Genomic DNA, 57671 nt, shown 5'->3' on the forward strand with positions numbered 1-57671 from the left:
ACTTGCAGTTAAGAGGATGCTTCCAAAAACGGTACTTGGGAAACACCAATTTAAGAGACTTAAAGTTTACGCTGGCGAAAATCATCCACATGCTGCTCAAAAGCCAGAAAAAGTTGAGCTTCTCTAATTGTGAGGGGAGGGAAATAAATGGCAGAAATTTACATGGGAACAGGAAGAAGGAAGACTTCAACTGCAAGAGTTTATCTCAAGCCAGGTTCTGGAAAAATAGTAATTAACGATAGAGAATACAACGATTTCAATGAGTACTTTGAGAATAAAGTTTGGACAATGCACGCTATTGAACCACTTAAAATTGCTGGACTTGAAGGTACACTTGATGTAATGATTAGAGTTCAGGGTGGAGGAAAGAATGGTCAAGCCGGAGCAGTTAGGCTTGGTCTTGCAAGGGCTCTTGTAAGTTACAACTCGGATCTTAGAAAAACATTTAGAGATAAAGGTTTCCTTACAAGAGATCCAAGAATGGTCGAAAGGAAAAAATACGGTCTTAAGAAAGCAAGAAGAGCTCCACAATTCTCCAAACGTTAATATTTTTCCTACTTCAATTCCTCATTTGTGCTCTCAAAACCAATCTGGGTGGCAGATGGAAAAGAGTTCTCCTCTGCTACCCTTATTTAATCTTATATGATTAAATATAATTGAATCTACATGGTAAGTTTCTGTCTCTGAAACACTCCTTGATATGTTCAGCTTAAGGATCCTTTCAAAGTAAAAACTATAAATCTCATGATTTTTCATAATAAGGTTGGCTTATTTGATTATGATTCCAAAGGACATTATTGAGAAAATTAAAGAGAAGAATGATATTGTGGAAGTCATATCTGAATACGTAAATCTTCAAAAAGTAGGCTCTAACTACAGAGGCCTATGTCCTTTTCATTTGGAAACTTCTCCATCTTTTTACGTAAGTCCCACCAAAAATATATATCATTGCTTTGGTTGTGGTGCTTCTGGAGATGTTATAAAGTTTGTTCAGCAAATTGAAAATATATCTTATACTGAAGCAATTAAGAAACTAGGAGAACGTGTTGGAATTACAGTAAACTTCACAGAAGAAGATGAGACAAGGAGTCTTTACTACTCTTTTTATAAACAATTACATCAAGAATATATTGCCGTACTTGGAAAGTCGCCAAATATCGTTGATTATCTAAAAAAAAGGGGATTTAACGAGAGGGAAATTTCACTTTACGAATTTGGTTTTTCACCTTCAAACTCGCAGCTACCACAGAAAGTTGCCCAAAGATTGCAAATTTCAAAGGAAATGCTTGAAAAGTTTGGTTTCGGATACGGTGATCCTTTCTCAGGTCGTGTGATTATACCTATAAAAGATGATTATGGAAGAGTTATAGCTTTTGGTGGAAGAGTAGTTGGCGATGGAGTGCCTAAATACTTAAATTCGCAGGATACTTTGATGTTTAAGAAAACATCAACTTTATTTATGCTTGATAGTGCAAAAGAATACATAAAAGAAATAGATTACGTTATAATTTGCGAAGGTTACTTCGATGCCCTAGCATTTCATAGGGCTGGAATTAAAAATGCAGTTGCCACACTTGGAACTGCGCTTACAAAGTCACATATTTACAAATTGAAGAAATGCACAAATAACGTTATTCTTGCATTCGATAGTGACAGCGCTGGTATAAAAGCGACGCTGAGGAACATAGAAACTTTGCTTTCAGAAAAGTTCAATGTTGTTGTTGCCAATTTTTCAAAAGGAAAAGATGCAGATGAGGTATATTTTAAATTCGGCAGCAATGGATTACTTGAAGCGTTAGATAACTCTGAAAGCTCTGAAATTTTTGTTGTTAACGTGTTATCACGTGAATACGATTTATCAAATCCAAATGGTGTCAACACATTTTTAAGGAACCTTGCAAAATGGAAAAATGTTTTTGAATTCAATCCAACGGCACTTGATAACTTTTACAAACGGATAGCCTCTTTGCTTAACTCTGAAAAAGAAGTTATTAAATCAAGATTTTCAACTATAACAGCTGATAGTGGCAAAAGTACAATCTATAATGCACAAATAGAGGAAAGAAAAGTAAAAATTCCAAAGACTGAAGATTACCTTGTATATATTTATTTCAACTATCCTGATTTGTTTAAAACATTGGATTTTTCACCAGATATTCTTGAAGGAAAAGCCAGAGAATTTTTCTTAATTGCAAAAGATTTGAACGTTTCTCTTGAACAGTTGTCTAAAGATATGGGAAGTTTTGTTAAAGAATGCTTAGAAAAGATAGATATCGAGGTGGATGAAAAAGTTCTTGAAAATATAAAGAAAGACCTTCAAATTAGAAAGATTGAAAAAAGAATTGCAGAAATAGATGAGCTAATAAAAAAATCGGTAAGCACCGACGAAAGAAATATACTACTAAATGCTCGGATGGAATTAGTAAAACAAAAAAACATGATTAATAAGTCCTCAAAATAAAGAGGAGGTGTTTTTGTGTCTAAAACTGTTATTAAGGAGAACGAAGAGTTACAAAAGAAACTTGAAAAATTAGTAGAACTTGGCAAAAGGAAGGGGTATATTACATACGATGATATCGATAGGACATTTCCACCAGGTGATGCTGACTCACTTGATAGCAACTTTTTGGATATGGTATACGAGACCCTCGAAAAGAACAAAATAGAAATTAGAGATACAACGGATCTTATGAACATAGAGGAAGAAGTTAAAGCTTATCTTTCAGAGAGCCCAGAAATATTCAACAGCACAGAACCAAAAGATTTAATAAAAATGTATCTCAGGGATATAGGTAAAATAAGGCTTTTAACACCATCTGAAGAAAAAAGGCTTGCTCAACGTGCACAGATGGGAGATCAAAGAGCCAAAGAAGAACTAATAATATCAAACCTTAGGCTTGTTGTAAGCATGGCGAAAAGATATCTTGGAAAGGGTTTGTCTTTCTTGGACCTTATCCAAGAAGGTAGCCTTGGGCTGATAAAAGCGGTTGAAAAATTCGATTGGTCCAAAGGGTACAAGTTTTCAACTTATGCAACATGGTGGATAAGGCAAGCTATTACTAGGGCTATAGCAGACCAGGCAAGAACGATAAGGGTACCTGTACATATGGTTGAAACCATAAACAAGATACAGAAAATAAAGCGCGAATATGTTCAAGAACATGGTGAGGAACCATCGATTGAATATATTGCTGAAAAAGTTGGAAAGCCCGTAGACAAAATCGAGGAAATATTGCAAGCAGCTCCCGAGACACTCTCCTTAGAAACACCTGTTAATGAAGAAGATGACTCTTCAATGGGAGATTTCATTGCGGACGAAAGCATAGGTTCCCCCAAAAAAGAAGCAATTAGAACACTTATGAGAGAAGAAATAGATAAATTACTTGAAACACTTAATGATCGTGAGAAAAAAGTATTAAAAATGAGATACGGACTATACAATGGCAAACCTATGACTCTAGAAGAAGTTGGTCAATTTTTTGGTGTTACAAGGGAAAGAATCAGACAAATAGAAGTCAAAGCACTCAGAAAATTGAGACATCCATCGAGAAGTAGATATTTAAGATTGCTGCAAAAATTAACAGAGGAAGATTGATAAAATTACGTTATAGTTTTGAACTAAAAAAGGAAAGAGATGATAATTATGATATTAAAAATAGCTTTTAGAAATTTCGCAAAACATTGGAAAATAGGACTACTTGCAATATTAGGAACGTTTGTGGCCACCATGCTCCTCATTGGTGGCCTTTCTTTAAATGATTCAGTTAATATTTATTTAAAACAAAAAATTACAAAAAACTTTGGGAAGATAGATTTAGTCATTAAAGATAAATCTGATACTATATTTCTTCCAAAAGCTATAAACTCTGATAAAGTTGAAATAGCGTTAAAACAATTTGGTGAAGTCACAGATTTTGTACCTGTGAAATTAGCTCAAATCACTGCAAAAATTGGTTCGAAGTACGTTGATATGTACGCTGTAGCTGTATCTGAAAAATTTCAAAAGTACGTTGGGAAAAGCATAGAAAAAATTACAATAAGTTCAGATACCGCTCAAGCGTTTAGCTTGAAGATTGGTGATGAGATAGAGATAATATCTTCAAAAGGTTCATTCAAAGTTAAAATAGAAATGTTTGGAAAAGATGAACTGAACTTCCGAGGTGAAACCGGTTCGTCAAACGGAACTATATTCTTGCCTGAATCACTCTTTGAAGAATACGGTATATATCCTTTAAAAGAACCAAATACGTACTTTGTTACTCTCGACCTACCCGTTGAGGAGCACGAAAAGTTTGCTGAAAAGTTGAAAGAAGTAGAGGGTTCAATTAGAACAAATGCTGTAAAGTACAGACTAGCGACATCACCGTTGAATAAGATAATAGGATATTTATTCATAGGATTTTCCGGTTTTTCTATTCTATCGAGCTTTTTGTTTATAGCTTCCTTTTTTGGAATTCTCGCCGAAGAACGTAAAATATCGCTTGGAGTATTAAGGGCAATTGGATACTCAAGGGCTCAGATGTTTTGGATATTGTTCCTTGAGGGGCTTGCATATTTGATTTTATCAGAAATAGTTGGTGCAATTGCTGGTGTTGGATTTGGGAGATATCTTCTTTACAAAGTAAATTCCTTCCAAAGAACGGATGAACTCTTTGCATTTGTTCAGGATAAAATACCATTCAATATTAAGTTCTCAAGCATAATATTTGGTATTTTTATAGCCGCCATTGTACCTATGATAATACTCACATACAAAAGCATAGAATTCTCTAATATATCTCCTTCTATCCTCTACGGTGGTAGAAACATTGAGGGGAAAAAGAGAAGCAAAGCTTTCAATGCTTTAGCTATATTGGTTGTAATCCTATTTTTGTTTGTACTATACAGAACTTCTTTGAATTACTTTTTGTTAGGAATACTTTCGTTGATACCAATTATCATTAACTTTATTGGTGAGATCAACAGAAAAAATATAGTAACATTTGTTTATGGATTAGCTATATTGATTTCTATAGTTCCACTCCTTTCATCTGGAACAGCCAAAGATTTTTTGATTCGTTCGGGTTTTGTTCTTATTGGTAGCATCTACTCAATATTTGGATTACTACCTTACCTTAAACTCCTATTTGAGAAATTTAAGAGTATCCACATTGTACTTGCTATATCTTATATTGAAAAATACAAAAAGAGAAATTTTATAATCTTTGTTGTTTACTCAATAACGCTTATTTTAATATTAGTGAGTGCGATTGTACCAACAAGTATTTCAAAGTATATAGAATCAAAAAAAGAAGAAGGGGCATTTGGTTACAACTTTATAATAATCGAAAATCCTATTAAAAGTTTCTTTGGGTCTTATAAATATCTAAACGATGAAGAATTTAAAAAGAAGTTTGAGAAACTAGTACCCATTCAACTTGTTGAAGTAAGCAAGTTAGGAGAAAAAAGAAAATATTCTTTCATAATATCAAGTCAAGAAATATTTGAAAAACTCGTCTTACCTTCTGAAAAACTAATGAAAGATTTGTCTAAAATCAATCCAAAAGAAATTCCAGATAAGTCTATATATATATCTAAAAATTTCGCTGATGTTGATAAAGGTACATCTTTAACACTCACAATTAAAGGTATTCTTCCCGGAATTTCTCGAAAATTAACTGAAAGTTTCGTTGTTCAAGGAGTTTACGATCCAACCGAAGCGTTGTTACCAATGGATGGTATTATAATCTGGAAGGACAAAAAAATATTTGGATCGATTAGTGGTTATGTTGGAGTTATTAAAGACAAAAATAAGGCTTTGGAAGCTCAGGAATTTGTAACAAGAAAATTTGATGCAGCAGTTTATTTAACTGCAGAGATAGAAAAGATGTATACAGCTATAGATAATCTCGTAACATTGTCACTTCAGCTTTTTTACCTTGGATTTTTCGCGGGCTTTGCAGGCCTTGCGATAATAACTTTCAGAAATGTTTACGCAAGAAAGAAAGACATAGGAATGCTCAGAGCCATTGGAACAGATGGAAATACAATATTCAAAATGTTCATTTTTGAAGGATTAATCGTTGTTTTTGTAGCCACTATAGTTGCTGTGATTTCAAGCATCTTTGTAATAAACGACCTTATTAAGTTTGTAAGTCCTTTATTACCATCTTTCAAAATTGTAATTCCTTACGGTAAGGTACTTCTTACACTTTTAAGTGTGTTTGGGCTAACGACTGTATTTGTTTCTATACCAGCAGATTTATCAAGGAAAATACCACCTTCAGAAGCAATAAGAGTTTTTGATTGATATTAGCTCTCATAATATTTTTCAAAACCTTCGGCTTTAAGCCGAAGGTTTTATTTTTTTGTTTTTAACTATTGACTTTTAATTACTGTAATAGTACAATATTACAGTGAAAAGAATTAAAAAATATTATGAGAACTCTGAGGAGGAAATGGAATGTGGTTTAGTGTAGATTTTCATTCACATGTGCCGGTGTACATACAGATAAAAGAAAATATAAAAGGCATGATTTTAAAAGGTAAATTAAAAGTAGGTGATTATATACCATCGATAAGAGCTTTAGCAAAAGATTTGGGTGTGAACGTAAATACAGTCGCAAGAGCTTACAGGGAACTTGAGCAGGAAGGGATAATTCATGCAGAACGTGGAGAAGGGTATGTGGTAAAAAAATCAGTTGAAGATGAAATAAAGATAGAAACTTTAGAAGAACTCAGAAGGATAGTAAAAAAATTAAAGTCAATGGGTATCCAAAAAGAACATATTCAATCAATACTAGACAATGAATTTTCAAATGGAAGTAATTAAATTAAATAATGTTTATCTTGGAGGTGAGGATTTTGGTTTTAGAAGTTAGAGGTTTGAAAAAGTACTACAAAGAGATTAGAGCCGTTGATAGCATATCTTTTAGTATCGAAAAAAGCGAGATTTTTGCTTTACTTGGTCCGAATGGCGCAGGTAAGACAACAACTATTAAATGTATATTAGGACTTAGGTTTAAAGATTCAGGTGAGATAATCAAAAATGGTAAAATAGCTTATCTGCCAGAAGGAAAAGAACTTTATCAAAGCTATACTGTGAAGAAAATGGTGGAATTTACCGCAGATTTAACAGAGGATTTTGATAAAAGTAAGTGTTATGGTTTAATAGAAAAATTTGATTTGCCACTTTCAGAAAAGGTGTCAGAATTATCTAACGGTCAGACTACTCAGCTATATCTTGCTTTAGTGTTATCACAGAAGGCAGATTTATATATATTAGACGAACCAACTTGGGGATTAGATCCCATCGTGAGAAATCAAATACTTGATGCTATAAGAAACATTCCGATGGATGGTGGGTCTGTACTTTACACAAGTCATATACTCAGCGAAGTTGAAAAAGTTGCAGATAAAGTTGCCATAATGAATAAAGGAAAGATTATCGAGATCGGATATCTCGATGATATTAAAGAAAAATACTGCGCAATAAAGGTTGAAAAGGGAAAGAAAGTGGAAGGTTATAAATATAAGTCTACTAAATCGGAAGATATATACATAGTCACAAAAGATTATGCTAAGGAAAATAAATTTGAATATGAACTTGTGACCTTCGATGTCTTATTTGAAGCTTTTATAGTTGGAAGCAATACTAATGGTAATAACAGAGGTGATATAAGATGAGAAAGGAATTTAACGATTTGAGAGTCCGTTTTTTTGGAGTTTTAGTTGTTGTGTTCATACTCTTCTTTTTAGTTGCTCCTTTACAAAAATTCACACTCTCAATGTTGGAAGGTTACACAGGAAATCCTCAACTAGAAAAGTTTCTTCCTGGTAGTATGTTAAATAAACTTAAAGAATGGAATTTTTACGTTAATTCACAATGGTATGGTAAAAATTTTGGTCAAATGATTCCAATAATTGGTATTATCATGGCATTCCCACTCTTTGCAAGGGAATTTGAAAATAGAACAATAGAATTTTTACTTGTTAGAAAATCGAGAAAAGAAATCTTTTTGAATAAAGTGCTTACTGGTTTTATTGCGCTGAGTGTTATCCTAATAATCGCTGGCCTACTGCCATTGGTTTATTCATTTTTGCTTAGAAAGGATTATATTTACGAAACAGGGTTAAAATTTGCATTTCAATCATATTTTGCAGGTTTACTTTGGTATGGCATCGGTATATTTTTCTCAGTTCTATTCAATGATCAAGTAAAACCACTCCTTGCGGGTTTGGGGACACTTGCCATCACTACTGTGGCAGGTCTACTGAAACCATTGAAGTTTTTAAATACATTTTCATATGCACTTGGTACAAACATTTTCCAAAAAAATTTCATAGATTTTAAATACACAATTTGTGCTATAATATTCACAATAGTATCTTTCATCTTTGCCTATATTATTTTCAATAAAAAAGAGGCATAATTCACAAAGGAGGTGCCATGTATGATAGTTGTAACGACTGATTTTGTTCCAGGCTATGAAATCGTTGAAACGTTAGGAATTGTTACAGGTAGTATAGTTAATTCAAAGCACCTGGGTAAAGATATAGCAGCTGCATTTAAGACTTTGGCAGGTGGTGAGATAAAAAGTTATACGGAATTGTTAGTTGAGAGTAGAAACATCGCATTGAAACGCATGATAGATGAAGCTGAAAAACTCGGTGCTGATGCAATTATCGGCCTCAGGTTTGGTTCATCGTCTGTAATGCAAAGCGCTGCAGAAATTCTTGCATACGGGACGGCGGTAAAATTGAGAAAATTATCTGAGTGAGTAGCAAATAATTAAAGGAGCGATTGAATGTGCCAAGTACTTTATTGGAAAAAGAATTAATTGAGGCTATAGCAAAGACTTATGGTACACCAGTTTATGTTTATTCGCGTGAAGAGATTTTGAAGAGAATAAGTACCGTTAAGTATGTTTTCAGCAGCGTAAATCTTTTCCCGACATTTGCATGCAAAGCAAATAATAATCCAAGGATTATAGAAATATTTAAAGACAACGGTTTTGGTGCTGATATAGTATCCATTGGTGAGTATCATGCTTGTAAGTTAGCAGATGTAGATGACAAAAAAATTGTTTGGAATGGAAATGGTAAAACTAGAAAAGAAATAGAAATACTTTCAAAAAAAGTAGGGTATGTAAATATAGATTCTGAAGAAGAATACGAAATTTGGTCAGAAATAGATAGCAGTGCGGAGTTTTTTCTGCGTGTAAATCCTGACGTCGATGCAAAGACACATCCGCATATATCGACAGGTTTGAAAAAAAGCAAATTTGGTATACAAACTGATGAAATTGATAGAATACTATCAAAGAAGAGACTGAACATTTCTGGATTCCATGTTCATATAGGTTCTCAGATAACTGATGTTGAACCTTTTGAAGAAGCTATTTCCAAAGTTGTTGATTTGTCTAAAAAATACGGATTTTCAAAAATTAACATAGGTGGTGGCTGGGGAATAAAATACAAAGATAAGGAATTGGACATTTTAGAATATAAAGAGAGAATTGTGCCTTATTTAAAAGATTTCAAAATGGTGATTCTCGAGCTTGGGAGATATCTGATTGCTCCAGCCGGGTTACTTGTTTTAAAAGTGGAATATGTGAAAAAAACTCGGCACAAAACCTTTGTAGTTTTAGACGGAGGAATGAATGTACTTATGAGACCAGCAATGTACAATGCTTATCATGAAATAAATGTATTAGATCCAGAAAGCAGTGAAAAATATATCATTGATGTAGTCGGTCCACTTTGTGAATCAGGAGATATTATCGCTTTCGAAAGGAATTTGGAAATACCGAAAGTTGGAAGTTACGTAATTGTTCGAGACGTAGGTGCTTATGGTTATTCCATGTCAAACAATTACAACTCTATGCCAAGACCTGCAGAAGTGATTGTGTACGAGGAAAACGGAAAATACGACTTCAGATTAATAAGAAGAAGAGAAGAAATTGAAGAAATGTTTAAAACAATAGTTTGAAAATTGTTGGAAAAAATTTAAAGAAAATTTATGTGAAAATTGAAAAATACCCATTGACAAACCAATAACCTTATGGCAAAATATATCACGGTCAGCGATGAGTTGACAAGTAAGAAAGACGGGGACGTGGTGCAGCCTGGTTAGCACGCCGGTCTGTCACACCGGTGGCCGCGAGTTCAAATCTCGTCGTCCCCGCCAAATAAATGGTAAACAGGCGAGACATGATGTCTCGCCTGTTTTTGTATTTATCTTACAAATATATGAAAATATCTTACAAATATATGAAAAATCAGGAGGGAAGGGCATGAGAAGTGAACTTTACAATTGGAAATATAACTCACTTGCTCAAAAAATCAAACCTGTTCTTGAAAGAAAAGGCTTTGAAGTATATGTGGCAAATTCCACAGACGAGCTTTTATCAACTGTGAGCTCAATCATACCAGAAAAGTCTACGGTTACAAGTGGTGGTTCATTGAGCGTTAGTGAAAGCAGTGTTTTAGAACTACTCAAAAGTGGAAAATATAACTTTTTAGATAGGACAAACGCAAAAACACCTGAAGAAAAAAGAGAAATAGAATTAGCAGCTTTTCGTTCAGATTATTACGTTTGCAGTACAAACGCTATAACTGAGGATGGGAAGCTAATATTTCTTGATGGTAACGGTAATCGTGTAGCAGCAGTCATTTATGGTCCCAAAAATGTTTTATTGATTTCCAGTTTAAACAAAGTTGTAAAAGATATTGAAGAAGCACGTGAAAGATTAAGGTATATCTCTCCTATGAATTCGAAAAGATTAAATTTAAAAACCCCCTGTACCATCAACGGCCTTTGTCAAGATTGTTTGTCAAGCGACAGAATTTGTAATTATTTTGTTGTTGTGGAATCATCCTTGAGGCAACCAAAAAGAATAAAGATTATATTGACAACTTTTGAACTAGGTTTGTAACAACTTATTTTTTATGATAGTTGATTTAAAAATCATGTTATGGTAAAATTGTGAATTAGATAACAAACAAAACAGGGGGAATATTGGATGAAAATACCAAAACCAACTATAAAAAGATTAGGGCTTTACTATAGGTGCCTTAACAGATTTAAAGATGATGGTGTTAACTTTGTGTCTTCGCAAGATATTGCTGAAAGATTGAATATTAAACCTAGCCAAGTTAGAAAAGATCTGTCGTATTTCGGTGAGTTTGGCAAAAGAGGATTGGGATACAATGTCAAAAAGCTTCTTGGAGAGATAGCTGATATCATTGGTATAAATAAAGAATGGAATGTAGCTATTATAGGTGCTGGTAATCTCGGGACCGCATTAGCAAATTACCCTGGTTTGCCAAAGCACAAATTCAAAGTCGTAGCTATATTTGACAACGATAGAGAAAAAGTCGGTAAGAAAATCGCGGGAATTATCGTATATCATATGAGTGATTTGAAAGAATTAGTCGAAAAGATGAACATTGAAATGGCAGTTATCGCAGTTCCAGAAAGTGCCGCTCAATTAGTTGTGGAGCAAATCGAAGAAACCAGTATAAAAGGAATAGTTAACTTCTCACCTGTAAAATTGAGAACATCTTTACCTGTTGAAGATGTTGATATAACTCTTTCATTTGAAACTTTGTCGTATATGATAATCAACAGAATGCTTGGAAATGAAATAAATGAGTAAATAACATACAACTAAAATAAAAACAAACACCCCCGAGATGGTATATCAAAATTACCACGGGGGTGTTTTTCTTTGAATAATAAATAGCATCAATTAATTATTAACTACATTTGCTCCATCCACATTTTCTACAGCTTGTACATCCTTCTTGTTTTATAATACTATTTTTCGATAAACATGATGGACAATAAGTGTTACCATCTGCATCTATGTAATATCCTTCGCTCCATTGCAAACCATTTGCAGTAACGAATTTTTCTATTTCTTCAGCTGTTTTAATAGTTCCGTCGATGACAAATGTATCAATTTCTTCAGCTGGTTTTTCTCCCCAAAGTTCCACAAAATCGTCAACTGCAAGTTTAATTTCCTTTGCAAGCGCGGGTGTATATGTGCCTTTTACTTTTTTAAGTTGTTCTAGAATTTCTTCAGCTGAAACACCTGCTCTTAACGCAATAGAGCTAAGTCTTCCTATCGCTTCGGCAAGTTCTGTACCATTCGAGAGGAATATTTCAACTGCTTCACCGTTGTCGTCGAAGCTAACGGTTATATAAGTTGTGCCACTTTCTGCTTTAAATTTCCTTGTGACGCTTCTGAGCGTTTCTTTTCTCGGCTTTGGTCTAAGTTTATGTTTCTCATCCAATACGAAGAACTGTACTTTTGGAGCATCTTTTGTTTTAAGGTTTTTGGCAGAAGTGAGTACTTGAGTTTGCAATGATCCATCCCTGTATATCGTTAATCCACGGATATTTAGCTTCATCGCTTCGAGGTATATGTTCAGTACATCTTCTTCTGTTGCACTATTAGGCATGTTTATAGTTTTTGAAATGTTGTTGTCAACATATCTTTGGAATGCATCCTGCATAAGTAAATGATCCATTGGAGAAATGTCCATTGCAGTTACGAACACTTTCTTTATTTCTTCTGGAATTTCTGGAATGTCTTGCAGTGAACCTTTTTCAACTAATTTATCTTTTACTTTCCCAAGAATTTCTTTATCTAATTTAGATTCAAGGACTTTATTAATATAGAACAACGCTTCTTTTGTACCGTCGTGTTTGTTCATATACCTCACATAAGCAAGTAAGAAATTAGGTTCTAGTCCGCTGCTCGTGTCGGCTATATTCGAAATTGAACCAGTTGGGGCAATGGTCAACACCGCAACATTTCTCTTTCCTTTCTTGGATTCTTTAAACACTTCTTTTAATTCATTATCATATTTACTCATTCCCATAGCAAATGGTGCAAATCCTTCTTCTCTGTAATACCTGCTTTTTTCAAAAAGTGGAAAACTACCTTTTAATTGGGCTAGTTTATTTGATTCATCATGTCCATGTATTGCCATGTAAGCTGTCATATCTGCAGCAAATTGTCTACCTTCGTGACTGTTGTATGGAATATCCATCATGTAAAGAAGGTCAGCAAAACCCATTATCCCAAGCCCTATTCTTCTACTGTCTGTAACCGCTTTTCTTATTTTCTCGAGTGGGAATACATTGACATCTATAACGTCATCGAGGAATCTTACAGCGAGTCTTGTAGCTTGTGCGAAAGCTTCCCAATTGAATTCACCATTCATATAAAACTTGGCTACATCTATTGAGCCAAGATTGCAAGCTTCGTAAGGTGCAAGACCAATTTCACCGCATGGATTTGTGCTTTCAATTGTCATCTCTGGGTACATTGCGTAGTATTTATTCATTTCGCTTAAGAAAGCAAGTCCTGGATCTCCTGTTTTCCAAGCATTCTTTGCTATTTTATTTATCAATTCTCTAACTTTAACTCTCTTTGAACCATTGCATTTAGGATGTTTAAGTTCAATTTCACCATCTTCCATGTATAATTTAAGCAATTCTTGCCTATCCATAGTTATTCCAACAGATATATTGAAGAATTTAAGAACCTTTTCTCCGTCGTTTCCTTCTTTAGCAGTTATGAATTCTTCTATATCGGGATGGTCTATGTTAAGTATCCCCATCAAGGCCCCTCTGCGTCTGTATCCCTGTTCTACAACTCCAACAGCAGAATTGAAAACATGCATGAAAGATACTGGACCACTCGCTTGGCCATGAGTTCCAGCCACAAAGCTCCCTTTGGGTCTAAGTCTTGAAAAGTTACTACCAATTCCTCCGCCTGCTTTTGTAATTAATGCGTATTCTTTGACTGCTTCGAATATACCTTCTATACTGTCTTCTACAGGAACAACAAAACAAGCTGAAAGCATGTGTAAATGATTCCTGGAATTGTATATTTCCCAGTAATCTTCCAATGTCATATCATCAATGGATTTCCAAAGCAATTCGTGTCTAACTCCCATTCCCGCATTAAAAAGTGTAGGGCTATTTGGAATGAATATCCTTGATTTTAAGAAGTCAAAGAATGTAGATTCCCAAAATTTTACTTCGTCAAGTTGTTCAAAAGGCGATTTTTCCTTCAATTCTGGATTATTAACAAGTTCTGCGGTTGCGATAACTCTCGCAACACGTCTGCAAATATCATCCCAGCTCTTTTCTAAAAATTCACCACTCGGAGTTTTTAAAAAGTATCTTTCCGACAAAATTTTGTAAGCGTTCTTTGAAAGTTCAACATCCTTCCAATGCTCAATAACGCTGGTTAATGTGGAATACATAATATAACCTCCCCAAAAAAATTATTGAAATATTATGCATTAGGTTTCTCAGGCATTTCTCAGGAATTTCCGTTCTGAGATTATACCATATATAGTATAAAAAACAAAAATAACACAACTTATAGTTAAGTGAGATAGAAAGAGGAAGGTACAAATAATTGGTATCAATTACTTCTCAGTAGGAGTGTTTACAGTTTTTGGGTGGTTGACTAGGAAAGTTATCCTACTTATCGCATAAATTGTAACTATTATACCGGAAAAAACGTATGAATTTCTTACACCAATTTTATTACCTATAAGCCCAAGAAGAAATGTACCTGTTGGGGAACCACCTGTATTTATAAATGAATACAAAGACATAACTCTGCCTTTCATGTGATTTGGTGATAAAAGTTGTGTCCTGCTGTTTGTGATGTTGAAAAACGAAGATTGGCACGCGCCAATTATTAATGCTGCATAAGGTGTAAAAGTAGGATAAAAAGACGCTATTAATATGTTTACTCCTATAATCAACAGCAGAAGTTCTTCTCGAAGCTTTATTAATCTTTCCGGTGGTACAGCGCCTACGATGTTAGCTCCAATAAAAGCACCGAGTCCCATAAAGCCCATTATCAACCCGTAGCCAACAATGTCAGACTTAACAACACTTTTTACAAAAGCTTGCATAAGCATACCAAAAGGCATACCAAATAAAGAGTAAACACTTAATCCTGTTAACGTTAAACTAAGCGTGCGATCTTTTACAAGGTATTTCACACCCTCGAAAAGATCTTTGAAGAATTTGCCAAAAGAATTGTTTTTGGAATAACCAATTTTTTCTTCAGGAATTATCAACAGTACAACGAGAAGTGGAACAAATGATATGGCATTTATAACAAATCCCAATTGTAGTCCATAATATTTCACAATGAAACCAGCTATAGTTGGCCCAACCATCCTCGCAACGTTAAATATCATTGAGTGTAGTGCCAATGCATTTGGAAGTAATGATCTATCTACTATAGAAGAAATAAATGTATTGCGCGAAGGAAGGTAAAAACCACTTGTAACACCCATAGCGAAACTTAAAACAAGCAAAAACACAGGACTTAGTAAACCTTTCCAAACAAGATAAGCCATAATAAAAGCATTTACCGCATCTAAAAGTTGTGTATAGAACAATATGCTTTTTGCACCAAACCAATCTATAAGCACACCAGCAATAGGGGAGAAGAAAATAGAGGGGAAACCTTTAAGAAAAGCAATAAGTCCTATAAAGCCAGCTGCTTTGTCTTCTGAAAACAAACTAACAGCTACCCACCCTCTTAAAGTGGTATCAATCCAAGAACCTATTAATGATATACTCTGAGCTATCCAGAACTTTCTATAGTTTTTGTTCTTGAGAGACCTATACGGATTCATATACTTCGCCATACGAACTATTTTAACACTATTATGAATTTATGCAATAGTAAAATAAAAAGATTTAAAGAGATTAAATAAAAATTCTGCATTTATTCATGAATTTAAGCTTTTATTTATACCATATCAGATTTTGAAATGTATGGATATTTTGTTTTAATTGATGTGAATTGTACCGGTAACGTTACCAAAAAAGACTTTTAGGGAGGAGTATTTTATGCAAATTTACGGAGCTGATTATTATCCAGAGCATTGGGATGAGAGTTTTTGGAATAGGCATATAGAGATAATGAAAGAATATGGTATTGATTGGGTAAGAATAGGTGAATTTGCTTGGGCTGTTTTTGAACCGAAAGAAGGAGAATTTCATTTTGAACTTTTTGATAAGGCAATAAAGCTTCTCAAAGATAATGGGATAAATATTATTTTAGGAACTCCGACAGCAACACCACCAGCTTGGCTTATCAGAAAATTTCCTGAGATTCTCCCAAGGGATTATAATGGAAAAGTTAGAGAATTCGGAAGTAGAAGGCACTATTCGACAAATTCGAAAGTTTACAGGGAATATTCTGCACGCATTGTAGAAGAGTATGCAAAAAGATATGGTTCGATAGTAGATGCTTGGCAAATTGATAATGAATTCGGTTGTCACGGTACTACTTATTCCTTTACAGAAGATGATAGGAAGAAGTTTATTGAATGGCTTAAGGAAAAATACGGTACACTGGATAATTTGAATAAAGCATGGGGTACGGTGTTTTGGAGTCAAACTTACAGTGATTGGAATGAGATAGGATTTCCAATTAATACTCCAACTTTCGAGAATCCTCATCAGATGCTTGACATTTACAGATTTATGTCCGACAGCTCCATAGACTATATGAATATGCAAGTTGAAATCATTCGAAGATATTCAGATAAACCTATTACACATAATTTTATGGTTGATTTTATGGATATCGATTACAGGGAGATGGCTAAATACCTTGATTTTGTTTCTTGGGATAATTACATTGCAACAAAAGAATACGACCCTTTAAGACAATCTGCAAATCATGTTTTGATGCGATCGTTGAAAAAATCACCATTTCTTGTTATCGAACAACAACCCGGAAGGGTCAATTGGCGTGATGTGAATGAAAATTACCCAGGTGAGTATCTCAATATGTGGACAAAGCAGGGATATATAAACGGAGCACTTGGAGTTATGCCCTTTAGATTCGATCAAATTAGATTTGCAGCAGAACAGTATCACGGTGGATTGTTAGACTATGCTGGAAGACCCACAAAGAGATTGGAAATGTACAGTAAAGTAAAGAGTGAAACTCCTGGTATTGTTGAGTCAAAAAAAGAGGTGGCAGTATACTTTGATTACGAAAATGAATGGATTCACAGAATAAATCATGTAAACAGAAAGTTCAGATATTGGGATAATATAATTGAAATTTTCAAAGCGGTAAGAAAGTTGGGATATAACGTTGATTTCGTTTTTGCAGATGATGATCTGTCGGAATACCATACTCTCATTGTTCCTTATGCTTTCAAAATCGATAATGGGTTTGTTGAAAAAATAAAGTTGTTCAAAGGAAATGTCTATATGACTTGTATGTCGGGATTGAAAGATGAGAATAATTGGGTAGTCGAAAGAGCTCCACACATGTTAATTGATGAGTTTGGCGTTGAAGTAATGGATTTCGGTGCTATTGATAAGTCTAAAGCAAATATTTTGAATGCAGATTTTGAAGTAGATTATTGGATAGATGAGTTGAGAATTTACGATGGAAAGATTTTGGGGACTTTTGACAATGGAATGCCGCTGTTTGTTAAGAAGTCAAATAGGTACTATTTGGCGAGCGTGTTAAATGAAGCTGGATGGTTGAATATACTTTCAAGAACTCTTGAGCCAAAGTTCATAGGTAGCTATGTGGAATATTCCGAAGCAAAGAATGGAACATACATATTAAATCTTAAAAATGAGAGGAATAATATATTTATAGGAAGTCAAATTATCGAGTTAAATGCCTTTGAACTGAAAGTAATAAAATAAAAGCGAAAAAATACGGAAGAACGAGGTGAAAAAATTGAAAAAATTTGTAACTATTCGTGATATAGCACGTGAAGCTGGGGTGTCAATAAATACAGTTTCACGAGCTTTAAATGATAAGCCAGATATAAATGTTGAAACTAAAAAGAAGGTACTGGAAGTTGCGGATCGTTTAGGTTACATAAGGGACGCAACCGCCGTTTCGCTGCGTTACGGTTTGACACGCGTTATCGGTGTTATATTAGAAGATAGCTCAAATCCATTTTATTCCGAAGTCTTGAAAGGTATAGAAATGGCCGCCAAGAAGAAAAAATTCAACGTGATTTTCATGAACACAGAAAGAAGTTATGAATTAGAAAACGAAGCTATAAAAACTATGATTGGCAGGAGAGTAGATGGGATGATAATTTCGCCTACACAAGAAAAGTGCGACGATATAAAGCTTCTATCAGAAAAAGGGATACCTTTTGTCGTGCTTGGTGTTCACTTCGATGAGCTAGACGTCCCGGAAATATACACAGACGATGAAAAAGGTGGTTATCTCGCAACTAAGCATCTTATTGAAATTGGAAGAAGGAGAATATTGTTTTTGAATGGGTTTACTTATAAATCTGTCGCAAAAATGAGGTTAAATGGTTATAGAAAGGCACTTAAAGATTTTGGATTGGAATACGATGAATCTCTTGTCTATGAGATTGAAGAAGGATATGAGAGTGCGTACAACAAAGTAAAGGAACTATTGAAAAAAGGTATAAGTTTTGACAGTATTTTCTGTTTTAATGATGTCTTTGCGATAGGTGCAATTGGTGCTTTGAAAGAGAAAGGGATAAAGGTTCCACAAGATATTGCTGTTGTTGGGTATGATGACATATATTTTTCTAAGTTTATTTCCCCTTCACTTACAACAGTTAAAATTGACAAAATTTTGGAAGGCAAATTAGCATTTGAGATGCTCCACGGGATACTTACTAAGAAGATCGGAAAAAATGTTAAAAATGTATTAGATGTGGAATTGATTGTTAGGGAATCAACAATTGATAAAATAGGGGAGTGATAAAACAATGGGTATTTATATTTCATCTCTCAAAGATTTGCGCAAGGTAATTGGTTACAGAAAATATGAAGACTTTGAATGTATTGTTGAACTTGAAAAAATTCATCTTGGTTACAAAGTAAACGTGGAAGTTAATGGGATTGTAGATGAAGTAGAAATTTTTACTTTTCCAAAACCTGAAAGAATCTTTTTAAACAATTGGCAATCTTGGGGACCAGCAAGAGTTGTAAGCAAAGATTTCTCAATTGACTTTCCAAAAGAACTAATTCAAAAATTTGGGTTCAGTGCTTCCATTATGCCAGAGAAATACTTTAATTCACTTGTAAGTGATTATTTTATAGCTTCTGACAATTTTGTGATAGGTGCACTTCAGTCTAAAATCGGTCATCCGTTCTTTGAATTATCAAAAGATAGTATAAATGTTAAGTTAAAGTTCTTCGGTAAAAGTTTTGACGGTTGGACAAAGGTTGAATCGTTTGTAGTGTTGTACGAAAATCCAGATATCGCATTACCTTACTATGCGGATTTGGTGGCAAAAGAAAACAACGCTAATTACAAAAGATATAATCCAATAGGATGGTCAAGCTGGTACCAATATTTCTTGGATTATGATTACAATAAGATGATTTCAGATCTTGAGAAATCATATGGGTACGGTTACGAAGTCTTTCAAATAGATGATGCGTGGGAAAGAGATATAGGTGATTGGGAAGTAAATGAAAGATTTCCTTCACTCGAAGAAGTTGCAAGTAAGATTAAAGAGTACGGTTATACTCCTGGAGTATGGTTGGCACCTTTTAGTGTAGCCGAGACTTCGGATTTATTTAAAAACCATCCTGAATGGATTGTTAAAGATAACAATGGAAATCCGATAGTCGCCTATGAAAATTGGAATAAAAAAATTTACGCTCTGGACACAACTCATCCAGAAGCGCAAAAGTGGCTTTTGAATCTTTTTATCGATTTGAAAAGTAAAGGGTTTGATTATTTTAAAATCGATTTTCTCTTTGCTGGAGCTATACAAGGCAAACGTTACTTGAATGTCACTCCAGTGGAAGCTTACAGGATTGGTATGGAAACGATAAGAAAAGCTACAGGCGATTCTTTTGTCCTTGGTTGTGGTGCACCTTTATTACCAAGCATTGGATATGTTGATGGTATGAGAATAAGTGCGGATACAGCACCTTATTGGGATTTAAACGGACCTGATATTGGTTACCCAAATGCTTATTTCGCACTTAGAAATGTCATTACAAGATCCTTTATGAACAACGTTTGGTGGTGGAACGATCCAGACTGTTTGATGCTTAGAAAGGAAGAAACACAGCTTTCGGATAATCACAGACAACTTTATACGTACGTTTCTCTTTTGCTTGATAATATGATTATTCAAAGTGATAATCTCTCACTTAATATAGACAAAGAGCTTTGGAATGTTATTTTAGAGTACAAAAAATATGGTAGAAGGAAGTACAGGGTCGAGGGTTTAATGGAAGGTGTATACAAAATCACCAGCTGTGGTTTGAATGGTTGTGATAAGCTTACAATAGAAGATCTTGGAAATGCTAAGTACAAAATAGAATTCGATACCCCAAGAGTTAAATTATTTAAAAGTGTTGAGAAGAGAGAAGATGGAAGGACGTTTAATTACTATACGGAAGATAATACTGGTAAAGCAAAGGGTGATGTAAAATGATGGAAAGACGTTGGAATGTACTTACAGGGGAGTGGGTAATGGTTTCTGCGTTTACACAACAAAGGCCAACTAATCCGGTAAATTTCTGTCCATTATGCCCAGGAGGAGACGAATTTTCTGAACCGTACGACTTAGCTTCCTTTGACAATAGATTTCCATCGATGAAATTGAATGCTCCAGAAGTAAACTCCTTGAGTGAGCTTTTCAGAAAAGAAAAATCTAATGGTCAATGTGAGGTCGTTGTTTATACTATCGAACATGAAAGTTCGATGAGTCTTATGCCAGTCCACCAGATAGAGAAGCTTGTTGGAATGTGGGTTGATAGGTATTTAGATTTGGCTCAACATCCGTCCATTAAGTATGTATATATCTTCGAAAACAGGGGAAGAGAAGTTGGAGCGACACTACCACATCCTCACGGTCAATTGTACGCTTTCCCATTTATTCCAAAGAGAATAGAAGCAAAATTGAGTGCACTTTCTGAATATTACGATGAACATGGTAGATGTGGTGTTTGTGATGTGATTGAGGAAGAGTTAAAATTGAAAGAGAGGATAATATATGAAAATGATGCATTTATTGCGTTTGTTCCTTTCTATGCTCGTTGGCCTTACGAAGTTCATGTGTATCCAAAAATGCACGTTAGCTCAATTGTACAGTTAACAAATTTTGAAAGATACCTCTTGGCAAAAACCTTAAAAGTTGTTACAATGAAATATGATTTGTTGTTCCAACAGGCTTTTCCGTATATGATGATGCTTTTCCAAGCTCCTGTTAACGATATAAGATACGATCATGCGTTTCATTTCCATATAGAATTCAATCCAGTAAAGAGAGATAAAGACAAAATAAAGTGGATGGCAAGTGTTGAAACAGGAACGTGGGCGTTTATAAATCCAAAATTGCCTGAAGAAGCGGCAAGAGAATTAAAGAATGTGGAGGTTGAAGTATGAATGGAAAGATAGTTGTCTATTCACCTGGGAGAGCAAATTTAATTGGGGAACATACAGATTACAATAATGGTTTTATACTACCGTTTGCTATCAAACGATATGTGAAAATAGAGATTGAGCCATCAAAAAAATTCAGAGTGTTTTCCGAACAAATAAAAAAAGGAATAGAATTTAATACATTAGAAAAAACGAATTCTTGGGCAGACTACGTTATAGGTATGATTGTTAAACTTAAGGAACATGGTTACGATGTGAAGCCTTTTAATATGAAGATTGATTCGAACTTGCCGATGGGAGCAGGGCTTTCAAGTTCGGCTGCACTTGAAGTTGGGGCCGGTTACGCGATTTTATCGATGATGAATTACGATATAAATAGAGAAGAACTTGCAAAAATTGCGCATGAATGCGAAGTTGAGTTCGTTGGCGTTAGATGTGGGATTATGGATCAATACGCTGTAGCGTTGTCTAAAGAAAATCACGCGTTGTTTATAGACACTATGACGAGGGAATACAAATACATACCGTTCCATCTTGACAGTGCTAGGATTTACCTTGTAGATTCAGGTATAAAACACGAGTTAGGTTCTTCAGAGTACAACAAACGAAGAAAGCAATGCGAGCTTGCGCTTGAAGCGATGGGAAAAAAGAGTTTCAGAGAGGTAACAATGGATGATGTGGAAAAGTTAATCGAACCTGTACTAAAAAAACGCGCTTTGCATGTCATAACGGAGAATGAGAGAGTACTTAAAACACTTTCAGCTCTCGAAACGGAGAATTTACAACTTGTTGGTCGCTACCTTTATGAATCACACTACAGTTTGAAAGATAATTATGAAGTATCTTGTGAAGAGATAGACTTTATGATTGAACAATTTGAAGAGTACGCAGATATTTACGGTGCACGAATTGTTGGAGCGGGATTTGGTGGAAGTGTCATTGTTCTTGCAAATGAAAATTTTGAGAGAATATTCGAGAAAGTGTCGCAGAAATACACAACTAAGTTTGGAATTATTCCAAAGCTTTTGACTGTTGAGACAAGCGATGGAGTTTTCAGATTAGAGTAAGTTTTAATAAATTTCAATAAATTTTGGAGGTGTTTAGTCTCAAATGGTGTTTAATACAGATGTCGCAACTGAAGTAGTAAAATACGCGAGAATAGTTAGCGAAGCTGGATTTACTAAAGGGACTTGGGGAAATATTAGTGTTTGCTTTGGTGATTTTATATACATAACTCCATCTGGCTATCCTTATGATTTGCTCAAACCAGAAGATATAATTGTTGTCGATAAGCAAGGAAATAAGCTTTACGGAAGTTTGAAACCATCTTCTGAGTTGCCACTTCACATTGAGATATACAATAATAGGAAAGATATAAACGCTATAATCCACACTCATCCAGTGTATTCCACAGTTATTTCACTAACAGTTAGTGAAATTCCACCTATTGTTGAAGACGCAGTTATGATTCTTGGGGAAAGGTTAAGAGTATCCGAGTACGCTTTACCCGGAAGTTGGGAGTTGGCAAAAAATGCTTTTATCGCCCTTGGGCAAAATAATTGTGTCTTTTTGAGAAACCACGGATTGGTATGTGTAGGTGAAAACTTACATGAAGCATTTATTGCAACGCAAGTTGCAGAAAAAACTGCCCAGATTTACATTGAAGCATTAAAAATAGGAAAAGTGATTGAAATACCTCAAGAGCACGCAAAAGTTTTGAGGGAGAAATATTTAACTTCCTATAAGCAAAAGTAAATAACATGATGGAATTATGGAATGCTCAAGTTATGTCCGTTTTTTCTTAGCCAATCTCTGCATAATTTCCAATTTGGGAAGTGTCTTCCGACAACTTCCCAAAATTTTTTACTATGGTTCATCTCTACAGTGTGTGCTAATTCATGGATTATAACATAATCTATAACTTCAACTGGTGCCATTATGAGGCGCCAATTTAGAGATATCGTACCTTTTGAAGAGCAACTTCCCCATCTTGTTTTTGTGTCTTTTATCTTAACTCTAGCAAATTTAAAACCATTTTTATACGCAATGTATTTCGTTCTTTCAGGGATATATTCTTCTGCTTTTTTTCTCAGTAATCTATTCAAAAGCACATCGGCATAGTCGATGTATCTTTTGTTAATCTTTATTTCGTGTTCCTCAAATCGAATTGGTACTTCAAGAGACTCAGTGGATGTAACTGGAATTTTCTTGCCCAAATAGGCAATATAATACTCTCCTAAGGATATTTTCTCTATTAGCTCTTCTTTTTGCCTTACTTCTTTTTCCAATATATCATATATTTTTGCGCCGTGTTGTGTTAAGAGAGACTTTATCTGTTTATCACTTGTTTGGCTGGGAACAAATATCTTCACAGTGCCTTTATTTACAAGCACTTTGATGCTTTTTCTATTCGAATGCCTTACAATTGTACATTTAATTTCTTTATCGGATATTTTTACATATATTGTATCGGTTTTTTGCTTAAATTGATTGCTTCGAGCACTTTGCAGTCGTCTCATATTGTTCTCCTGTTAAATTGTGTTCATCAAATTTGATATTCAATTTTCTTTCGAGTTCTTCTCTAAGTTTTGTGTGGTCTGTCAAATGTATAAATTCAAAACCTAAGATTTCAGCTGTTTGAATATTCTCCAATCTATCGTCTACAAATAACGATTCTTGTGGAATTATGTTGTACCTTTCTATAAGTATTTCAAAAATTTCTTTATCTGGTTTTATTTGTTTTACATGGCTTGATATAACCATTCCATCGAACTTTTTGAAGAAATCGTACTTTCTGTAGACGTAAGCAAAGTTCATTTCGCTGAAATTAGAAAGTACGTATAGTTTGTAGCCCATTGCTTTTAAAGGTTCTAATAATTTTGTGTTATCTTTTATTTCTATGAGTAAATTAGTCACGTTTTCTTTCAGATGTTCGATAGGTATTTTGTATTCTGGGTGCTTGTATATAAACAAATTCCACAGCTCATGTTCATTTATTATACCTTTATCCATTAAGTTCCACTCTTTGGAGTTAAATATCACTCTTTCTAAGAACTCGGCAGTCTCTTTGCCAAATTTTTTAATCATATATTCGTATGGTTGCCAATCGATGAGAACTCTTCCCAAGTCAAAAACTACATTTTTTATGCGCCTAGTTTCCACATTAACACACCCTTTCAATATTTTTCATATTTTATTATACATTATCTTGTAAATTTAGCATACTGTGATTTTGTGTACTTTTGTGGTATAATTTTTTAAGAAAGAAGAAAATACTGGGCTTTTGAAAGAATTGGGGGAATAAAAAAGAATGCTACCATCATTGCCTTTATTAGAAGAAGGGAAAAGTTACTGTATAGTTGTGCACAATGTTTCCTACGGTATGCAAATTATTGAAAAAAGTATAGATGGTGGAATTGATAATACATTCATTGTCAAACCTGAAAATAACATAGGTATAGATGAAATAAGACAAGTTATAGATTTTTTAGATTTTCGATCGAATGATAAAGCAAAAATCGTTGTTGTATACGAAGCTGATAAAATGACGCAGGAAGCTGCTAATGCATTCTTAAAAACGCTCGAAGAACCTCCACAATACGCAAAAATAATTCTTGTAACTTCAAGATGGAGTTCAATTTTGCCGACTATTAAAAGCAGAGTCCAGAGAATAAATATACCTTTTCCAACTGAATGTCAAGAACTCCATGATTTTGAAAGACACATAGTTTTCTGGAATTACGATTTTTTTGAGCAAATTAAAGAGAAAAAATATTCTATAGTAAATGAAGAAGATTTATTTGATGAAGGTTTTAGTGATATAGATAAGATATTTACACTAAAATCTCTCATAGAAAAGTATCAAAATGCAAATTTGGATGAGTACGTTAAATTTGTGGCTAAAATATCGAAGATTAACAATATAACTTTCTTGAAGCTTTTTAGTAAAGTCGTTTCCTGGTTTATTTTTAAAAGTAAGTTAAGTGATGAAGAAAAATTAAAATATATAAAGATATGTGATGAAATCCAGAGTAGTAAAATCGCTAATTTCAACTATCAACTCACGTATTATGTTTTATTTATGGCACTCTTTGATTCACAAGAAAATAATGGAGGAGGAAAGATATGAGCTTTCAAGCTACAGTTTACGGTGTAGAGTTAATGCCAATGGGAAAAATAGTATATTACGGTGATAATGGTGAAGGATTCAAGTATGGTGATTATGCAATAGTTTTAAGTGAATTTGGAACGGATTATGGAAAAATACTCAGCGGACCAAAAGATATAAGTATTGACGATGTTGATTATGAAATAAAACAGATTATCAGAAAAGCTACAGACGAAGATTTAGATATAATTCGCGAGAACGAAGAAATTGCAAAGAAAGCAAGGGAAATAACTGTAGATCTTGTGAAAAAGCATAACCTTCCAATGAAAATACTGCAATCAAAGTATATATTCGATAGAAGCAAGCTAGTTATATATTTTAGTTCTAAAACACGCGTGGATTTTAGGGAGCTTGTTAAAGATATTGCAAAAGAGTTTAAAACACGTATTGAACTAAGGCAAGTTGGAGTTAGGGACGAAATGAAATTTATCAAGGGTTTAGGTTTGTGTGGTCTTAGAAGTTGCTGTTCTTATTTTCTCAGAGAATTTGATAGTATTACTTTAAAACATGCCAAAAGGCAGCAGATGATGATAAATACGTCAAAAATCACAGGTCCGTGTGGAAGACTTCTGTGCTGTTTAATGTACGAACACGATTTTTACATAGAGATGTTGGAAAATATTCCTGACGAAGGTTCGACAATATATTACGACGGAAAAATTGCAAAAGTTATAACTGTTAATGTGTTTTTATCAAAGGTTACTCTCCAGACCGACGATGGTGAAATGGTTGCGCTGCCATTTTCTTACTTTAAGGAGGGAGAAAATGCAGGAAATTGGAAAATTATTGATCATGGTAGGAGTAATGATTATTATAACGGGCTTGATGATATATCTGATATCGAAGATGAGTGATATAAAATGGTTACCAGGTGACATAGTTATAAAGAAGAAAAATTTTGTCTTTATTTTTCCAATAACAACTATGATAATTTTGAGTATTGTAATTACTGTCATAATAAATATAATTGGAAGATTTTTCAAATAATTTGTATATTTAATTGTTTAATTACCCAAACGTTTAGAGGGGGAGATACGATGTACATAGGTTTAGATCAAGGAACAACCAGCACAAGAGCTATTCTTTTTGACGAAAATTTTAACATGCTTCACGAAGCAAGAAGAGAATTTAAACAAATTTATCCAAAAGAAGGTTGGGTCGAACATAATCCTGAAGAAATATGGCAAACGGTTGTTGAAGTTCTTGAAGAATGTAAGAGAGTTGCCGAATCGAAAGGTGAAAAAATAAAAGCAATAGGTATAACAAATCAAAGGGAAACAATTGTTGCGTGGGATGAAGAAGAAAAAAGAACTTTATACAACGCTATTGTTTGGCAATGTAGAAGAACAGCTGAACGTTCAAGTGAATTAAGAAAGGATTTTGGGAAAGTAATAAAAGATAAAACAGGTTTAGTTGTTGATCCATACTTTTCAGCTACAAAGATTGAATGGCTTTTGAATAATGTTGAAGAGGTTAAAAGAGCTGCGGCGAAAGGAACACTGAGATTTGGTACGATTGATTCTTATTTAGCTTGGAAACTTACTGGTCAACATGTTACAGACTATTCAAATGCTTCGAGAACAATGCTTTTTAATATACATACGTTGGATTGGGATAATGAACTTTTAGAACTTTTTGGAGTTAAAAGGGAGTTTCTTCCTAAGTTAGTTGATACAGCTCAATACATTGGTGATACAAAAGATGGTATACCAGTTTCATCACTTGTTGGAGATCAACAATCCGCACTATTTGGGCAAACAGCTTTTGAAAAAGGTGATGTAAAATGTACTTTAGGTACAGGAAGTTTCATTTTGATGAATACTGGAGATCAGATAATAAATTCACAACATAATTTGCTTAGCACAGTTGGATGGAAAATAGGTAATGAAATTGTTTATGCATTAGAGGGTAGTGTTTTCATAACTGGAACTTTGGTAAATTATCTTATTAGGAACCTTGGTTTTGCCAAAGATAGTGCAGAGTTAACGGAACTTGCACTCCAGGTGGGAAATAACGGTGGTATTTATTTTGTTCCAGCATTCACCGGTTTGGGTGCACCTTATTGGGATCCTTACGCAAGGGGATTGATTATTGGATTAACACCTGGAACAGACAAAAGACATATAATATACGCCGCATTTGAAGGTATTGCATTCTCGGTAGGTCAACTCGTTGCTTTAATGGAAAAAGAAAGTGAGATATACATAAAAACTTTAAAAGTCGACGGAGGAGTTTCTAAGAATAATCTTATAATGCAAATTTTGTCCAATACGGTTAATACAGTTGTTGAAAGACCTGTAAATAGAGAAACAACCGCGCTTGGTGCAGCAACACTTGCAGCGATAGCTATGGGTTGGGTTGACAAAAATAAATTAAAAGAAATCAGGAAAATAGACAGAATATTCACACCAAAAGAAAATCGTGAGGAGGAATTCAATAAGTGGAAACAAGCGGTAAATCGTGCGTTGAACTGGGAATCTTAAACGAAGAAGAACTTATAAATTTAGGTAAAAGATTTGCAAGTTGTTTGGAAAATGGTGATATATTAATTCTTTCCGGTGAAATCGGAAGTGGGAAAACTACTTTTGTGCGAGGAATTGTTCATGGATTGGGCTGTAATCCAATAATGGTTACTAGTCCAACTTTTACTCTGATGAATGTGTATAGTTGTCATAAAACCGTTTATCATATTGATGCATACAGATTAAATAGTATCGATGAAGCTTTTTATATATTAGAGGCTGAACTTGAAGAAGATGATGGTATTTTTATAATTGAATGGGGCGAGACATTAAATCAATTCTTTAATGAAGAGACTATCAATATAAGATTTGAACATATTGATGAAAATCACAGAAAAGTTAGTTTATGTGTCTCGCAAGAGATATTGCAAAGATTGAGGAGGTGTTTATAATTGCCAAATAAGAATGATAATAAAGGGAAATATTCAAGGCTTGAAAAAGAAGCAAAAAAAGCAAGGGAAGAAAAAATCTCTATCCCTAACGTTTTGCCAGCAATAGCAATGAGAAGTAATATGGTTATTTTTCCAAATACAGTTGTACCATTTTACGTTGGACGTGAAATTTCCTTAATGGCTTTAGAGGAAGCCATGGAAAAGACTAATCAAATTGTTTTTGTCGTTAACCAAAAAGATCCTGCCGTTGAAACTCCCACAGAAAAGGATTTGTATAAAGTAGGTACAATAGTTAGAATAATACAAGTTGGAAAGTTACCAGATGAAACATTTAAAGTGCTTGTGGAAGGTATTGCACGTGCGAAATGGATAAAGAATGTTGGAGAAAAATTCTTTAAATTCGAAATAGAGATTCTACGCACGCGTTATGGTAAATCAAAGAGACTGATTGCTTTAATGAGAATGGTAAAAGAAGAACTCCACAAGTACGTGCAATATTCAAGAAAGATTCCTCCAGAAACGCTAATGTTACTTGAAGATGTTGATAACCCAGATGTCTTCGCTGATATAGCAGCTTCCTTATGCCCTGGAAATATAGAAGAAAAACAGCAATTACTTGAGATAGTGCACCCAGCTAATAGGCTTGAGAGGATTTTAGACATACTTGCAAGAGAAACTGAATTACTTGAGATTGAACAGCAGCTTGATCAAAAAGTAAAAGAAAGAATCGAAAAGTCACAACGTGAATATTATCTTAGAGAAAAGTTGAGAGTAATCCGAGATGAACTTGGTGGAGAAGAAGATATTGAGATAAAAGAATTAAAGGAGAAGATTGAAAATAATAATTATCCTGAATTTGTTAAAGAAAAAGCGAGAGCTGAAATTAACAGGCTTGAAAAAATGTCACCATACGCGCCAGAAGCGACTGTTGTAAGAACTTACTTAGATTGGATATTGAACTTACCTTGGCACGAAAAAACCGATGATACCGATGATATAAATTTTGCGGAAAAAGTATTAAACGAAGACCATTACGGTTTAGATGAACCAAAAAGGAGAATTTTAGAGTATCTTGCAACTAGAAAAGTGTCTCAAAAAGCCAAAGCTCCAATTATTTGTTTTGTTGGTCCTCCTGGTGTTGGTAAAACATCACTTGCGAAATCTATTGCTAGAGCAATGAATAGAAAATTTGGCCGAATGTCATTGGGCGGACTGAGAGATGAAGCTGAGATAAGAGGACACAGACGTACTTATGTTGGAGCTATGCCTGGTAGAATTATGCAACTCATAAGAAAACTCGGTGTTAAAAATCCAGTGATACTATTAGACGAGATAGATAAGATGGGCATAAGCTTCCAAGGAGATCCGGCATCTGCGCTTTTGGAAGTTCTAGATCCAGAACAAAATAAAGAGTTCGTTGACCATTACATTGAACTACCTTACGACCTTTCCGAGGTTTTATTCGTTACGACGGCGAATGTACTCTATACGATACCACCAGCGTTGCGCGATAGAATGGAAGTTATAGAAATATCGAGTTATACAGATGTTGAGAAATTCTATATAGCGAAAAATTACATAATTCCTAAAATTGAATCTGAATTCGTTGAAAAAGCCGATGAAATTTTCTCATTTAAAGATACAGCTATCAAGAAAATAATAAACGAGTACACTTTGGAACCTGGTGTGAGAGAACTCGAAAGGGAGATAAGGAGTGTTGTTAGAAAAGCTACGTTAGATGCTATAAAAACAGGTAAAAAAATTGTGATTAGCCCAGAAAAAGTTACTGAATACTTAGGACCAAGCAAAATTAAAGATGAAGACAAATTGGAAAAACCAATGATTGGTGTTACAACAGGGCTCGCTTGGACACCAAATGGAGGTACTACACTTTATATAGAATCCACGTTGATACCCGGTAACGGCGGACTTATAATAACCGGTCAACTTGGCGATGTGATGAAAGAATCCGTGCGTATTGCATTGAGTCTTGCACGCAAAATAGTTGGCGACGAATATGCTGAAAAGTTCACTAAGAACGATATCCATGTACACGTACCTGAAGGAGCTGTACCAAAAGACGGTCCTAGCGCTGGTGTAACTATAACAACGGCTTTAGTATCTGTTGTTAAAAATATACCTGTGAGAAATGATATAGCTATGACTGGAGAAATAACACTTAGGGGAAGAGTGCTACCTGTAGGCGGAATAAAAGAAAAAGTTATGGCAGCATATAGAAAAGGTATATACCATGTTATACTCCCAAAGAAAAATGAAGTTGATATTGAAAAAGTTCCTGAAGTGGTTAGAACAAAGATGAAATTTACATTTGTCGAAACGATAGAAGAAGTATTGGAGGTGGCACTTAATGAAGATAATTCCAAAGAAAGTAGAAAAGGTAGAACTCGTAAAGGTAATAGCAACACTAAATGATAAATTTCCTCATCCTCTTAACGGTGAATATGCCTTTGTTGGAAGGTCAAATGTCGGAAAATCGAGTTTGCTTAACGCACTTGTAGGTAAAAAAGTAGCGTTTGTAAGTAAAAATCCGGGTAAGACAAGCACAATAAATTACTTTTTGATTGATAACAGATTTTATTTTGTAGATTTACCTGGCTACGGTTATGCAAAAACATCGAAAAAAGACAGAGAACTTTGGAGAAAAGTTATAGAGAGATATTTTTCCGAACGTTCTTGGAATATGAAAGTAATGTTTTCGCTTATAGACTCGCGACATGAGCTGATGGAATCAGATGAACAGTTACTTGAATGGACTCAGATACTTGGAGTTAAGCCTGTTGTTTTGCTTACAAAAATAGATAAATTGAATAGTTCTGAGAGATTAAAACAAATCAAGTACTTTGAAAATATATTAAAAAGTTATGGTATAGAGAGAATCATTCCATGTTCCTCGTTGACTAAGGAAGGGCTAGATGAAGTGTGGAATGTTATATTTGAAACGCAAAATTATTAAAATTACTTCAATGTGTAAACTGATGATATTTATCGACATGATTAAGAATACTAATAATTGAAAGAAAGATTGGAGGTTTAGAACAAATGATAAAAAAAGAAATAGAAAGCATCTTGAAAAGTTTTTTAATGGAAACGGGATTTGAGTACGATTTTGTTGTTGAAATTCCAGAAGAACAGTTTGGTGATTTTTCTACCAACATAGCTCTCGTCGGGGCGAAGTATTTCAAAAAAGCTCCCAGAGACGTTGCAAAGTATTTTGTCGAAAAACTAAATGGTCATCCTATGTTTGATGAAATTACAATAGCCGGTCCCGGTTTTATAAATTTTAAAGTTTCAAAGTCGTTTTATAGAGACTTTTTAGATGGTTTTTTAAGAAATCCAAGAGAGATATGGAAGTTCAAAAACAAAGGGAAAATTATTTTAGAATACGGTAGCGCAAATCCAACTGGGCCTTTAACAGTAGGTCATGGAAGACAGATTGTCATCGGTGACGTACTTGGAAATATCTTAAGTTATATAGGATATGATGTAACCAAAGAAATGTATCTCAACGACGCTGGAAGACAAATAAAGTTACTTGCAAAGTCCGTATGGGCAAGATATCAACAGCTTTTAGGTAAAGATGAACCCATACCGGAAGACGGTTACAGAGGCAATTATGTAATTGACATTGCCAAAAAAGTTTTAAAAGATTATGGTGAAAAATTTGACGGCATTTGGGATGAGGAAGTTGAGGAAATATTTAGAAAATATGCTTTGGAAGATATAACAAAGATGTTTGAAACAACCCTTGAGAAAATCAATGCAAAGTTCGATAATGTTTATAGTGAGAAGAGTCTCATAGACGATGGCACAGTAAAAGAAGTACTAGATATACTAGAAAGTAAGGGTTTAATTTACGAAAATGAAGGGGCTATCTGGTTTAGAGTTTCAGATTTTGCAAATGACAACGATAAAGTTCTCATCAAAAGCGATGGGAGTTATACTTACTTTTTAACTGATATAGCTTACCACTATAAAAAATTCAAAAGAGGTTACGACTTAGCGATAGATATTTTTGGGAGTGACCATCATGGACATCTTCCACGTATGGAAGCTGCGATGAAGGCTTTGAATATCCCAGATGATTTTCTTGTTTTTGTTTTGCATCAATTTGTGACACTCAAACGCGGAAATGAAGTTGTTAAGATGAGTACAAGAGCTGGGGAATTCGTGACTGTAGATGAGCTCATCGATGAAGTTGGTAGAGATGCTACAAGGTATTTCTTTGCAATGGTAGATGTTAACACACATTTGAATTTTGACCTTGAGCTTGCAAAATCTCAAACAAACGAAAATCCAGTTTACTATGTTCAGTATGCGCACGCGAGAATCGCGAGTCTGTTTGAAAATGCAACAGTTAAAGGCCTAAAATTTAGTTTATTTGATAATATAGAATTACTTGAAAATGAAAGCGAAATGAGAATTATAAAATTAATTTCATCTTTTGATGATATACTTGAAAGGGTAAGAGACAAACTTTCGCCTCACTATTTGACAGATTACCTTGAAACCTTAGCTTCAGCGTTCCACAAATACTATTCAGAATACAAAATTGTAGATCAAGATAATCCCGAAATGACAAATGCAAGGCTGAATTTGGTATTTGCGGTTAAGATTATACTCTCTGAGGGGTTAAGATTACTCGGAGTGAGCACACCAGAAAAGATGTAAAATTTACTAGGTACGTTTAAAAGAGGTGAGGAAATGGAAATTCAACAACTTCTTTCCAAGTATATGTTGGAAATATCCAAAGTAAGAGACGAAAAATCGTTGTATACTGCAGTATCAGAAATCTTAAAAAAAATCGTCAGTTTTAGTGTTCTCAATGTTTTTAATCAAAATAATCTTGTTTTTTCAGAACCAGAAGGTCAACATATTGAAAAAGAAATTTTTTCAGATTATCTGCCATGGATTGAGCAAAGACTCTATCCTACATTTTTACCATTAGAAAATGGATACATTGGATTAATTCCTGTATTCAAAGCAAACAAACTACTTTCGACAATAGTGATTGAAACAACCGAAGAGCCAACTGCAGAAGTTGTTGATTATATTCAACTTCTTTCTTACCTTTCAGGAATTACACTTGAGAACCTTAGACTCATAGATTTCGTTGACAAGGCAAGGGAGTACTTTGAGAGCATCATTAACCTTTCAAACGATGGTATTGTTGTTTTAAATGAACTTAAAGAGATTGAGTTTACAAATAGTAAAGCTAAAGATAATTTAAAAGATAATACCGAACTTTTACGGGAAATAATTGATCGTATAGAAAATAATGAGGAATTTTTCGAAGTCGAAACTCACAAATCATTTTTCAGTATTTCTGTGAAACAAGTAAATCTTCTTGGAGAAAAAAAGGTACTTGTTAACATAAGAAACATAACTTCGGAAAAAGAAGTCCAAAAATTAAAAGAATTAGACAAAATAAAGACTAATTTTATTGCCAATATCTCCCACGAATTGAGAACCCCGCTTGCAGCAATAAAAGCATATGTTGAAACGATGTTGAATATGCCTATGAGCCAAGAAGAAATACATGAATTCCTCGATGTGGTTTACAGCCAATCAATCCGTTTAGAAGAATTGCTTAGTGACTTACTTGATTTTTCTCAACTTGAATCTCATACGATGAAAATTTTAAAAGAAAGCGTCAATATATGTGAAATAATTGAACACTCAATAGAAACTTTAGAAAATATGGCAAAGGAAAAAGATGTAACAGTCGAGTATAACTGCTCTAACTTAGAGATTAAATGTGATAGAAAGCGTATTGAGCAGGTAATAGTCAATCTTTTAAGCAATGCTATAAAATTTTCTGATCAAGCAAAAGAAAAAAGGTTTGTTAGGATAGACGTGTTAGATGAAGGAGAAATAGTAAAGATTATTGTTGAAGATAATGGAATTGGAATTCCGGAAAGCGCATTTGATAAAATATTTGAAAGGTTTTATAGAGTTGATAATGAACTAACGTACGCAGTTCCTGGTACAGGTCTTGGTTTAGCTATTGTTAAAGAAATTGTCGAACTTCATGAAGGAAATATATTGGTTGAATCTGAAGTTGGTAAATATACAAAATTTATCGTGACACTTCCAAAAAATTAAAATAACCTGTTGGGATGGTTGATGATGATAAAAGAAATGATATCTACTGTTACAGAAATTCCAACTCCTGACGTAATAGTACAACAAATAATATCAACGGCCTCTAATCCAAATGTAAGCGCAAAAGAATTTGAAAAAGTTATTTCTATGGATGTTGGGCTTTCAACAAAGATACTTAAATTAGTGAATTCAGCATACTACGCGTTACCAAGAAAAATAACAAAGCTTAGTGAGGCAATAGTTATAATTGGCTTTAAGACTGTGAGAAATCTTGCTTTAAGCGTTTTTACATACTCTGCTTTGCATTCGAAAACCACATTTGTAGATCATGATAAGCTTTGGTCACACTTTATGGCAACCGCTATATTTTCAGAACAAATCGCTAAAAGTATCGGGTATATGAACCGTGAAGAAGTTTTCCTTGCTGGATTAATACACGATGTTGGAAAACTTGCTGTAGACTTATTATTTCCAATGTATATTTTTGAACTTTCCAAAGTAAGTAGGGACCTTTCTAAGCCTATGTTTTTAATAGAATATGAAATTGGTGTGGATACACATATGGAGATTGGTGGAGAACTTTTACGTCATTGGAAATTTCCGGAAGAATATGTATCAATAGCCATTTTGCATGAAAAGCCTTCTTTAAATCCTGACTCACCTTACATAGAAATGTCTTGTATTGTACACCTTGCCAATGTTTTTTCAAATATATTTCTGCCAGGAAATTCTTTATCTTATGGTAAGCCGTATTTAGATCAAGTTGTTTTCAAAGTTTTAGGAATTAAACCGTCTCGATTAGAAACTATGTATCATGAGTTGGAAATAGTATTTAATAAATCTAAAGATTTAATCTTCGGAGGTGTTGAAGATGAAACAGGAGTACAAACTTAAGATGCTTGAATCTGAGATTAGAAAAGTATTATCGGAAGCCTTAATGGAAATGAAAGATCCAAATATAGATCCGATGAAATCTTTGATAACCATTTCGAGAGTGGAAGTGTCTAAAGATAAAAGATACGCAGATGTGTATGTGAGCGTTTTAGGAGATGAAGCGAAAAGAAAAGATGTAGTTAACTATTTCGAACAGAAAAAGGGGTACTTCAGGACCTATGTTGCAAAAAATATAAGGATGTATACGGCACCTGAATTGAGATTCAAGGAAGATAAAGGAATCGAAGCAACAGTTAGAATAGGGCAATTGTTAGACTCAATTAAAGAATCCCAAAAAGGAGACGATAATAAATAAGGGATATTCTATTCCATGGAGGGATTGTTATGGATAAAATAAGAAGCATAGGAGGAGCTGCATCAAATGATATTTCAGGAATACCACTTTTAAAAAACGAAAGAGAGAGTGTTGAAAATTTACCAATAAACGTAAGAACAACTCAAAAAGAAATTGCTAATAAACAAGAAGAAATTGATCTCTTCAAGGAAAATTTTGAGAAGTTGAAGAAAATATTTAGAGGGGAAGCAGAATTTAAAATCGACAAAGACACGAACATGGTGGTTATCAAGATAAAAGATCCCGATACAGGAGAAATCATACGCCAGATACCTCCTGAGCTTGCTGTGAAGCTTGCGAAAAATATTCAAGAGCTTTTGGGGGTTTTGATGGACGAAAGGGTGTGAGGCTATGGACCTTTCAAATATTGCCAATAACATAAATTACCGCTATCAATCTTCATCGCGCATGCAAATAGGCGGTGCGGTTAGTGGACTTGATACACAGTCGATTATAGAAAAGCTTCTGGAAGTTGAAGCGATACCTTTGAATAGATTGAATGATAAATATCTTCAGTACACAAATCTTCAGAAAGCATATCAGAAAGTCTCCGATAAAATAAGAGATTTTTACAATTATCTCGGAAATTTCTCTCTCCAATCCAATTTGATGCCAAAGACTGCCACAAGTACCTCAAATATCCTCACAGCCCAAGCAAGCGCAGTTGCTTCTGATGGTGTTTATAACATTAATGTTCTTTCTTTAGCCACAAACAGTACTTTTACTGGTGAATCGTTTGCTAAGCAATATAATCTAACAAGTTTAATAAGTGATATAGACACGAGGTATACACCATCAAATTCTACAGTGAAAATAAAAGTTGGTACAAATGAGACAACTGTTAATATAGATACAACAAACACTATTCAAGATGTTGTGGACTCTCTCCAATCAGCTTTTTCATCACTTGGTGCAACTGCAACAATCACATTCGATAGTTCGAGTGGAAAGTTGAATATACAATCTGATAAAGCATTCCAGATTTCAAATGTTAGTGGTAACTTTACTTTTCTTTTCAGGCTGAACGATGCATCATTAAAACAAGTTAGTGGTAGTTACGTACTTGAAAGTTCTGGAAACATAGGCGCTTACTCTTCGTACAAGACACTTGAAAACCTTGGAATCGCTTCAGATACTAATTTGGTTATCAATGGAAAGTCAATTTTACTCCAAAAAACAGATACAATCGCAAATGTGATTAAAAAAATAAACGATTCAGTATCGGATATAAACACCGTTTACGATGATAAAAATGGTAAGATAGTTTTAACAAGCAAAATGACAGGAGATAATTTAATAGATATATCAGGTGATTCATCTTTGCTTAATACACTTGGTTTTTCAACAGGCACGTTTGTCCTTGGCCAGATTGCTAAGTTAGATATAACAATTAACGGTTATACTAATTCCGTAGAATCGAAAAATAATAGTATCACTTACAATGGTATTACATTGAACCTTTCTGCAACTGGTAGTACAACGGTGACAGTTTCTACAGATAAAGAGAAAATAGTTGACCGAGTTCAAGAATTCGTTGACAAATGGAATGAATTAACGGACTTTTTATATACAAAACTTACTGAAAACAAAGTAACTGGTAAGAGTGAAGACAATATGACCGAAGATGAAAAACTACAAGGCTTACTTAAAAATGATTCGTTTTTAAGAAGGATATTCGATAAATTCAAATCGTTCTTAACCCAGAATGTAGGTGGTAAAACTTTAGCAGATCTTGGAATCACATCGGGTGATGAAGGAAAAAGTTTCACAAACACAATGAAAGGTAAAATAAATTTGGATAAAGATAAATTAAGAGAATTCATAGATAAGTATGGCACAGATTCTGTCTGGAATTTCTTTGGTAAGCTTGACGGTGATAAAGGATTAGCAATTAGGATAAAAGATTACTCTTATCAACTTACAAAGTTCAACGGTGATATAGATACTGTTGCCGGCGTCCAGGGAAGGTTAGAAAGGGAAAAGAGGATACTTTCTAAAAGAATGGTTACGATGATGGAATATTTGCAAAAGAAAGAACAAATGCTATGGGCAAAGTATTCTTCACTTGAGAGTGCTTTAGCAAAACTGTCAGCTCAAGGAGGTTTTTTAGCCCAAGCATTTGCTCAGAAGAAATAAGTTTCAGGTCTTTGAATTATATTTGTTCTTAAAAAAGTCACAACACTCAGTTAGAAAACATTGCTCGCATCTTGGTGATATAGGTTTGCAAATGTTTTTCCCGAATTCTACCATGGAACCATTTATCGGTCCCCACAATTGTGGGGACATTATTTTTTTTAATTCTTCCTCTGTTTGCTCAGGTGTTTTCGTTTTTACCCATCCGAGTCTGTTCGATATTCTATGAACATGTGTATCCACAGCTAAGGCTGCCTGCTCAAAACTTACATGTAAAACTATATTCGCAGTTTTTCTACCAACACCGGGTAATTCCAATAATTCCTCTAGTTTATTTGGTACAACGCCGTTGTACTTTTCAAGTAGAATTTTTGAAACAATTATAATTCTTTCTGCTTTTTCTCTGTACAAACCGGCTGGCTTTATCAATTCGTATAGTTCTTCAGGCTTAGCATTTGCTATTGATTCAACATTTGGATATTTTTCAAAGAGTTGTTTTGATGCTGCTTCTGTATTTTCGTCTCTACTTCTTTGGCTTAGGATTGTTGTTATCAGCACTTTGTAAGCATCTTTTTCGCAATGATCTCTCGGAAATCTTTCGATGATAATTTTTGCAAGAGTGTCTATGTTTTTACAATCAATTTTTTTAATGTTTTTATTATTTATTCTCATACCTTTCGATTATCCTCCTTGCTATTTTAACATCTTCATTCATTTGGGCTACTAGCTCACTTATATTTGAAAATTTCAATTCTGGTCTTAAAAATTCCAAAAATTCTACTCGGATTTCTTTACCATAAAGATCACCTGAAAAATCTAAAATATAAACTTCGTACTTTATTTTTTTCGTTTTTTCAACTGTTGGTCTGTACCCAACATTGATTAATCCATAGAATTGTTCAGGAACATAAACTTTAACCAGGTAGACACCAGCAAGAGGATCAATTAAAAAGTGCTCAGAGCGCTTTACATTTGCGGTTGGGAACCCTAATTTTCTGCCTATTTGTTTATCTTTATACACTACCCCATGAACAGAATAGTTTCTTCCTAGAAAATCTTTTGCTTTTGATACATCTCCTTTTTTTAAAAGTTCCCTTATATAACTACTACTGACTCTTATATTGTCAACTTTTACAGGCTCAACTACTTCTAAACAAATTTCTTTGTCTTTACATAATTTTTCCAAAAGTCTTATATCACCACTTCCATTTTTACCAAATTTAAAGTCATGACCAACCACAATTCCTTTGACACCTTGGGAAATTTTTTCGAAAAATTCTTCAGGTGATAAATGCTGTATTTTTGGTAATTCAAGAATTTCAGGTTCACCGTAAATTGAAAGCAATTCGATCCTATCTTCTACGGAAGTTATAAGTCCATCGAAATTACCAGTATAGTACTCCATTGGGTAAAGTATGGTATATATTTTAGAATCACTGTTTTCTCTTTCTGCACATTCTTTTAATTTTGATAGTATCTTTACGTGACCTCGATGGACACCATCAAAAACCCCAATTGTTATAAACAATTAACTCCCTCCTCAAACACTAAAGTTATTAATTCTTCAAAATCTTCTTGTCACTATCATATATGCGATTTGTGTGAATCTAAGATTTCTCTTGTCTTCACCCAGATTGAGTTTAATAAAGTATATCAAAGCAATTATTCTTAAAATAAAAGCTATCATAAACAATATATTGTAACCTGTTAGAAAACCAAATTCGATATCTTTTATAGCGCTGAGTACTTTACCACCGGAATAAGACGCTATAAGTGAAGCAAGTCCAGCTACAAAGGCATGTAATGATATGAAGTTTTCACTTGGTTCATCACTTATTTTCAATAAAAGTGTAAAGTAAGATAGGTTAATAGCACTCCAACCAAGCGCAGTAACAATAACATCTATAATAAGTAGGTATTTGTAATTTGAAGGCGTCATAAAGGAATATATCAGTGGTATAGCAAGTGCCAGGGTTATACCGTAACGTATCATATTTTTCTCTCCGACTTTTGTCGATATTTTTCCATAAAATGTGTAAAGAAACATTGCTAGTACAGAGTTTATAACATTCAAAAATCCAAGGTAAGAATAAGGTACTTTTAATTGCGAAACTTCGAAATAACTGAAGAATGGTCCTGCAAATTGGATAGCGAAGTTCCAAACAAAGACAAATCCAAGAAATCGGGCGAATTTTTTGTTTTTTAATGTTGAAAATACTGCCGAAATACCAAAATCAACTACTTTAGTCTCTGGAATAGAATGTAAGTAGAGAAGATAAGATGTATAAATGAATATTCCCGCCGATAGTGAATATATAATTAATAGTCCAACCTTTCGATCTAGAAACTGGAGAATGACGGAAAACAAAACCCAAGCAGTTAGACCTGCGAAAGTTGCTACAGTGTTTCTGAAACCAAAATACCTGTTTCTCTTTTCTTCCGGTACGATATTTTTCATTGCAGAAGTCCACAGATTTCCAACTATGCTATTTAGTATATTGAATACTATGAAAGGCAATACTATTATTTTGTAACTTTTTATTTCAAGTAACATTGAAATTGGAATTATTATAAAACTTGATCTTGCGATTAATGATGTCCAAAATATAGCCTTTCTTTTAGATGGTATCAACTTGTATATCATAGGTGTGAATAATTGAATTATTTGCGCTGTTGATGGCAAGACAGCAATTACAGATAAGACAACGGGACTAAATCCGTATTCCATAGCTAACGTAGAATATACAAAGCCCTGAGTTGCATTAAATGAAAATGTATAAAGTGCGCCTTCGAAGATGGATAATTTCATTGTTTTTTCGTACTTATCTGTCAATTTGCCCAACTCCTTGTTTTTTTCAAACATTCTATATATTATAATACTATCACTATTCTTGTTTTTAGTGAAGTATCAATAGTTAGGTTGTATTGAAAAAGCCTACTACGCTTCGTAGTAGGCTTTTTCGCTTTAAATTCTATTTGCATTACAAAAATCAAAATCATTTGAGTCCTGTTCTTGCAATACCTCTGACAAAGTATTTTTGTGTAAACAAGAATATTATAACTACTGGGAGTATACTAAATGTTGCTGCAGCCATTAGCATGTTATAGAGCGTACCTACTTCTGAGCTGAATGTTTGCAATCCGACAGTAAGTGTCCTATATTTTGGACTGTTAGTTACTATCAATACCCATAGGAACGAATTCCAACTTCCAACAAACTTTAAAAGTGCGCTTGTTACAACCACAGGCTTGCTTAATGGAACAACAATTTGCCATAGGTATCTCCAATGTGAGCATCCATCGATTTTGGCAGCGTCAAACAATTCACTTGGTAAGCTCAGAAAATGTTGTCTCATAAGGAATATGGAGAAAACACTCACGATCCACGGAATAATAAGCGCGTAATATGTATCAATCCATCCGAATTTTGTAACTGTTATAAAGTTTGGAACAAGTAAAACTTCTCCTGGTACCATCATCGTTGCAAGGAATATACTAAATAATATATTCTTCCCTGGAAAGTTCATCCAAGAAAATGCATACGCCGCCATTGCAGAAATTATAACTTCAAGAATCGTAGTTACAGTTGCTATGAAAATTGTGTTTATGTAGTATCTTCCAAATGGAGCGGATTTCCAAGCCAATACGTAATTTTGGAAAACGTTTTTGACTACGTCCGAGAATGAAAATTTAAGGTGTATATTTTTTATATTGTCATCCATAAAATACACTGGCGAAACATTCTTCATCACAATTTCAATGCTTTTTCCATCTTTTACGAGCACAGATTCAACAAATTCAGGAGCTCTAATAATTTTCCAAGCATTGATAGAACCTTCATAAGCCATTCTGAGATTTTGGAGTTTTATGATATTCAATGCTACTTCTTTTAATAAATTATCCGCGTTGTTTAGTTCTTCAGAAAATGCATCTAACTTGGCTTTCGCAGAACTAAAGGTCAAATCGAATCCTACAACACTTGAGACTTTGTTTAAAAAGTCTTCAAATGAATTTTTTAACTCTTCTTTTATATTTATCTGTCTTTCTGTAGCAATATTTACTATAGAATTAACAAGAGATTTTATATTAGCTAAATCAACACTATTTACACCGTATTTTCTTTCTATTTCTAAGTCTATTGATTTGGCAAATTCATCTATAAGATTATTCATACCATGTTTATCTACGAAAGATTTAATATCCTCAAAATCTTCTAAGTCTTTTATTTTTTCAAGGAGTAAAGCTTTTCGTTCTTCTTCTGTCATTGGTTGAGCAACGATATTTTCATCAACTTTTTTGTCTTGGATTTTCACAAAATAATCGTATGTGCTTAAGAAGAAATTTATATTGTCTAAGTAATTCAATAGAGAATTCTGAAGAGCGTTATTGTAGTTTTCAGATAATTCGTTTGAATTTTCGTAAACTAAGTTATAATTGGATATGATATTTCTAATTTCTTTTAATTCATCAATTGTCAAAATAACCTCATTTCCAGCTTTGTACTTTTGTATTTTTGTACTTAATTCTTGTAATTCTTTCATTTTCTTTTCCAAGAAGTTGGCAAATTTTTCTTTTTCGTTTTCATCTTGGATTCTATCAATACCAAAAGTAAGCATTGTATCTATACCATTTAGCAATGTTTCTACGTTGCCAGAAAGCCTCTCTATAAAATCCGTTCTTTTAAAAACAGGTGTCGCGCCGTAGATGTAGTTGAGAAGCACTTTTTCAAAAAAGCCTTCAGGATTGTTTTCAATTTCATCATCGATTGAAAAATCAGAAGGTATTTTTAAAGATTGTAAAAATTGTTTGTATTCTTCTTGATTAAGACTTAAAGTGTATGTACTACCTTTGAAAGGAATTGTTAATGTACCTCTGTAAAATGGATCATCATTGACGACGAGTACAAGTCCTTGAGTCTTTTTAGCAACAAATGTTAAAGCTTCTCTTAAACTGAGACCTTTTACAGATGATGTTGTCCCTGTTGATGGAACGACTTTAACATCACGTTGTGTGGAGAAAGATTTCGTTGACCACCTTGGTGGCCATGAATTTACTTCGGATGGTAATTTAAAAGATGTTACAAGCATCCAAGCAAATGGGGCTATCATCACAACTGTACCAAAGATAAGTAGTATGTAAATGAACAATTTTCTCAACTCTTTCATTTGTAGCCCCCCTTAACTTACGTATTCTACAACTTTATCGCCAACGCGGTATTGGATGAACGTGAAAACAAGTATAACCATGAACAAAAGATAAGCTGCTGCGCTGGCAATTCCCATTCTTTGTTGTCTATAAAATAAGTCAAACACGTAGTAAACCATCGTCATTCCACTGTTTCCGTAAGGACCTGGTAGGCCATCGTATAATATAAAAACTTCCTGGAAAACCTTAAATGCACCGATAACAGAGACTATAAGCAAGAAAAACGTAGTTGGTGATAAAAGTGGCCAAGTAATTTTGAAAAATTTCTGCACACTATTCGCTCCATCAACTTCAGCTGCTTCGTAATAAAAAGTATCTATGTTTTGCAAACCTGCTAAGAAAATCATTGCGTTATATCCCACACTCTTCCATATTGAAACTATACTTACCGTTGGAATCGTCCATTTTGCATCCTTCAACCATTTCACAGGTTGCATTCCCAATGTTGTTAAAAGATAATTCAAAAGGCCAACGTCATCGTTGTAAATCCACTTCCAAATGAGTCCAACAGCAACAGATGATGTGACAAAAGGAATAAAAAATGCTGTTCTGAAGAATGCCTTAAATTTAATTTCATTATTTAACAGTAAGGCTATCAAAAGAGCCAGAGTTAGTCCTATAGGAACGGTAAGAATAACATAATAAGTCGTGTTAACAAGAGCTTTGAAAAACAGATTTTTATTGGAAGCATCAAGTAAATAATCAATAATTCCGTAACTTTGTCCTTTAAAAAATGCTGAAAATTTGAACTCTGTTATTATGTAAAAAACGACACCTATTACAGAAGCAAGCCAGGCATGATCTTTCATGATTTGTTTATCAATAATTTTTGTCTTAAAGTTCGCTATAATTACTCCCCAAAAAATTAAATCTAATATTATAGCTAAAGTTAAAATAACGTTGTTCCTCACTATAAAATAAACAAATAAAGAGATGATTGACAATACAGTTCCAATTTCTATTTTTTTCTTTTTAAATACATTAATTACTCCAAAGATTGCGAAGACGAGTATTAATGAGATGGCTATATACATAAGGCTGTAAATAAGACCCATGTAAAATGGAAATTTTACAGGATAATCAAATTTTAGGATTTCTTTGTAATTTCCAAGACCATAAAAATAAGGATTTTTCATATTCCTGAAATCCCACTTAAAAAAGCTAAGTACAAAAGAAAAACCAACGGGCCAGAATGTAAATATAGACAGAACTATCATTGCAGGAAGTAAAAACAGGTAAGCTAAAAATCCTTCTTTGATCTTTTTAACATTGGCACTGGTCACTTTTTCACCCCCAATGATATTTTAAAAATTTAAATTATAGTATATATGCAGAAAGATTTTCGTCTTTAACTATTTCTCCAAGTTTCATAGTCACATAATTTTTGTCTATAATAATTTTGTTTGTATCAACTTCTGGTGCCTGGAACATTATGTCTTCGAGTAATTTTTCAACAACCGTATACAATCTTCTTGCTCCAATATTTTCCATCTTTTCGTTCAAATAATATGCGATCTTTGAAATTTCATCTATTGCATCTTGTGTAAATTCTAATTCAATCCCTTCAGTGTAAAGTAAAGCCTTGTATTGTTTCAATAGCGCGTTTTCCGGTTCTGTTAATATCCTTACAAAGTCTTCTTGTCTAAGTGGTTCAAGTTCAACTCTTATTGGAAATCTTCCTTGAAGTTCAGGAATTAAATCTGTTGGTTTTGTCATGTGAAATGCTCCAGCACCTATAAAAAGTATATAGTCGGTTTTAACTGGTCCATACTTTGTCGATACTGTTGTACCTTCTACTATTGGTAGCAGATCTCTTTGAACACCTTGCCTTGAGACATCTGGTCCGTGCGCTTGACTTCCTCCAGCGATTTTATCAAGCTCATCAATAAAAATTATTCCACGTTCTTGAGCAAGAACTAAAGCTTTTTGAATAACTTCATCCATATCGATTATTTTTTCTGATTCAATTGGTGTTAGTACCCTTCTTGCTTCAGAAATTTTCATTCTTCTTTTCTTTTTTTGCTTGGGAAGTAGATTACCAAGAAATTGGGAAAAATCTATACCCATATCTTCCATGTCTGGCATTCCTATAAAGCCTATACCTGGCTGATTTATTTCCACATCTATTTCTATCTCTAAATCTTCAATTTCTCCTTTTGCAAGCTTTTCCCTTAGTTCTGCTCTTTTTCTACGTACATCTTGGTCATCTGATTGTTCCTGTGCTGGTTGAAAACCAAAAATATTTGCAAATGGCACACTTTGCTTTTTCACTGGAACTAACGCGTCTAAAATTCTTTCTTCAACAAGGTTCTTAACCTTCGGTTCAACTTCCTTTATCTTTTCTTGCTTAACCATATTAACGGCAATTTCCACAAGGTCTCTAATCATAGAGTCAACGTTTTTCCCAACGTAACCAACTTCTGTAAATTTTGTAGCTTCAACCTTCAAAAATGGTGAACCGGAAATTTGCGCAAGCCTTCTTGCAATTTCCGTTTTTCCAACTCCCGTTGGACCTATCAGAAGAATATTCTTGGGTACAACTTCCTTCCTCCATTCTTCAGAGAGTCTTTGCCTTCTTATTCTATTTCTAATAGCTATTGCAACAGCTTTTTTCGCTTTATCTTGACCAATAATATATTTATTGAGCTCTTCTACTATTTGTCTCGGAGTTAACTCGTCAAAATTTGTAAGCATTTTAACACCTCCGTGTTTAGATTATCAACTCTTCGGTTGCAATATCAAGTTCCTTTTCTGGTGTAACATATGTTAATGACCACTGTCCTTTTATTAATTTCTCATATGCATTTTCTACATCTTTTTCTGTAACCTGTTTAATTCTTTCAATTATTTTGTCAATTGTTTTGACCTCCAAATCGTTTACCAAGTATTGGATATAGAGTGAAGTGAGAGCTGATGTACTTTCGGTTAGAAGTTCTAAAGAGCCTAATAGCCTTTTTTTACCATATTCAAATAGCTTCTTCGTCAAATTAAAGTTTTTAAGCAGAGAAAAGAGCTCTTTAAATAACTTTTCTGAATTTTCAACAGATGTTGCAGCGTATATTGAAAATACCCCCCATTCTTTTGATTGGATGTTTGTTGTGGATATGTCGTAAACAAGCCCTTTCTTCTCACGGATGTACTCAAATAATAAAGAACTCATGCCACTACTAAGTAAAGTGTTTAAAACCATCGCGGGATAAGCATATTCTTCATCTGTTAAAGGGATTCCTTCATGAGAAAATAAAAAGTGCATCTGTTGTGTCTCATTAAATTTGTCACAAACAATTCCTGTTTTTAGCTTTGACTTATGTTTTGCTGTTTTAAAACCGTCTTCTAAACTCAGCTCTTCTACCATTTTTAAGTCTTGTGGTTCAATGTATCCAGCTAATATTAATTTTACATTATAAGGTGTGTACATTTCATTGTGAAAATTTATAATATCGTTTAACGTGATATTTTTTATTGTCTCTTCCGTGCCAATTATAGATTTAGAGTGTGGCCCTTCTATTAAATTTTCAAAAAATTTGTTGAAAAGCCTTTGTTCAGGAATTTCCTGATCGGAATAGTATTCTTGGAGTATAATTTTTCTTTCCAATTCAACGTTTTTCTCTATAAAATCTGGTTCAAAAACAAGCTCTTTAAGTATTTGGAAAGCTGTTTTAAAGAATGTAGAAGGCACTTTCGCATAGTAAACAGTTGATTCTTTGTCTGTCCATGCATTTAATATTCCGCCAACTTGCTCGATTGGAAGCTTTATTTTTTTTAGGCTTCTCTTTTTTGTTTTTCTGAACACTGTGTGCTCTATAAAGTGAGATATACCGAGTAAATTGTCCGGTTCATAGACCGGACCAGTTCCAATGATAAATGCAATTGTCACTGAGCGAACCCCTGGTATTTCGTAGTAAAATATGTTTTCTGCTAATCTTTTTATCATATTACTCTTCCAACCTCCTAAATTGCAACCTTCCCGCATCGTCGATGTTTATAACTTCAACTTTTATTTTATCTCCAACTTTAAACGATGTGGGTTTTACATTCCCAAGTTTGCTTGAATGAACTAAACCTATTTTTCCGGGCATGATTTCAACAAATATACCGTAGTTTTCAACTCTCGTAACTTTTCCTGTGTACAAATCGCCAATTGATATGTCTCTAAACATATTTTGAATATATTCAACGGCTTCCTGTACTTTTTCGGCATCAACACCACTAACAGTTACTTTACCAGTGGAATCATCTAACGAAATTTCAACATCGAACATTTTAATTATCGATTTTATAGTTTTTCCACCAGGTCCAATGAGTTCTCCAGATCTTGTTGGATCTATGAAGAACCAACTAATTCTTGGTGCATAAGGAGAAAGTTCTTTCCTGGGTTCAGAAATAGTTTCATAAAGTTTATCTAGTATAAACATTCTGGCTTCATTAGCTTGGTACAATGCTTGTCTTAAAAGTTCTTCACTAACCCCAGAAACTTTACAGTCCATTTGGAATGCGGTAATACCATCTTTCGTACCTGCAACTTTGAAATCCATATCTCCCCAGTGGTCTTCAAGACCTATTATATCTGTTAATATAACTCCTTTGCCTTCTTCTAAGATTAGTCCCATCGCAACACCTGCAACATGTTTTTTAGTAGGTACACCAGCATCCATAAGCGCGAGCGAGGCTGAACAGACCGTTGCCATTGAGGAAGAACCGTTTGATTCAAGAATTTCTGAAACAACACGAATGACATATGGAAATTCGTCCTCTGGTGGAATTATCGCCTTAACCGCTCTTTCAGCAAGATGACCATGACCGATTTCCCTTCTACTTGGTCCTCTCAGCGGTTTGACTTCACCAGTTGAAAACGGCGGGAAATTATAGTGCAATATAAATCTCTTTGTACCTTCTTCAATTAAAGTATCGATTATTTGTTCTTCCGCAGGTGATCCCAATGTAACTATTCCTAAGCTTTGAGTTTCACCACGTGTGAAAAGCGAAGAACCATGAGTTCGTGGTAAAAGCCCGACTTCACAAGTAATTGGTCTTATATCTTTTGGACCTCTTCCGTCAGCCCTTAGCCCTCTTTCTATAATTATCTTTCGCATCAATTTTTTTGATATTTCATCGTATTTTTCCTTCAGAGGTATTGCGTATTCTTCTTGTTCTTCTTCAGGTATATTGTTATCTTCAAAGAATTTTTGAACAATACTTTCGTAATACTCATCAGCCATTTCCGCTCTTTCTTGTTTACCTCTAGCGAATATTCTCTTTTCAAGTTCCGTCATATCTATATATTCTACGAATTTTTCGACTAATTCAACATTGTACTTTGGTTCTGGGAGAGGCATTTTTTCAACATTAAATTCTTTAATTACCTCTTCCTGGAAAGCAACAATTTGTTTAATTGCTTCATGCGCTGTCATAAGTGCTTGAAGCATTTCTTCTTCAGTAACTTCCTTTGCTTCACCTTCGACCATCGTTATAGCATCTTTTGTACCAGCAACTACTATATCTATCTTACTTCTTTCCAATTGTTCTGCAGTTGGAAAAACGATAAATTGACCGTCAACGTATCCTATTTGAACACCGGCTACGATACCATCAAAAGGGACTCTTGAAATATTCAAAGCAAGCGAAGCGGCGGTAATTCCAAGCACATCAGTTGGACAATTGGGGTCAACGGAAAGGACAGTTACTATAACTTGAACTTCATTCCTTAAATTTTTTGGGAAAAGAGGTCTAATAGGCCTATCAATAAGTCTCGATGAAAGTATTCCACTTTCTGATGGTTTGCCTTCTCTTTTTACAAAGCCTCCAGGTATTTTTCCAGCAGCGTAAAATTTTTCCATAAACTCGACTGTTAAAGGAACAAAGTCTATTCCTTCAACAACATTATCTGAAACATTAACCGTTGCAAGAACAACACTATCACCAAACCTCGCCCATATTGAGCCTGCAGATTGTTTTGCTACTTTACCGTGCTGAAATAGCCATTCTCTCCCAAATAAATTTTTCCTCCACTCTTTCATACCTACACCTCCAAATTCTGTTTTACTTTAATATTAAGAGCTTTATCAAGATATTTTACCATATATTCCTAAATATTTGAATATGAATTTAAAAAGAAAGCAGCCAGCTTAATGCTGACTGCCAAAAATTAGTTTAAGTTTACCTAATTTTTTATAAAGAACTATTTTATCATTCCTTGGAAGCCCATAAATGCAAGTGAAAGTAAGGAAGCTATAATCATGGATATAGGAAGATTTTGGAAAGGTTTTGGAATGTCGTAAAGTTCCAAACGTTCCCTTATAGTTGCAAAGATTATCAATGCCAACAAAAATCCAAGTCCGGCTCCCAAAGCATTAAAAACCGCCTCGAGGAGGTTGTATTTCGAAAGGCTGTTAACGATTGCAATACCGAGAATGATACAGTTTGTTGTTATAAGTGGCAAGTATATTCCAAGTGCTTCGTAAAGTGTAGGATTATTTTTCTTTAAGAACGCTTCAACAAATTGAACAAACGTAGCTATAACAAGTATGAAAACAATTGTACGTAAAAATTCCAAATGCATTGATATTAAAACTAAATCTAAAGCCCAAGAAATCGCTGATGACATAACGAGAACGAATATAACCGCAATACCCATACCAAGAGCTGTTGAAACTCTTTTAGAAACACCTAAAAATGGACAAATTCCAAGAAACCTAACAAAGACATAGTTATTTATAAGCATTGCTGATAAAAGTATAAGGAATAATTTCATTTTGCCTCACCAACTTTCTGTGCTTGACCTGCTTGTTGTGCTGATTTTTTAGCTCTTTCTTCTTTTTTAATTGATATCGCTGCAAAAAGTGCCGCAAGCAACCCAAGTGTTAAGTAAGCACCTGGTGGGAGAATCATGACAAACATATTAAATGCTTTACCCCAAATTGTTATATCAAATATGGAACCATTACCAAGTAATTCTCTTATGCTTCCAAGAAGAGTTAAACTTAGTGTGAATCCAACACCCATTCCAAGTCCATCTAGCAGAGAATCTAAAACTCCATGTTTCGAGGCATAAGCTTCGGCTCTACCCATGATTATACAGTTGACAACTATGAGTGGAATAAAGAGACCAAGTGTTTTCCATAGATCGTAAGTAAATGCGTGCATGAGTAAATCAACAATCGTAACGAATGTTGCAATAACTGTTATAAATATAGGGATTCTTATTTTTTCTGGAACAGTTTTTCTTATTGAAGATATAACAACGTTTGACATAACAAGAACAGCTGTTGCGGCAAGTCCCATTCCAAATCCGTTTTTCGCACTTGTTGTTGTGGCAAGAGTAGGGCACATACCAAGTACCTGAACATATGTTGGATTATCTTTTATTATACCCTTTGTAAATTCAGAAATCTTAGAGGCCATTAATTGCCACCTCCTTGTGTGTATTTCTCTTTTAAGAATTTATACATAGCATTTATAGAATTTGCAACAGCTCGAGATGTTATTGTTGCACCAGTCATCACATCGGAAACTTTTGCAACGCCTTCCGTTTTTGCAGTTTCAGGATCTATAGTTTGTTTACCTGCGTCTTTATCTACTTTCAAACCATTCTTCAAACCTTCTTCAGGAATAGGATAAAACCTTGCTTGTATATTTCCATCTGCTATTTTTGCGCCAAGCCCTGGTGTCTCTTGCGAATAATCAAGGACTTTTATTTTGTAAAGTGAAAGTTCCCCATTTTCATATTTAAAAGCTGCCATTGTTAAAACTTTTCCACCGTACCCTACAGCGTTTCCAGTTAAAACATAGTATTTTACATTGTTTGACTCAAATTCGTAAACTGGTGAAATAACTGTTCCTACACCGTCAGAGTAAAGTTCTTTACCACTTTCTTGACGTTTTTCAATAACTAATTTTTTTATAGTATCGCTATCAACAATTTGATTGTTATTTTCATCAGTAAGCAAAAATTCCATAGATTTTATAACATTCGCAAGTTCGGCTTCTGCAATTCTTTGTTCTGTTATTTGGTAAACTAATGCAAGAGCTATTCCTGCTATTAAAGTGTAAAACATGAGAGTTAAGCTAAGTTTTAAGGTTTCTTTTTTCATGATTTTCGCCTCCCAAAGATTTTGGGTTGGGTGTATCTATCAATCATAGGTACCAAAGCATTCATAAGAAGTATGGACAAAGATACGCCCTCAGGATATCCACCAAAGTATCTAATTATCATTGTAAGTAAACCGCATCCTAAACCAAATATCGCTTGACCTTTTAGCGTCATAGGACTTGTAACCATGTCTGTTGCCATGAACAAAGCACCAAGCATTAGACCACCAGCAAAGAGATGAAATACTGGAGAACCGAATTTTTCAGGGTTAATTGCATAGAAAATAGAAGCCATCACTAAAACAGTGAGAATATAAGTAGCAGGAATAACAACTTTAATCCTTCCCCTAAGTACAAGGTAAATAAAACCAATGAGTAGGAGTATGGCACTTGTTTCACCTATACAACCACCTATATTTCCAAATATAAGATCTATATAGGATGTTGATTCCATAACTTTACTGAAACCTTGTAATTTTAAAATAGCAAGTGGTGTTGCAGTCGTTTGAACATCTGCGGAATACCATCCAGTAAATGATGTTATAGGTTTATACCATGTAGTCATTGCTGTTGGGAAAGATATAAGTAAGAAAACTCTTGCAGCTAAAGCTGGGTTGAATATATTTTGCCCTAAGCCACCAAATGCATGCTTAACGATTGCTATAGCAAACACTACACCAATAAGTAAAACCCACCATGGTGTCGCGGCACTAACGTTCAAAGCAAGTAGTAATCCAGTGACAGCAGCACTCCCATTTGGAGCAAAAGATTTATCTTTCCTAAGAACACGCATTATAAAAAGTTCAATCAGTTCAGCACTTACCATACCAATTACAGATAGTACTAACGCGTACAATCCGAAAAAGTAAGTTGCACCAATAACAGCAGGTACTAGTGCTATCAAAACATCTATCATTATCTTCCTTGTTGAATCTTCATTTCTCACATGTGGTGCGCTTGTTGTAAGAAGCTTCATTTTTTACCACCTCTCAATGTGCGGTAAACTTTTTTAGCAAGTTTTATTGACTTAACATGCTCAACATTCGCTGGACAGATGTAAGTACAAGAACCACATTCAATACAATCAAGTAACCCGATAGCAGCAGCTTCATCGTATTTCTTCTTTCTTGATAGTAAGTCAAGTAAGTACGGTTGCAAATTCATTGGACAGACATGTACACAGTAAGAACACCTAATACAGTTTGTTGATTCTCTTTTTTGTTCTGTTATGATCGTTAAACCATTATTTCCTTTTAATATAGGAGTATCAAGTGACGAAGCTGGAATTCCCATCATAGGTCCACCCATAAGTACTTTAACTTCCTGTAAACCTTCTACAAAACCGTTACCTAGTTTTTCTATAATCCATGAAATTGGCGTACCTATTCTAACCCACCAATTGCCTTTTTCTTTTACTCCCTCTCCAGTTAGCGTAAGCCCTCTTTCTATTAAAGGTTTTCCATCAACGACTGCTTCTTTTATAGCTAACATCGTACTAACATTTTGAACAACTACTCCAACATCTGAAGGAAGACCACCACTTGGTACTTCCCTTCCTGTTATAGCTTTTATGAGCTGTTTTTCAGCACCTTGAGGATACTTTGTTTTTAATGCCGCAACTTTGACATTTCCATTCCACTTTTTTTCCAATAATTCTATTGCATCTTTTTTGTTATTTTCTATACCAATGTAAACCTCTTTGACCCCTAAAATTTTCTTTGCTATTTCAATACCTATTAAAATTTCATCTGACATTTCCAGCATAACCCTGTGGTCAATTGTTAAGTATGGCTCACACTCGGCACCATTAATAATAAGTGTGTCAACAGGTTTTGGTGGATTAAGTTTAACGTGAGTTGGGAACATAGCTCCACCGAGTCCAACAATACCTGCTTTTTTGATATTATCTAGTAATTCCTCTTTCGTTGCAGATCGATAGTCTAATTTTGGCAGTAATTCCCAATCATCATCACTAGTTCGTTCAATTGTTACGGCATCAACAGCCATTCCATGTACGTTACTATTTACTTTTGCTATGCTTACCACTTTTCCGGTTACGGGAGAATGAACATATGCGGAAATAGCACCTTGAGGTTCACCAATGACTTGGCCTGTCTTAACCTCTTGACCAACTTCGACTATAGGCTTTGCAGGAGTGCCAGCATGTTGAGCCATAAAGACAACAACTTTTTCTGGAAGTGGTGCTTTTCGAATCTCTTCATGCTCTGTATATTTCTTTTCAGGTGGATGTACACCACCTTTAAAAGTTAGCAATTTCACCTACCACACCTCCCAAAATTAAGAAAATAGCTCATATTTAACTTTTGCTGGAAATAAAAATAGATAATAACTATCCATATTTTCACACGAATGCTAAATTATAACTACCATAATGATGTTAAATAAAGGTTAAAATTATTTTCTTTGACATAGAATATATAAATATAACTCAAAAAATGAATTTTTTAAGGAGTGATTGTACTACTAATATGTTAGCAATGTAATTAAAAAACTCAAAGTATGATTTTGTTGAATTATTTATATCCAAAAGTATTTATACAGAATAATAGAGATATTTGTCTTCGTATCTAAAAACAATTATGTTTTTTAATTCACCTTTGCTTTTCCTTATTTTTTCTATATCGTACAAAACAAAGAGTTTTTTTGAATTAGCTATTCTTATATTTTTTGCTATTCCAAGAGGGATATCTTTGTAATATGCATAGAATTTCAATTTAGATATATCATATTTCTCTCTCAAAGCTTTAACAGCGTTGAGTATTTTTTCTTTCTCCACATATTCACAAGGTAAATAAAAACAAAAAGATAAATTTCCCAAGAAATTTGATTTGAAAGATATATATTTTTTCAACAAGAGTTTTGTATTTTTGATTTTAATTTGCAAGATAATATTTGTTTCTATACTAGATATGCTTAATTTTTTCTCCAACAAGTCTATGTTAACTTCTTTTTTTTGAAAGTTAATTTTCTCTATAACATCAGAAAACTTTACAACTATTCTTTCTATGCCTTTGCTTTCAAAAGTTTCCTTGTTTGGAAAGTAAAGAGTTTCGATACTTTTCTTAAAATCACTCACAGAAAAATTTTTTATCATTGCATCAACATTTTGGAAAAGCGAATCTATTTTCAAATTATTTTTTGAGAGAGCAATTTCTTTTATATCAGGCGTAGTAAATGAAAATCCGCTAAAGTAAGGAACAATATTTATATCTAAAGAGCTTTGCTTAGAATCTAAATTTAAATCAATAAATTTATATTTAATAATTCCAAGCTCCATCTTCAAAGTTTCAATTATTTCTCTGGCGATTCGCATACGTATTCAAGCGCCCTTTCAATTCTATCGAAAGGCTCTATTATATCTATCTTAGTCGCAGTATCTGCTATTTTTTGAATGATGTTTTCATCGATTTTTGAGTTTTCTTGAAACGTCATTCTAATACTTGAATTATTAACGTTAATTATAGCTTCGTTATTTTCCTTCTTCTCAGGAACAATTTGCGGGAGAATCGTTAGCATAACAATACTTTTGTCAAATATCAAATTAGGATCGTTGACAAGAATTAGTTCTGGCCTATTTTCTAATTTTTGTACAAGTCCTTTTGCAATTATCTCTACATGGAGGAAATACTCTAAGGAATTTCCGTATATGATTTCCTGTAATTTGGTGGGAGTTATAGGCTCAGAGTACTTAAATTCGACTGGGATACCAAGATCGTTTATGACTAAGATACCTCCAATGTGTTTATTCTCTATCTTCTCAACTAATAAATATCCAATCATACTCTCACATCCAAGATATGTGAGTTATCTTTTGTTACTTTGTGAAAACTTTCAGATTCTTTTTTATTTTGCCGCGGTTGATATTCACCTTGGCTTTTTCCTTCGGTGGAACTTTGAGTGCGTTTTTGCTCGGTACTTCCAACATTTTTTGGCGCGTTTAATTCCTGCTGAGTCCTTCTTTGGACATTTTGAGCACTATTGGCTATAGCTGATTGTGCCATGTATTGTTGCAAACTTGTGATATGAGAACTTTCATGTCCCGCTTTTAGAATTATTGTTTGATTCTGAACTCCACTGATTGGTTCAGCCATCCTCATCACCTCTAAGTATTTTGCGGAGCTTACTAAGTATGACACCAAGAATTTGGGATACACGAGATTCGGTAACTCCAAGAACTTCCGCAATTTCCTTTAAAGATAGTTCGTGTTCAAATCTCATACTTAATATTATCTTTTCTTTTTCATCTAATTTATTTATCGCCTCAACTAATTGTTCATGAAGTATGGACTTCCAAGCATTTTCTTTAACGTTTTCTTCGCTTTTTATATCGATACTTCCATATGAGTTTTCATCTGATTCAAAGAGATATTGGTCAAGATTCAGACTTTGCTTTAAAGCAAGTTCCCTGTAAATCTCCTCAACTTCTTCTACATCTATTCCAAGAATTTCTGACATTTCCTCGTAAGTTGGTAATCTTTTATTTTGCTCATAAAAGTTCAAAAGTTCTCTATCAAATTTTTTGATATCCTGTCTTACATTCTTTGGCAAGTAATCAAGCTTTCTAAGGTAGTCAATCATAGCACCTTTCACTCTTGTGTAAGCAAATGTTTTAAAAGTTGCGCCATACCTTGGATCATACTTTTCAGCTGCTTGTAAAAGTGCTATAACACCTTCTTGAATAAGATCATCTATCTCAACGTTGTACGGTAAATTAATCTTTAAATCACGAGCAATTTTTGTTACCATTGGAATGTACTCTTGTATAACCATTTCCTTATTCAACATCAGATTTCAGAAACCTCCACAGCATCGCCTGTTTTAACTTTTCTAACCAAAAGTTTTCCTGTTTCTATATCATATTCGATACTTCTTGCTTTGTTACCACCAGTGTCTTCAGCAATGAGCTTTATACCATTTCTTTGTAAAGATTTTTTTACTGCCTCAACGTTTCTTGCACCAATATCCATTGCAGATTGGAACATGGAAGCTCCACCCGCTATCTTTGCCTCTAATCTATTTCTCTGGGCTCCCATTTTCAGTAATTCCTCAACTATTATATCCACACCTGTATCGGCGAATTTACCTGGAGTATTTGTCGGTTTACCTCCACTATCTGGTAACATGACATGTACCATTGCTCCAACCTTTGCAATAGGGTCTCTAACACAAACTCCTACACAAGACCCAAGACCAAGTGTTACCAAGATAGCGGGATTACTTTCTATTGCCCATTCTCCGATACCAATTATAACCTTTTTTTTCATTAATCTCACATCCCCAATGCCTTCAATAACTTTTCAAGTGATTCTACAGAAGGAACGAGTAACAAGTAACCTGTTAATTCTTTTTCAATTCCCTCTATTTTTACTAATGTTTCTATAAGCAGAATATTTTCTTCTCCTGCCAAAGCAAGTGGAAGAGATATTTCAGAAACAATAGCGCTTATCATATCAACAACAAGTTCAGGTGGTTCTGGATTTATAAATAAATTTGTAAACCCAGCTAATGCCGTAACATATGAACCGCACATTATGTTACCTATTTCTTTGAGCATGGAGCTTGTAAATTCATCAAGTTCAGTTACATCATTTATTTCCATTCCGGTAAGGACTTGAGCAATGATTTTCACAGTCTTCGGTTCGAAAATAAGAACTATTTCTCCAGTCATATCTTCCATAAGCTTCATTTTTATTGAACATACTGTTTCTTCTGGATTGTCAAACAAAAATGGTATTTTTGAAATTGGAACAATTTTTACCTGAGGTACCGATATATCAACTTTTTTATCTAACATCATTGAGAGAGCTGTTGCTGCATTTCCAGTACCAATATTTCCAACCTCTTTTATCGCATCAAGCTGGGTTTCGGTAAGTTTTTCTAACATATATCATTTCCTCCTCTCAATAGCGTCTATATATTCGTGAATTCTTATTTTCATCTGCCTTTAGCAGCACCTTGAACATTCTTTAATTTTAATTCTTGCTGGAATATAAATCTAACAAGGGCCTTTTCTAAATTCTGCGGAAGATCTAAAAATTGTACCCCGAAGACGTAACCATCTTCTACTTTTGAATCTTCTCTAACAATTTTTGATTTCTGTCTTTTCAGAATAAGCTCATCATTAAATTTCATGTCTATAAAAATTATGTCATTTACATTCAAATGTTTTTTAGTAACCATCAGTAATCCACCAGCACTCACATTTCTCGTTGTGAAAACAAAAGATTCCGCTTCGGGCTCTGTTGAGAGATAAAAACGTCCATCTAAGTAAAGAGGGATTCTGACGAATTTTCTCTTCTCAGTTTTTCTAACAACATCAGG

The 57671-nt window shown here is 34.1% G+C and carries 55 protein-coding genes and 1 tRNA gene (2 of these 56 cut by a window edge); 32 read left to right on the plus strand and 24 right to left on the minus strand.

Translation table 11 applies throughout. The features are described from left to right. From rplM to AS161_RS05795, 13 genes are all read left to right on the plus strand, one after another. Nucleotides 1-127 carry the 3' portion of a 50S ribosomal protein L13 gene (gene rplM, locus AS161_RS05735; protein ID WP_011993619.1) on the plus strand. The gene continues 317 nt to the left of window position 1, outside the view, so the window shows 127 of its 444 coding nt (coding positions 318-444); the start codon falls outside the window, past its left edge; its stop codon occupies nucleotides 125-127. A 20-nt stretch (nucleotides 128-147) separates the two neighbouring features. Beyond that, on the plus strand, nucleotides 148-546 hold the full coding sequence (gene rpsI, locus AS161_RS05740; protein ID WP_011993618.1) for a 30S ribosomal protein S9: 399 nt from the start codon (nucleotides 148-150) through the stop codon (nucleotides 544-546). A 232-nt stretch (nucleotides 547-778) separates the two neighbouring features. After that, on the plus strand, nucleotides 779-2461 hold the full coding sequence (dnaG, locus tag AS161_RS05745) for a DNA primase (protein ID WP_164542187.1): 1683 nt from the start codon (nucleotides 779-781) through the stop codon (nucleotides 2459-2461). A 15-nt stretch (nucleotides 2462-2476) separates the two neighbouring features. Continuing rightward, entirely contained in the window at nucleotides 2477-3595 is a 1119-nt protein-coding gene (gene rpoD, locus AS161_RS05750; RefSeq protein WP_206518786.1) for an RNA polymerase sigma factor RpoD, read from the plus strand. A 48-nt stretch (nucleotides 3596-3643) separates the two neighbouring features. Beyond that, entirely contained in the window at nucleotides 3644-6289 is a 2646-nt protein-coding gene (locus tag AS161_RS05755; protein WP_241241343.1) for an FtsX-like permease family protein, read from the plus strand. Nucleotides 6290-6442: 153 nt separating this feature from the next. Then, nucleotides 6443-6811, plus strand: coding sequence for a GntR family transcriptional regulator (locus AS161_RS05760; RefSeq protein WP_011993614.1), 369 nt, complete (start codon nucleotides 6443-6445; stop codon nucleotides 6809-6811). 23 nt (nucleotides 6812-6834) lie between these two features. Then, nucleotides 6835-7665 carry an ABC transporter ATP-binding protein gene (locus AS161_RS05765; protein WP_337998409.1) on the plus strand — a complete coding sequence of 277 codons (831 nt, stop codon included), beginning with the start codon at nucleotides 6835-6837 and terminating at the stop codon, nucleotides 7663-7665. Continuing rightward, the gene (locus tag AS161_RS05770; protein ID WP_164542099.1) at nucleotides 7662-8411 is read left to right on the plus strand and encodes an ABC transporter permease subunit; all 750 of its coding nucleotides are present in this window, start codon (nucleotides 7662-7664) and stop codon (nucleotides 8409-8411) included. The genes AS161_RS05765 and AS161_RS05770 overlap by 4 nt, the downstream gene beginning before the upstream one ends. A gap of 21 nt (nucleotides 8412-8432) precedes the next feature. Then, a complete protein-coding gene (locus AS161_RS05775; protein WP_164542100.1) occupies nucleotides 8433-8759 on the plus strand; it encodes a YbjQ family protein in 327 nt (108 codons plus the stop codon). Nucleotides 8760-8788: 29 nt separating this feature from the next. After that, nucleotides 8789-9970, plus strand: coding sequence for a diaminopimelate decarboxylase (gene lysA, locus AS161_RS05780; protein ID WP_206518787.1), 1182 nt, complete (start codon nucleotides 8789-8791; stop codon nucleotides 9968-9970). Nucleotides 9971-10090: 120 nt separating this feature from the next. Then, nucleotides 10091-10168: transfer RNA gene (locus AS161_RS05785), tRNA-Asp, on the plus strand. A 106-nt stretch (nucleotides 10169-10274) separates the two neighbouring features. Beyond that, the gene (locus AS161_RS05790) at nucleotides 10275-10916 is read left to right on the plus strand and encodes a lactate utilization protein (protein WP_164542101.1); all 642 of its coding nucleotides are present in this window, start codon (nucleotides 10275-10277) and stop codon (nucleotides 10914-10916) included. Nucleotides 10917-11003: 87 nt separating this feature from the next. Further along, nucleotides 11004-11639, plus strand: coding sequence for a redox-sensing transcriptional repressor Rex (locus AS161_RS05795; protein ID WP_164542102.1), 636 nt, complete (start codon nucleotides 11004-11006; stop codon nucleotides 11637-11639). 100 nt (nucleotides 11640-11739) lie between these two features. Here AS161_RS05795 and AS161_RS05800 read toward each other — a convergent pair whose 3' ends face one another. Together AS161_RS05800 and AS161_RS05805 are read right to left on the minus strand one after the other, a co-directional pair. Next, entirely contained in the window at nucleotides 11740-14265 is a 2526-nt protein-coding gene (locus tag AS161_RS05800; protein ID WP_164542103.1) for an adenosylcobalamin-dependent ribonucleoside-diphosphate reductase, read from the minus strand. Between the two features lie 168 nt (nucleotides 14266-14433). Next, a complete protein-coding gene (locus AS161_RS05805; protein ID WP_011993605.1) occupies nucleotides 14434-15678 on the minus strand; it encodes an MFS transporter in 1245 nt (414 codons plus the stop codon). Between the two features lie 205 nt (nucleotides 15679-15883). Between AS161_RS05805 and AS161_RS05810 the strand changes: the two genes are divergently transcribed. The 6 genes from AS161_RS05810 to AS161_RS05835 are packed head-to-tail and all read left to right on the plus strand — an operon-like array spanning nucleotide 15884 to nucleotide 23165. Further along, a complete protein-coding gene (locus AS161_RS05810) occupies nucleotides 15884-17713 on the plus strand; it encodes a beta-galactosidase (RefSeq protein ID WP_164542104.1) in 1830 nt (609 codons plus the stop codon). A 34-nt stretch (nucleotides 17714-17747) separates the two neighbouring features. Further along, the gene (locus AS161_RS05815; protein WP_164542105.1) at nucleotides 17748-18764 is read left to right on the plus strand and encodes a LacI family DNA-binding transcriptional regulator; all 1017 of its coding nucleotides are present in this window, start codon (nucleotides 17748-17750) and stop codon (nucleotides 18762-18764) included. Between the two features lie 7 nt (nucleotides 18765-18771). Next, entirely contained in the window at nucleotides 18772-20460 is a 1689-nt protein-coding gene (locus tag AS161_RS05820; RefSeq protein WP_164542106.1) for an alpha-galactosidase, read from the plus strand. Then, the gene (gene galT, locus AS161_RS05825) at nucleotides 20457-21413 is read left to right on the plus strand and encodes a galactose-1-phosphate uridylyltransferase (RefSeq protein WP_164542107.1); all 957 of its coding nucleotides are present in this window, start codon (nucleotides 20457-20459) and stop codon (nucleotides 21411-21413) included. The genes AS161_RS05820 and galT overlap by 4 nt, the downstream gene beginning before the upstream one ends. 8 nt (nucleotides 21414-21421) lie before the next feature. Next, nucleotides 21422-22477, plus strand: coding sequence for a galactokinase (locus AS161_RS05830; protein WP_164542189.1), 1056 nt, complete (start codon nucleotides 21422-21424; stop codon nucleotides 22475-22477). 43 nt (nucleotides 22478-22520) lie between these two features. Beyond that, nucleotides 22521-23165: a class II aldolase/adducin family protein gene (locus tag AS161_RS05835; RefSeq protein WP_164542108.1), complete on the plus strand. Its 645-nt coding sequence runs from the start codon at nucleotides 22521-22523 to the stop codon at nucleotides 23163-23165. A gap of 14 nt (nucleotides 23166-23179) precedes the next feature. On the opposite strand, the gene AS161_RS05840 is transcribed toward AS161_RS05835, so the two are convergent. Both AS161_RS05840 and AS161_RS05845 read right to left on the minus strand, forming a co-directional pair. After that, nucleotides 23180-23929 (minus strand): SprT family zinc-dependent metalloprotease, encoded by a 750-nt coding sequence (locus tag AS161_RS05840; RefSeq protein ID WP_164542109.1) that lies wholly within the window; start codon nucleotides 23927-23929, stop codon nucleotides 23180-23182. Further along, nucleotides 23892-24572, minus strand: a complete 681-nt coding sequence (locus AS161_RS05845) for an HAD family phosphatase (RefSeq protein ID WP_164542110.1) — start codon at nucleotides 24570-24572, stop codon at nucleotides 23892-23894. Before AS161_RS05845 ends, AS161_RS05840 begins: the two co-directional genes overlap by 38 nt. Nucleotides 24573-24720: 148 nt before the next feature. Between AS161_RS05845 and AS161_RS05850 the strand changes: the two genes are divergently transcribed. From AS161_RS05850 to fliD, 13 genes are all read left to right on the plus strand, one after another. Next, entirely contained in the window at nucleotides 24721-25539 is an 819-nt protein-coding gene (locus AS161_RS05850; protein WP_164542111.1) for a hypothetical protein, read from the plus strand. After that, nucleotides 25536-26432, plus strand: coding sequence for a stage 0 sporulation family protein (locus AS161_RS05855; RefSeq protein WP_164542112.1), 897 nt, complete (start codon nucleotides 25536-25538; stop codon nucleotides 26430-26432). The genes AS161_RS05850 and AS161_RS05855 overlap by 4 nt, the downstream gene beginning before the upstream one ends. Next, on the plus strand, nucleotides 26404-26565 hold the full coding sequence (locus tag AS161_RS05860) for a DUF2905 domain-containing protein (protein ID WP_238374620.1): 162 nt from the start codon (nucleotides 26404-26406) through the stop codon (nucleotides 26563-26565). The genes AS161_RS05855 and AS161_RS05860 overlap by 29 nt, the downstream gene beginning before the upstream one ends. Nucleotides 26566-26615: 50 nt before the next feature. Continuing rightward, complete coding sequence (gene glpK, locus AS161_RS05865) at nucleotides 26616-28061, plus strand: glycerol kinase GlpK (protein WP_164542113.1); 1446 nt, start codon at nucleotides 26616-26618, stop codon at nucleotides 28059-28061. Continuing rightward, complete coding sequence (gene tsaE / locus AS161_RS05870; protein WP_011993593.1) at nucleotides 28019-28492, plus strand: tRNA (adenosine(37)-N6)-threonylcarbamoyltransferase complex ATPase subunit type 1 TsaE; 474 nt, start codon at nucleotides 28019-28021, stop codon at nucleotides 28490-28492. Before glpK ends, tsaE begins: the two co-directional genes overlap by 43 nt. Further along, complete coding sequence (lon, locus tag AS161_RS05875) at nucleotides 28493-30925, plus strand: endopeptidase La (protein ID WP_011993592.1); 2433 nt, start codon at nucleotides 28493-28495, stop codon at nucleotides 30923-30925. It abuts the gene before it with no gap. After that, the gene (gene yihA, locus AS161_RS05880) at nucleotides 30861-31466 is read left to right on the plus strand and encodes a ribosome biogenesis GTP-binding protein YihA/YsxC (protein WP_011993591.1); all 606 of its coding nucleotides are present in this window, start codon (nucleotides 30861-30863) and stop codon (nucleotides 31464-31466) included. Before lon ends, yihA begins: the two co-directional genes overlap by 65 nt. 86 nt (nucleotides 31467-31552) lie before the next feature. Continuing rightward, the gene (gene argS, locus AS161_RS05885) at nucleotides 31553-33181 is read left to right on the plus strand and encodes an arginine--tRNA ligase (protein WP_011993590.1); all 1629 of its coding nucleotides are present in this window, start codon (nucleotides 31553-31555) and stop codon (nucleotides 33179-33181) included. A 33-nt stretch (nucleotides 33182-33214) separates the two neighbouring features. Then, nucleotides 33215-34615, plus strand: coding sequence for an ATP-binding protein (locus AS161_RS05890; RefSeq protein ID WP_011993589.1), 1401 nt, complete (start codon nucleotides 33215-33217; stop codon nucleotides 34613-34615). Between the two features lie 24 nt (nucleotides 34616-34639). After that, on the plus strand, nucleotides 34640-35509 hold the full coding sequence (locus AS161_RS05895; protein WP_241241344.1) for an HDOD domain-containing protein: 870 nt from the start codon (nucleotides 34640-34642) through the stop codon (nucleotides 35507-35509). Then, nucleotides 35487-35864, plus strand: a complete 378-nt coding sequence (rbfA, locus tag AS161_RS05900; RefSeq protein ID WP_011993587.1) for a 30S ribosome-binding factor RbfA — start codon at nucleotides 35487-35489, stop codon at nucleotides 35862-35864. Before AS161_RS05895 ends, rbfA begins: the two co-directional genes overlap by 23 nt. A gap of 29 nt (nucleotides 35865-35893) precedes the next feature. Then, nucleotides 35894-36250, plus strand: coding sequence for a flagellar protein FlaG (locus tag AS161_RS05905; RefSeq protein ID WP_164542115.1), 357 nt, complete (start codon nucleotides 35894-35896; stop codon nucleotides 36248-36250). A 4-nt stretch (nucleotides 36251-36254) separates the two neighbouring features. Beyond that, a complete protein-coding gene (gene fliD, locus AS161_RS05910) occupies nucleotides 36255-38039 on the plus strand; it encodes a flagellar filament capping protein FliD (protein WP_164542116.1) in 1785 nt (594 codons plus the stop codon). 3 nt (nucleotides 38040-38042) lie between these two features. Here the strand turns inward: fliD and nth are convergent, their stop codons facing one another. From nth to AS161_RS06010, 20 genes are all read right to left on the minus strand, one after another. Then, nucleotides 38043-38708 carry an endonuclease III gene (gene nth, locus AS161_RS05915; RefSeq protein ID WP_164542117.1) on the minus strand — a complete coding sequence of 222 codons (666 nt, stop codon included), beginning with the start codon at nucleotides 38706-38708 and terminating at the stop codon, nucleotides 38043-38045. Next, nucleotides 38695-39564, minus strand: a complete 870-nt coding sequence (locus tag AS161_RS05920; protein ID WP_164542118.1) for a bifunctional riboflavin kinase/FAD synthetase — start codon at nucleotides 39562-39564, stop codon at nucleotides 38695-38697. The genes nth and AS161_RS05920 overlap by 14 nt, the downstream gene beginning before the upstream one ends. Nucleotides 39565-39600: 36 nt before the next feature. Continuing rightward, entirely contained in the window at nucleotides 39601-40869 is a 1269-nt protein-coding gene (locus AS161_RS05925; protein WP_164542119.1) for an MFS transporter, read from the minus strand. A 163-nt stretch (nucleotides 40870-41032) separates the two neighbouring features. After that, a complete protein-coding gene (locus AS161_RS05930) occupies nucleotides 41033-43201 on the minus strand; it encodes a carbohydrate ABC transporter permease (protein WP_011993581.1) in 2169 nt (722 codons plus the stop codon). A gap of 12 nt (nucleotides 43202-43213) precedes the next feature. Next, on the minus strand, nucleotides 43214-44524 hold the full coding sequence (locus AS161_RS05935; protein ID WP_011993580.1) for a sugar ABC transporter permease: 1311 nt from the start codon (nucleotides 44522-44524) through the stop codon (nucleotides 43214-43216). 34 nt (nucleotides 44525-44558) lie between these two features. Next, nucleotides 44559-45935, minus strand: coding sequence for an ATP-dependent protease ATPase subunit HslU (gene hslU, locus AS161_RS05940; RefSeq protein WP_011993579.1), 1377 nt, complete (start codon nucleotides 45933-45935; stop codon nucleotides 44559-44561). A gap of 16 nt (nucleotides 45936-45951) precedes the next feature. Further along, nucleotides 45952-47175 (minus strand): pitrilysin family protein, encoded by a 1224-nt coding sequence (locus tag AS161_RS05945; RefSeq protein ID WP_011993578.1) that lies wholly within the window; start codon nucleotides 47173-47175, stop codon nucleotides 45952-45954. 1 nt (nucleotide 47176) lies between these two features. Next, nucleotides 47177-49258 carry a polyribonucleotide nucleotidyltransferase gene (locus AS161_RS05950; RefSeq protein ID WP_164542120.1) on the minus strand — a complete coding sequence of 694 codons (2082 nt, stop codon included), beginning with the start codon at nucleotides 49256-49258 and terminating at the stop codon, nucleotides 47177-47179. A 161-nt stretch (nucleotides 49259-49419) separates the two neighbouring features. Next, nucleotides 49420-49992 carry an RnfABCDGE type electron transport complex subunit A gene (locus tag AS161_RS05955; RefSeq protein WP_011993576.1) on the minus strand — a complete coding sequence of 191 codons (573 nt, stop codon included), beginning with the start codon at nucleotides 49990-49992 and terminating at the stop codon, nucleotides 49420-49422. Then, nucleotides 49989-50642 (minus strand): electron transport complex subunit E, encoded by a 654-nt coding sequence (locus AS161_RS05960; RefSeq protein ID WP_011993575.1) that lies wholly within the window; start codon nucleotides 50640-50642, stop codon nucleotides 49989-49991. The genes AS161_RS05955 and AS161_RS05960 overlap by 4 nt, the downstream gene beginning before the upstream one ends. Further along, nucleotides 50642-51331 carry an RnfABCDGE type electron transport complex subunit G gene (locus AS161_RS05965; RefSeq protein WP_164542121.1) on the minus strand — a complete coding sequence of 230 codons (690 nt, stop codon included), beginning with the start codon at nucleotides 51329-51331 and terminating at the stop codon, nucleotides 50642-50644. The genes AS161_RS05960 and AS161_RS05965 overlap by 1 nt, the downstream gene beginning before the upstream one ends. Further along, nucleotides 51328-52305 carry an RnfABCDGE type electron transport complex subunit D gene (locus AS161_RS05970; RefSeq protein ID WP_011993573.1) on the minus strand — a complete coding sequence of 326 codons (978 nt, stop codon included), beginning with the start codon at nucleotides 52303-52305 and terminating at the stop codon, nucleotides 51328-51330. Before AS161_RS05970 ends, AS161_RS05965 begins: the two co-directional genes overlap by 4 nt. Then, complete coding sequence (gene rsxC / locus AS161_RS05975; protein ID WP_164542122.1) at nucleotides 52302-53609, minus strand: electron transport complex subunit RsxC; 1308 nt, start codon at nucleotides 53607-53609, stop codon at nucleotides 52302-52304. Before rsxC ends, AS161_RS05970 begins: the two co-directional genes overlap by 4 nt. A gap of 274 nt (nucleotides 53610-53883) precedes the next feature. After that, nucleotides 53884-54663, minus strand: coding sequence for a hypothetical protein (locus AS161_RS05980; RefSeq protein WP_164542123.1), 780 nt, complete (start codon nucleotides 54661-54663; stop codon nucleotides 53884-53886). Continuing rightward, nucleotides 54642-55130 carry a hypothetical protein gene (locus AS161_RS05985; protein ID WP_164542124.1) on the minus strand — a complete coding sequence of 163 codons (489 nt, stop codon included), beginning with the start codon at nucleotides 55128-55130 and terminating at the stop codon, nucleotides 54642-54644. The genes AS161_RS05980 and AS161_RS05985 overlap by 22 nt, the downstream gene beginning before the upstream one ends. After that, on the minus strand, nucleotides 55127-55441 hold the full coding sequence (locus AS161_RS05990; protein ID WP_041256798.1) for a hypothetical protein: 315 nt from the start codon (nucleotides 55439-55441) through the stop codon (nucleotides 55127-55129). The genes AS161_RS05985 and AS161_RS05990 overlap by 4 nt, the downstream gene beginning before the upstream one ends. Then, a complete protein-coding gene (locus tag AS161_RS05995) occupies nucleotides 55434-56135 on the minus strand; it encodes a FliA/WhiG family RNA polymerase sigma factor (RefSeq protein ID WP_164542125.1) in 702 nt (233 codons plus the stop codon). Before AS161_RS05995 ends, AS161_RS05990 begins: the two co-directional genes overlap by 8 nt. After that, nucleotides 56135-56614 carry a chemoreceptor glutamine deamidase/glutamate methylesterase CheD gene (cheD, locus tag AS161_RS06000; RefSeq protein ID WP_164542126.1) on the minus strand — a complete coding sequence of 160 codons (480 nt, stop codon included), beginning with the start codon at nucleotides 56612-56614 and terminating at the stop codon, nucleotides 56135-56137. Before cheD ends, AS161_RS05995 begins: the two co-directional genes overlap by 1 nt. 5 nt (nucleotides 56615-56619) lie before the next feature. Beyond that, nucleotides 56620-57234, minus strand: a complete 615-nt coding sequence (gene cheC / locus AS161_RS06005; RefSeq protein ID WP_164542127.1) for a CheY-P phosphatase CheC — start codon at nucleotides 57232-57234, stop codon at nucleotides 56620-56622. A gap of 50 nt (nucleotides 57235-57284) precedes the next feature. Next, nucleotides 57285-57671, minus strand: partial view of a flagellar brake domain-containing protein gene (locus AS161_RS06010; protein ID WP_011993565.1) — the 3' portion only. It continues 300 nt past the right edge of the window; only the last 387 of its 687 coding nucleotides appear in the window; its start codon lies off the right edge, out of view; the stop codon is at nucleotides 57285-57287.

This window comes from Fervidobacterium sp. 2310opik-2, assembly GCF_011057735.1.
Classification (GTDB): domain Bacteria; phylum Thermotogota; class Thermotogae; order Thermotogales; family Fervidobacteriaceae; genus Fervidobacterium; species Fervidobacterium nodosum.

Coding starts and splice junctions, on each gene's coding strand:
- rpsI (WP_011993618.1), top strand. CDS start 148: ATGGCAGAAATTTACATGGGAACAGGAAGAAGGAAGACTTCAACTGCA.
- dnaG (WP_164542187.1), top strand. CDS start 779: ATGATTCCAAAGGACATTATTGAGAAAATTAAAGAGAAGAATGATATT.
- AS161_RS05755 (WP_241241343.1), top strand. CDS start 3,644: ATGATATTAAAAATAGCTTTTAGAAATTTCGCAAAACATTGGAAAATA.
- AS161_RS05760 (WP_011993614.1), top strand. CDS start 6,443: ATGTGGTTTAGTGTAGATTTTCATTCACATGTGCCGGTGTACATACAG.
- AS161_RS05770 (WP_164542099.1), top strand. CDS start 7,662: ATGAGAAAGGAATTTAACGATTTGAGAGTCCGTTTTTTTGGAGTTTTA.
- AS161_RS05775 (WP_164542100.1), top strand. CDS start 8,433: ATGATAGTTGTAACGACTGATTTTGTTCCAGGCTATGAAATCGTTGAA.
- AS161_RS05790 (WP_164542101.1), top strand. CDS start 10,275: ATGAGAAGTGAACTTTACAATTGGAAATATAACTCACTTGCTCAAAAA.
- AS161_RS05795 (WP_164542102.1), top strand. CDS start 11,004: ATGAAAATACCAAAACCAACTATAAAAAGATTAGGGCTTTACTATAGG.
- AS161_RS05800 (WP_164542103.1), bottom strand. CDS start 14,265: ATGTATTCCACATTAACCAGCGTTATTGAGCATTGGAAGGATGTTGAA.
- AS161_RS05805 (WP_011993605.1), bottom strand. CDS start 15,678: ATGGCGAAGTATATGAATCCGTATAGGTCTCTCAAGAACAAAAACTAT.
- AS161_RS05810 (WP_164542104.1), top strand. CDS start 15,884: ATGCAAATTTACGGAGCTGATTATTATCCAGAGCATTGGGATGAGAGT.
- AS161_RS05820 (WP_164542106.1), top strand. CDS start 18,772: ATGGGTATTTATATTTCATCTCTCAAAGATTTGCGCAAGGTAATTGGT.
- galT (WP_164542107.1), top strand. CDS start 20,457: ATGATGGAAAGACGTTGGAATGTACTTACAGGGGAGTGGGTAATGGTT.
- AS161_RS05835 (WP_164542108.1), top strand. CDS start 22,521: ATGGTGTTTAATACAGATGTCGCAACTGAAGTAGTAAAATACGCGAGA.
- AS161_RS05840 (WP_164542109.1), bottom strand. CDS start 23,929: ATGAGACGACTGCAAAGTGCTCGAAGCAATCAATTTAAGCAAAAAACC.
- AS161_RS05850 (WP_164542111.1), top strand. CDS start 24,721: ATGCTACCATCATTGCCTTTATTAGAAGAAGGGAAAAGTTACTGTATA.
- AS161_RS05855 (WP_164542112.1), top strand. CDS start 25,536: ATGAGCTTTCAAGCTACAGTTTACGGTGTAGAGTTAATGCCAATGGGA.
- AS161_RS05860 (WP_238374620.1), top strand. CDS start 26,404: ATGATATATCTGATATCGAAGATGAGTGATATAAAATGGTTACCAGGT.
- glpK (WP_164542113.1), top strand. CDS start 26,616: ATGTACATAGGTTTAGATCAAGGAACAACCAGCACAAGAGCTATTCTT.
- yihA (WP_011993591.1), top strand. CDS start 30,861: ATGAAGATAATTCCAAAGAAAGTAGAAAAGGTAGAACTCGTAAAGGTA.
- argS (WP_011993590.1), top strand. CDS start 31,553: ATGATAAAAAAAGAAATAGAAAGCATCTTGAAAAGTTTTTTAATGGAA.
- AS161_RS05890 (WP_011993589.1), top strand. CDS start 33,215: ATGGAAATTCAACAACTTCTTTCCAAGTATATGTTGGAAATATCCAAA.
- AS161_RS05895 (WP_241241344.1), top strand. CDS start 34,640: ATGATAAAAGAAATGATATCTACTGTTACAGAAATTCCAACTCCTGAC.
- rbfA (WP_011993587.1), top strand. CDS start 35,487: ATGAAACAGGAGTACAAACTTAAGATGCTTGAATCTGAGATTAGAAAA.
- AS161_RS05905 (WP_164542115.1), top strand. CDS start 35,894: ATGGATAAAATAAGAAGCATAGGAGGAGCTGCATCAAATGATATTTCA.
- fliD (WP_164542116.1), top strand. CDS start 36,255: ATGGACCTTTCAAATATTGCCAATAACATAAATTACCGCTATCAATCT.
- nth (WP_164542117.1), bottom strand. CDS start 38,708: ATGAGAATAAATAATAAAAACATTAAAAAAATTGATTGTAAAAACATA.
- AS161_RS05930 (WP_011993581.1), bottom strand. CDS start 43,201: ATGAAAGAGTTGAGAAAATTGTTCATTTACATACTACTTATCTTTGGT.
- hslU (WP_011993579.1), bottom strand. CDS start 45,935: ATGCTTACAAATTTTGACGAGTTAACTCCGAGACAAATAGTAGAAGAG.
- AS161_RS05945 (WP_011993578.1), bottom strand. CDS start 47,175: ATGATAAAAAGATTAGCAGAAAACATATTTTACTACGAAATACCAGGG.
- AS161_RS05950 (WP_164542120.1), bottom strand. CDS start 49,258: ATGAAAGAGTGGAGGAAAAATTTATTTGGGAGAGAATGGCTATTTCAG.
- AS161_RS05955 (WP_011993576.1), bottom strand. CDS start 49,992: ATGAAATTATTCCTTATACTTTTATCAGCAATGCTTATAAATAACTAT.
- AS161_RS05960 (WP_011993575.1), bottom strand. CDS start 50,642: ATGGCCTCTAAGATTTCTGAATTTACAAAGGGTATAATAAAAGATAAT.
- AS161_RS05965 (WP_164542121.1), bottom strand. CDS start 51,331: ATGAAAAAAGAAACCTTAAAACTTAGCTTAACTCTCATGTTTTACACT.
- AS161_RS05970 (WP_011993573.1), bottom strand. CDS start 52,305: ATGAAGCTTCTTACAACAAGCGCACCACATGTGAGAAATGAAGATTCA.
- AS161_RS05980 (WP_164542123.1), bottom strand. CDS start 54,663: ATGCGAATCGCCAGAGAAATAATTGAAACTTTGAAGATGGAGCTTGGA.
- AS161_RS05985 (WP_164542124.1), bottom strand. CDS start 55,130: ATGATTGGATATTTATTAGTTGAGAAGATAGAGAATAAACACATTGGA.
- AS161_RS05990 (WP_041256798.1), bottom strand. CDS start 55,441: ATGGCTGAACCAATCAGTGGAGTTCAGAATCAAACAATAATTCTAAAA.
- AS161_RS05995 (WP_164542125.1), bottom strand. CDS start 56,135: ATGTTGAATAAGGAAATGGTTATACAAGAGTACATTCCAATGGTAACA.
- cheD (WP_164542126.1), bottom strand. CDS start 56,614: ATGAAAAAAAAGGTTATAATTGGTATCGGAGAATGGGCAATAGAAAGT.
- cheC (WP_164542127.1), bottom strand. CDS start 57,234: ATGTTAGAAAAACTTACCGAAACCCAGCTTGATGCGATAAAAGAGGTT.